Origin of the sequence: Aliikangiella sp. G2MR2-5, assembly GCF_015687155.1 — a bacterium.
GTDB lineage: Bacteria > Pseudomonadota > Gammaproteobacteria > Enterobacterales > Kangiellaceae > Aliikangiella.
The window spans coordinates 1-57,671 of sequence record NZ_JADPQF010000007.1 but is presented as its reverse complement, the minus strand read 5'-3'; the positions used below and the strand labels follow the sequence as shown (position 1 = coordinate 57,671).

The 57,671-nt window shown below is 41.4% G+C and carries 61 protein-coding genes and 1 riboswitch; of the genes, 42 read left to right on the top strand and 19 right to left on the bottom strand.

The features are described 5' to 3' along the window. Positions 1-7 precede the first annotated feature (7 nt). The 4 genes from IYN84_RS18430 (at position 8) to IYN84_RS18415 (ending at position 6,034) form a co-directional block, all read left to right on the top strand. Positions 8-496: an FKBP-type peptidyl-prolyl cis-trans isomerase gene (locus tag IYN84_RS18430; RefSeq protein ID WP_196140743.1), complete on the top strand. Its 489-nt coding sequence runs from the start codon at positions 8-10 to the stop codon at positions 494-496. A gap of 523 nt (positions 497-1,019) precedes the next feature. Beyond that, a complete protein-coding gene (locus IYN84_RS18425) occupies positions 1,020-2,030 on the top strand; it encodes a hypothetical protein (protein ID WP_196140742.1) in 1,011 nt (336 codons plus the stop codon). 117 nt (positions 2,031-2,147) lie between these two features. Beyond that, positions 2,148-5,228 (top strand): Ig-like domain-containing protein, encoded by a 3,081-nt coding sequence (locus IYN84_RS18420; protein WP_196140741.1) that lies wholly within the window; start codon positions 2,148-2,150, stop codon positions 5,226-5,228. A gap of 212 nt (positions 5,229-5,440) precedes the next feature. After that, a complete protein-coding gene (locus IYN84_RS18415) occupies positions 5,441-6,034 on the top strand; it encodes a hypothetical protein (RefSeq protein ID WP_196140740.1) in 594 nt (197 codons plus the stop codon). Between the two features lie 134 nt (positions 6,035-6,168). Here the strand turns inward: IYN84_RS18415 and IYN84_RS18410 are convergent, their stop codons facing one another. From IYN84_RS18410 to ribB, 3 genes are all read right to left on the bottom strand, one after another. Next, complete coding sequence (locus IYN84_RS18410) at positions 6,169-7,833, bottom strand: serine hydrolase (protein ID WP_196140739.1); 1,665 nt, start codon at positions 7,831-7,833, stop codon at positions 6,169-6,171. Positions 7,834-8,058: 225 nt separating this feature from the next. Then, the gene (locus IYN84_RS18405; RefSeq protein WP_196140738.1) at positions 8,059-8,625 is read right to left on the bottom strand and encodes a phosphoglycerate mutase family protein; all 567 of its coding nucleotides are present in this window, start codon (positions 8,623-8,625) and stop codon (positions 8,059-8,061) included. Positions 8,626-8,985: 360 nt separating this feature from the next. Further along, the gene (ribB, locus tag IYN84_RS18400) at positions 8,986-9,765 is read right to left on the bottom strand and encodes a 3,4-dihydroxy-2-butanone-4-phosphate synthase (RefSeq protein WP_246723039.1); all 780 of its coding nucleotides are present in this window, start codon (positions 9,763-9,765) and stop codon (positions 8,986-8,988) included. Positions 9,766-9,948: 183 nt separating this feature from the next. After that, a riboswitch (FMN riboswitch) is annotated at positions 9,949-10,223 on the bottom strand. Between the two features lie 237 nt (positions 10,224-10,460). Here ribB and IYN84_RS18395 point away from each other — a divergent pair. The 17 genes from IYN84_RS18395 (at position 10,461) to IYN84_RS18315 (ending at position 25,965) form a co-directional block, all read left to right on the top strand. Continuing rightward, a complete protein-coding gene (locus IYN84_RS18395) occupies positions 10,461-11,645 on the top strand; it encodes a sterol desaturase family protein (protein WP_196140737.1) in 1,185 nt (394 codons plus the stop codon). A 96-nt stretch (positions 11,646-11,741) separates the two neighbouring features. Then, positions 11,742-13,934 (top strand): winged helix-turn-helix domain-containing protein, encoded by a 2,193-nt coding sequence (locus tag IYN84_RS18390; RefSeq protein WP_196140736.1) that lies wholly within the window; start codon positions 11,742-11,744, stop codon positions 13,932-13,934. A 148-nt stretch (positions 13,935-14,082) separates the two neighbouring features. After that, the gene (locus IYN84_RS18385; protein WP_196140735.1) at positions 14,083-14,328 is read left to right on the top strand and encodes a hypothetical protein; all 246 of its coding nucleotides are present in this window, start codon (positions 14,083-14,085) and stop codon (positions 14,326-14,328) included. A gap of 374 nt (positions 14,329-14,702) precedes the next feature. Beyond that, complete coding sequence (locus IYN84_RS18380; protein ID WP_196140734.1) at positions 14,703-14,999, top strand: hypothetical protein; 297 nt, start codon at positions 14,703-14,705, stop codon at positions 14,997-14,999. Between the two features lie 46 nt (positions 15,000-15,045). Further along, positions 15,046-15,354, top strand: coding sequence for a hypothetical protein (locus tag IYN84_RS18375; protein ID WP_196140733.1), 309 nt, complete (start codon positions 15,046-15,048; stop codon positions 15,352-15,354). Positions 15,355-15,427: 73 nt separating this feature from the next. Continuing rightward, entirely contained in the window at positions 15,428-15,631 is a 204-nt protein-coding gene (locus tag IYN84_RS18370; RefSeq protein ID WP_196140732.1) for a hypothetical protein, read from the top strand. Positions 15,632-15,789: 158 nt separating this feature from the next. After that, entirely contained in the window at positions 15,790-16,716 is a 927-nt protein-coding gene (locus IYN84_RS18365; protein WP_196140731.1) for a hypothetical protein, read from the top strand. Between the two features lie 207 nt (positions 16,717-16,923). Next, positions 16,924-19,167 (top strand): AAA family ATPase, encoded by a 2,244-nt coding sequence (locus IYN84_RS18360; RefSeq protein WP_196140730.1) that lies wholly within the window; start codon positions 16,924-16,926, stop codon positions 19,165-19,167. After that, positions 19,154-21,277: a UvrD-helicase domain-containing protein gene (locus tag IYN84_RS18355; RefSeq protein WP_196140729.1), complete on the top strand. Its 2,124-nt coding sequence runs from the start codon at positions 19,154-19,156 to the stop codon at positions 21,275-21,277. Before IYN84_RS18360 ends, IYN84_RS18355 begins: the two co-directional genes overlap by 14 nt. A 63-nt stretch (positions 21,278-21,340) precedes the next feature. Further along, positions 21,341-22,003 carry a competence protein CoiA gene (locus IYN84_RS18350; RefSeq protein WP_196140728.1) on the top strand — a complete coding sequence of 221 codons (663 nt, stop codon included), beginning with the start codon at positions 21,341-21,343 and terminating at the stop codon, positions 22,001-22,003. 182 nt (positions 22,004-22,185) lie between these two features. After that, on the top strand, positions 22,186-22,398 hold the full coding sequence (locus IYN84_RS18345; RefSeq protein WP_196140727.1) for a hypothetical protein: 213 nt from the start codon (positions 22,186-22,188) through the stop codon (positions 22,396-22,398). Positions 22,399-22,586: 188 nt separating this feature from the next. After that, complete coding sequence (locus IYN84_RS18340; RefSeq protein WP_196140726.1) at positions 22,587-22,970, top strand: hypothetical protein; 384 nt, start codon at positions 22,587-22,589, stop codon at positions 22,968-22,970. Positions 22,971-23,018: 48 nt separating this feature from the next. Beyond that, positions 23,019-23,363: a hypothetical protein gene (locus IYN84_RS18335; RefSeq protein WP_196140725.1), complete on the top strand. Its 345-nt coding sequence runs from the start codon at positions 23,019-23,021 to the stop codon at positions 23,361-23,363. 271 nt (positions 23,364-23,634) lie between these two features. Then, positions 23,635-23,985 (top strand): hypothetical protein, encoded by a 351-nt coding sequence (locus IYN84_RS18330; RefSeq protein WP_196140724.1) that lies wholly within the window; start codon positions 23,635-23,637, stop codon positions 23,983-23,985. A gap of 102 nt (positions 23,986-24,087) precedes the next feature. Continuing rightward, complete coding sequence (locus IYN84_RS18325; RefSeq protein WP_196140723.1) at positions 24,088-24,612, top strand: CbrC family protein; 525 nt, start codon at positions 24,088-24,090, stop codon at positions 24,610-24,612. 146 nt (positions 24,613-24,758) lie between these two features. Beyond that, the gene (locus tag IYN84_RS18320; RefSeq protein ID WP_196140722.1) at positions 24,759-25,160 is read left to right on the top strand and encodes a hypothetical protein; all 402 of its coding nucleotides are present in this window, start codon (positions 24,759-24,761) and stop codon (positions 25,158-25,160) included. Between the two features lie 250 nt (positions 25,161-25,410). Continuing rightward, entirely contained in the window at positions 25,411-25,965 is a 555-nt protein-coding gene (locus IYN84_RS18315; RefSeq protein ID WP_196140721.1) for a hypothetical protein, read from the top strand. A gap of 20 nt (positions 25,966-25,985) precedes the next feature. Here the strand turns inward: IYN84_RS18315 and IYN84_RS18310 are convergent, their stop codons facing one another. Next, the gene (locus IYN84_RS18310) at positions 25,986-26,882 is read right to left on the bottom strand and encodes a hydrogen peroxide-inducible genes activator (RefSeq protein ID WP_196140720.1); all 897 of its coding nucleotides are present in this window, start codon (positions 26,880-26,882) and stop codon (positions 25,986-25,988) included. Positions 26,883-27,061: 179 nt separating this feature from the next. Between IYN84_RS18310 and IYN84_RS18305 the strand changes: the two genes are divergently transcribed. From IYN84_RS18305 to IYN84_RS18290, 4 genes are all read left to right on the top strand, one after another. After that, on the top strand, positions 27,062-27,532 hold the full coding sequence (locus IYN84_RS18305; protein WP_196140719.1) for a Dps family protein: 471 nt from the start codon (positions 27,062-27,064) through the stop codon (positions 27,530-27,532). A gap of 74 nt (positions 27,533-27,606) precedes the next feature. After that, positions 27,607-29,814 (top strand): catalase/peroxidase HPI, encoded by a 2,208-nt coding sequence (gene katG, locus IYN84_RS18300; protein ID WP_196140718.1) that lies wholly within the window; start codon positions 27,607-27,609, stop codon positions 29,812-29,814. A 286-nt stretch (positions 29,815-30,100) separates the two neighbouring features. Continuing rightward, positions 30,101-30,943: a hypothetical protein gene (locus IYN84_RS18295; RefSeq protein WP_196140717.1), complete on the top strand. Its 843-nt coding sequence runs from the start codon at positions 30,101-30,103 to the stop codon at positions 30,941-30,943. 122 nt (positions 30,944-31,065) lie between these two features. Continuing rightward, positions 31,066-32,268, top strand: a complete 1,203-nt coding sequence (locus IYN84_RS18290) for a formylglycine-generating enzyme family protein (RefSeq protein WP_196140716.1) — start codon at positions 31,066-31,068, stop codon at positions 32,266-32,268. 390 nt (positions 32,269-32,658) lie between these two features. On the opposite strand, the gene IYN84_RS18285 is transcribed toward IYN84_RS18290, so the two are convergent. Beyond that, positions 32,659-33,051 (bottom strand): hypothetical protein, encoded by a 393-nt coding sequence (locus IYN84_RS18285; protein ID WP_210330698.1) that lies wholly within the window; start codon positions 33,049-33,051, stop codon positions 32,659-32,661. Between the two features lie 160 nt (positions 33,052-33,211). Here IYN84_RS18285 and IYN84_RS18280 point away from each other — a divergent pair, with 160 nt between their 5' ends. Beyond that, positions 33,212-34,186: a transposase gene (locus IYN84_RS18280; RefSeq protein ID WP_196140714.1), complete on the top strand. Its 975-nt coding sequence runs from the start codon at positions 33,212-33,214 to the stop codon at positions 34,184-34,186. Between the two features lie 209 nt (positions 34,187-34,395). Here the strand turns inward: IYN84_RS18280 and IYN84_RS18275 are convergent, their stop codons facing one another. Both IYN84_RS18275 and IYN84_RS18270 read right to left on the bottom strand, forming a co-directional pair. After that, entirely contained in the window at positions 34,396-34,722 is a 327-nt protein-coding gene (locus IYN84_RS18275) for a hypothetical protein (RefSeq protein ID WP_196140713.1), read from the bottom strand. Positions 34,723-34,944: 222 nt separating this feature from the next. Then, positions 34,945-35,469, bottom strand: coding sequence for a hypothetical protein (locus tag IYN84_RS18270; protein WP_196140712.1), 525 nt, complete (start codon positions 35,467-35,469; stop codon positions 34,945-34,947). A gap of 636 nt (positions 35,470-36,105) precedes the next feature. Here IYN84_RS18270 and IYN84_RS18265 point away from each other — a divergent pair. Continuing rightward, positions 36,106-38,067 carry a hypothetical protein gene (locus IYN84_RS18265; protein WP_196140711.1) on the top strand — a complete coding sequence of 654 codons (1,962 nt, stop codon included), beginning with the start codon at positions 36,106-36,108 and terminating at the stop codon, positions 38,065-38,067. 236 nt (positions 38,068-38,303) lie between these two features. On the opposite strand, the gene IYN84_RS18260 is transcribed toward IYN84_RS18265, so the two are convergent. From IYN84_RS18260 to IYN84_RS18250, 3 genes are all read right to left on the bottom strand, one after another. Continuing rightward, the gene (locus IYN84_RS18260; RefSeq protein WP_196140710.1) at positions 38,304-38,510 is read right to left on the bottom strand and encodes a hypothetical protein; all 207 of its coding nucleotides are present in this window, start codon (positions 38,508-38,510) and stop codon (positions 38,304-38,306) included. Positions 38,511-38,867: 357 nt separating this feature from the next. Next, positions 38,868-40,286: a mannan-binding lectin gene (locus IYN84_RS21020; protein ID WP_210330696.1), complete on the bottom strand. Its 1,419-nt coding sequence runs from the start codon at positions 40,284-40,286 to the stop codon at positions 38,868-38,870. A gap of 417 nt (positions 40,287-40,703) precedes the next feature. Then, positions 40,704-41,279 (bottom strand): hypothetical protein, encoded by a 576-nt coding sequence (locus IYN84_RS18250; RefSeq protein WP_196140709.1) that lies wholly within the window; start codon positions 41,277-41,279, stop codon positions 40,704-40,706. A gap of 199 nt (positions 41,280-41,478) precedes the next feature. Between IYN84_RS18250 and IYN84_RS18245 the strand changes: the two genes are divergently transcribed. Continuing rightward, the gene (locus IYN84_RS18245; RefSeq protein WP_196140708.1) at positions 41,479-41,757 is read left to right on the top strand and encodes a DUF4242 domain-containing protein; all 279 of its coding nucleotides are present in this window, start codon (positions 41,479-41,481) and stop codon (positions 41,755-41,757) included. A 151-nt stretch (positions 41,758-41,908) separates the two neighbouring features. Here the strand turns inward: IYN84_RS18245 and IYN84_RS18240 are convergent, their stop codons facing one another. Next, positions 41,909-42,229: a hypothetical protein gene (locus tag IYN84_RS18240; protein WP_196140707.1), complete on the bottom strand. Its 321-nt coding sequence runs from the start codon at positions 42,227-42,229 to the stop codon at positions 41,909-41,911. A gap of 574 nt (positions 42,230-42,803) precedes the next feature. On the opposite strand from IYN84_RS18240, the gene IYN84_RS18235 reads away from it, so the two are divergent. The 8 genes from IYN84_RS18235 to IYN84_RS18200 all read left to right on the top strand — a co-directional run bounded on the left by IYN84_RS18235 (position 42,804) and on the right by IYN84_RS18200 (position 47,736). After that, complete coding sequence (locus tag IYN84_RS18235) at positions 42,804-43,298, top strand: DUF2589 domain-containing protein (protein WP_196140706.1); 495 nt, start codon at positions 42,804-42,806, stop codon at positions 43,296-43,298. Positions 43,299-43,336: 38 nt separating this feature from the next. Then, positions 43,337-43,960: a DUF2589 domain-containing protein gene (locus IYN84_RS18230; protein ID WP_196140705.1), complete on the top strand. Its 624-nt coding sequence runs from the start codon at positions 43,337-43,339 to the stop codon at positions 43,958-43,960. A gap of 105 nt (positions 43,961-44,065) precedes the next feature. Continuing rightward, positions 44,066-44,326, top strand: coding sequence for a hypothetical protein (locus IYN84_RS18225; protein WP_196140704.1), 261 nt, complete (start codon positions 44,066-44,068; stop codon positions 44,324-44,326). A gap of 38 nt (positions 44,327-44,364) precedes the next feature. Then, entirely contained in the window at positions 44,365-44,835 is a 471-nt protein-coding gene (locus IYN84_RS18220) for a hypothetical protein (protein WP_196140703.1), read from the top strand. A gap of 40 nt (positions 44,836-44,875) precedes the next feature. Next, complete coding sequence (locus IYN84_RS18215) at positions 44,876-45,052, top strand: hypothetical protein (RefSeq protein WP_196140702.1); 177 nt, start codon at positions 44,876-44,878, stop codon at positions 45,050-45,052. A gap of 70 nt (positions 45,053-45,122) precedes the next feature. After that, positions 45,123-45,554 (top strand): hypothetical protein, encoded by a 432-nt coding sequence (locus IYN84_RS18210; RefSeq protein WP_196140701.1) that lies wholly within the window; start codon positions 45,123-45,125, stop codon positions 45,552-45,554. Positions 45,555-45,591: 37 nt separating this feature from the next. Then, positions 45,592-46,011 (top strand): hypothetical protein, encoded by a 420-nt coding sequence (locus tag IYN84_RS18205; protein ID WP_196140700.1) that lies wholly within the window; start codon positions 45,592-45,594, stop codon positions 46,009-46,011. A gap of 117 nt (positions 46,012-46,128) precedes the next feature. Continuing rightward, positions 46,129-47,736: a LysM peptidoglycan-binding domain-containing protein gene (locus tag IYN84_RS18200; protein ID WP_196140699.1), complete on the top strand. Its 1,608-nt coding sequence runs from the start codon at positions 46,129-46,131 to the stop codon at positions 47,734-47,736. A gap of 66 nt (positions 47,737-47,802) precedes the next feature. On the opposite strand, the gene IYN84_RS18195 is transcribed toward IYN84_RS18200, so the two are convergent. The 7 genes from IYN84_RS18195 to IYN84_RS18165 all read right to left on the bottom strand — a co-directional run bounded on the left by IYN84_RS18195 (position 47,803) and on the right by IYN84_RS18165 (position 53,504). Then, on the bottom strand, positions 47,803-48,027 hold the full coding sequence (locus tag IYN84_RS18195) for a hypothetical protein (RefSeq protein ID WP_196140698.1): 225 nt from the start codon (positions 48,025-48,027) through the stop codon (positions 47,803-47,805). After that, positions 48,028-48,552, bottom strand: coding sequence for an RNA polymerase sigma factor (locus IYN84_RS18190; protein ID WP_196140697.1), 525 nt, complete (start codon positions 48,550-48,552; stop codon positions 48,028-48,030). Between the two features lie 16 nt (positions 48,553-48,568). Further along, entirely contained in the window at positions 48,569-48,949 is a 381-nt protein-coding gene (locus tag IYN84_RS18185; protein WP_196140696.1) for a DUF6249 domain-containing protein, read from the bottom strand. Positions 48,950-48,957: 8 nt separating this feature from the next. Beyond that, positions 48,958-50,421, bottom strand: coding sequence for a class A beta-lactamase-related serine hydrolase (locus tag IYN84_RS18180; protein WP_246723038.1), 1,464 nt, complete (start codon positions 50,419-50,421; stop codon positions 48,958-48,960). Between the two features lie 394 nt (positions 50,422-50,815). Beyond that, a complete protein-coding gene (locus tag IYN84_RS18175; RefSeq protein ID WP_196140695.1) occupies positions 50,816-51,475 on the bottom strand; it encodes a LiaF domain-containing protein in 660 nt (219 codons plus the stop codon). Between the two features lie 271 nt (positions 51,476-51,746). Then, entirely contained in the window at positions 51,747-52,853 is a 1,107-nt protein-coding gene (locus IYN84_RS18170) for a glycerol-3-phosphate dehydrogenase/oxidase (protein WP_196140694.1), read from the bottom strand. A gap of 282 nt (positions 52,854-53,135) precedes the next feature. Beyond that, positions 53,136-53,504, bottom strand: a complete 369-nt coding sequence (locus tag IYN84_RS18165; RefSeq protein WP_196140693.1) for a group 1 truncated hemoglobin — start codon at positions 53,502-53,504, stop codon at positions 53,136-53,138. A 297-nt stretch (positions 53,505-53,801) separates the two neighbouring features. On the opposite strand from IYN84_RS18165, the gene IYN84_RS18160 reads away from it, so the two are divergent. From IYN84_RS18160 to IYN84_RS18140, 5 genes are all read left to right on the top strand, one after another. Then, positions 53,802-54,056: a hypothetical protein gene (locus IYN84_RS18160; RefSeq protein ID WP_196140692.1), complete on the top strand. Its 255-nt coding sequence runs from the start codon at positions 53,802-53,804 to the stop codon at positions 54,054-54,056. Positions 54,057-54,166: 110 nt separating this feature from the next. Then, positions 54,167-55,132, top strand: a complete 966-nt coding sequence (locus IYN84_RS18155; RefSeq protein WP_196140691.1) for a thioredoxin family protein — start codon at positions 54,167-54,169, stop codon at positions 55,130-55,132. Positions 55,133-55,198: 66 nt separating this feature from the next. Then, entirely contained in the window at positions 55,199-55,453 is a 255-nt protein-coding gene (locus IYN84_RS18150) for a hypothetical protein (RefSeq protein WP_246723037.1), read from the top strand. Between the two features lie 104 nt (positions 55,454-55,557). Continuing rightward, positions 55,558-55,845, top strand: a complete 288-nt coding sequence (locus IYN84_RS18145) for a DUF6172 family protein (protein ID WP_196140690.1) — start codon at positions 55,558-55,560, stop codon at positions 55,843-55,845. A gap of 6 nt (positions 55,846-55,851) precedes the next feature. Then, positions 55,852-56,106, top strand: a complete 255-nt coding sequence (locus IYN84_RS18140) for a VF530 family DNA-binding protein (RefSeq protein WP_196140689.1) — start codon at positions 55,852-55,854, stop codon at positions 56,104-56,106. A 54-nt stretch (positions 56,107-56,160) separates the two neighbouring features. On the opposite strand, the gene arfB is transcribed toward IYN84_RS18140, so the two are convergent. Then, a complete protein-coding gene (arfB, locus tag IYN84_RS18135; RefSeq protein ID WP_196140688.1) occupies positions 56,161-56,598 on the bottom strand; it encodes an alternative ribosome rescue aminoacyl-tRNA hydrolase ArfB in 438 nt (145 codons plus the stop codon). A gap of 862 nt (positions 56,599-57,460) precedes the next feature. Between arfB and IYN84_RS18130 the strand changes: the two genes are divergently transcribed. After that, positions 57,461-57,671: hypothetical protein (locus tag IYN84_RS18130; protein ID WP_196140687.1), on the top strand; the 211-nt coding region annotated here is incomplete at its 3' end.

The window sequence follows — 57,671 nt, the reverse complement described above, 5'->3', positions numbered from 1 at the left end:
TAATAAAATGGAATCCAATGTGGACAAAGTCATTCTGGCAGTTCTTTTGATCGTGGCAATTGCTTACTTTTTTTATAAGAATCAGGGAAGTAGCGAGCAAGCGGATAAGAACAGGCAAGTTGGAGCCGCGTTTCTAGCAGAAAATAAAACTAAAGACGGAGTTGTTGAAACCGCTTCGGGACTGCAATATCTGGTGTTAAGAAAAGGTGAAGGTAGTGTAAATCCCAAAGCAAGCGATCGAGTGAAGGTTCACTATCACGGAACCCTGATTGACGGCTCTGTTTTTGATAGTTCTGTGGAGCGAGGGGCGCCGCTTAGCTTTGGGTTAAATCAGGTAATTAAGGGATGGACAGAAGGTGTACAGTTGATGGCTGTCGGTGACAAAACGCGCTTTTTTATACCGGCTGACCTGGCCTATGGTAACCGCAAAGCTGGCAAAATTGAACCCGGCTCCACGCTCATATTCGATATTGAGCTGTTGGCTATCAATGAATAAATAAAGAGCTCTACAAGTGGTCGCTAGCAACATCGACTATTTATTCTATCAACAAGTAAATTGTCGAATTAACAGGAGGGAGACCTCCTGCTTCAACTTTTCTGGATGCAGCTGTATCAATCAGAAGATAATTTAGCCTTTCTTTCGAGCCCGGTTAAAAACGCAACGGATAATAACCCATATTTTACCAAGCATTAAACTCTTCGCTGGAACCCTTATGACTGGTTGTTACTTAACCAGTCTGAAAGCATTTGAAAATGCTTTTTAAATTTCCTTTCTAAAAAATCTTATTCAACAATTTTTTTTTGCGTGAATATTCACGTCTCCAAAAAATAAATATCAGAATTAGTACACATTTTTTTTATTGTAGTGTGAATTTTTACATTAATCTTTTGGTAGTTTTTGGCAAAAACCTAAATTTGTTACAAAAGGCTACATTACCGCTACAAAACATAAAAGATACAGGTGTGTATAATCTCTATATTGGAACTTAGACACATTGAATCAGACAGGTGTAGCGGTAATGAAGAGACTTGTTCAGCAATTTATTTTAATCAATCTTATCTTGGCTGGGGTACTAACGGCCTGCTCACAGGACGCAGTAAAAAAGGTATACACAAAGTCAGATGTAAAGCTTAATAAATTTAGCTGGTCGGGTAATGTTCCCGAAAAGAAAAAAGTAGTTGTTGTCAATGAATACGGAAATATTACAACTCGTAGTTCAAAGCAAGGCAACATTATGTTGTCAGGTGTAATTCAGCTAGTTGGACCTGATGCGCCAGAACCTGAAGTCAAGACCTTTGAACAATCAGGCGTTCTCCATATTGAAGTTTTATACAAAAGTGATACGCAAGATGCACATGGCAACCGTATTGCTCGTATGGATATGGGAGTATATGTTCCTGAAAACGTTAGTCTGGAGATAAAAACCAGTTTTGGTGATATCAAAGCCAAAAAGCACCAATCCAATATTGTGGCTTCGTCTGACTCTGGAAAAATTAAATTAGCGAGCCGAGGAACCATTTCTGCACAGACCAATTCGGGCGCAATTAGTGCTCATGTACTGAAGTGGGAAGGTGAAAGGTTTGGTCCTCGCAATAAGAAAAAACAATATCAGTTGAACTCACAGAGTGGAGAAATTGATATTTATTATGATGCAGATACCTTGATAGACATTAAAGCAAGCTCAGGTGTTCAGATAAAATCTGATAGCCCCTCGGTAAAAAAATTAATCGAAGCTTCATCCACCCCAGTGCTCGAGATTACTCAACAAGAAAGCACTCGCTTGCTAACGGCTCATTCAGGACAAAACACAGTAACTATTCATGTTAAAGAATCGGCTTCTTCCAGTGTAAGTACTCCAAGCAGCTTTGAAGGCGATGTCAGGGATTTACCAAAAACTGAAGAGTGGAAGCCTGGCGATCCCATAATTGAAATGCAAGATGGGCGTTCAGATGATGAAAACAGTAGTACCGATTCAGAACAGGAAAATACTAAAAAGCGCGGAATTAGTCGAAAGAAAAAAGATGACTAAAAAAACAGCGTAACTACCCTAATTTTTAACCAGGAATTTTTATGATAATGGCTGAGAAACGTCACTGACAGATCCCGGCCAGGCGAATGAATTAATATGTTTGTAGGAGATAACCCTATGTTCGATACAAAAGAACAAAATAGAAATGGTCAACAACAGGCCAGATTTTTCAAAACCAAGAACTCATTGTTACAGAAGCAGTTAAAGATTGCCCTTTTCGGTGCAGGCGTTAGCTCACTAATGACTTTTAGCGGTGCTTCAATGGCAGCTGAGCGAGGACTCAATAAAATTGCTCAACCAGTAATGAGTAAAGGCCAGGTCATTAGAGATAACGTAGAAAGTAAAAAATATCGTGGGGCTACCCTGGTAGACCATGTATCTCCTACAGGTTTTACCGGAGATATCCGTGAGCTTCCAAAAGCTCGAGAGTGGCAGCCGGGTGATGCGGTAAAAGTCGCCAACCCAAGAAAAATATCTGATCTACCCGATAGACTGCCAGCAGTTAACTCTGTTGTGAAAACTCAAAGTAACTTGATTGAAAAGCAGCGTAAATCTGCTGCCAAGGCGGTCGCTGACCTGGAGGTAGGGGTCAACGTCACCGGGTTTGACTTTAACGGTGTTAACCCACCGGATCCAACTGGTGAAGTAGGAGAGAACTACTACATCCATTCGATCAACTCCTACGGTGGTTCGACTGTGCAAATATTTAATAAGGCTACCGGTGAGAAAGTTGGTAATCCTTTTGATATGGACAGCCTGGCGACCACTGGCGACTGTCAGGATGGTCTGGGTGATCCGGTAATTGTTTATGATGAATATGCCAAGCGCTGGCTGCTCAGCGAGTTTTCGCAAGACGGTCCGAATAAGCTTTGTGTTTATATCTCTAGAACATCTGATCCTGTCAGCGGTGGTTGGTACGCTTATGAGTTCGCTGCCCCGAGTTTCCCTGACTACCCTAAATATAGTGTTTGGGGAGGCAACTACTATGTGAGCGCTAACGAAGGCGGCGGAGCTGTTTACGCTTTGGAGCGTGAGAAGATGCTAGCGGGTGAATCTGCTGCAATGGTAAGAAAGGCAGTTCCCGCTCTTGCTGGTTTTGGCTTTCAGTCGATTTCCCCAATCGATGCTGACGGTGCGAATCCTCCTGCCGATGGAACGCCTGGATTATTCATTCGTCATCGTGATGATGAATTGCACAATGCTGGCTCAAACGATGGTGAAAGAGACTTCCTTGAACTGTGGACATTTACCCCGGATTTTCAAAATCCCGACAATAGCGTTTTAGAAGGACCGCAAAATATAGAAGTTACCGAGTTTGACTCTAATTTTAACTGTCCTGATGGTTTTGGGTGCTTGGAGCAAAAACCTGAAGCCGGTCAAAGTTTGTCGACACTTGATCCGTTGAAAGAAGTTGTTAACTACAAACCTCAGTATCGTAACTTCAATAGCCATGAATCCATTACCGGAAGCTTTGTAACCAAGCTTGCTGACAATAATGCTGGCCTTCGTTGGTTTGAATTGCGCAAGACCGCAGATGAATGGACCCTCCACCAAGAAGGTATTATGCCTTCGAGTGACAACAATAGCCGATACATGTCAGGTGCAGCGCTTGACGGTGACGGTAATATGGCTTTGGCTTACATGACGACTGGTCCAGATCAGTTTCCAAGCATTCGTCTAACCGGACGCCGAGTAGGTGATGCAGAAGGAACTGTTTCTGCTGATGAAATTACTATCGTTGAAGCAGATGGCAGCATTGCAACTGAGCGAGATGGTGATTATAGCCAGATGTCGGTCGATCCTGTTGACAACTGTACTTTCTGGTATACCGCTGAGCACGGCGGCGCAGGAGCACAGTGGAAGACAAATGTTGCTAACTTCAAGTTTCCAGGTTGTACCGGTAATGGTTCTACTGATCCTGGATTTAGTATGAGTGCATCTAACCGTTCGCAAGCGGTGTGTCGCTCAGGTGAATTACTGGCTATGCCGGTTTCAATTACCGGATACAACGACTTTGGTGGCAATGTTACCTTAAGTTATGCAGAGCTTTCTGAAGGTATTAGTGGAGACTTCTCTGTAAACCCGGTAGCAGAGGGCAATTCGTCAAACGCGCTGGTGACTGTGAGTGAAGGAGTTGTCGCAGGAGAGTATACCTTCAAGATCCAGGGTGCTAGCGAAGGTGTTGACTCCAGAGAACTAAGTGCGACAGTTCGAGTTGTTGACAGCGAACATACTTCAACTCTTTCTTCACCAGCAAATGGTGCTGAAACGGTTGATTACACGACGACTTTATCCTGGGAAGATTCAGGATATGTGGCCGAGCACACAATCGAAATTGCAACTGACGCTGAGTTTGCAAATATTATCGCTACAGGCACGGTTGCCAGCGGAACTAACTATCGTCCATCCGAAGGTCTACCGCAAAGTACAACGCTTTACTGGAGAGTAACTGCTGCGAACGCCTGTGGTGAAACCCTATCTGAAACTTTCAGCTTCACTACTGCTTCGGACAAAGACAATGCTATCGAGTTAGTACCTAATGAAGCTCGTGCTATTGAAGGAAGCGAAGGTGAATATGGTGACTACTATGTTGAAGTCCCTGCAGGTGTCGAAATATTAAAAATTAAGACATCAGGTGGTCAAGGTGACGTAGATATTTATGTCGGCTTTAACAAGATTCCAATGACTCAGTCAGACGTTATCTGTTTTTCTGAAGAGTCAGGAACTTTGGAAACTTGCGAAATCGAATCACCTGAGCCGGGCAGCTATTTCATTACGACTGCCGCCTATACTGATTTTAGCGGTGCTGAGTTAGTCGCTGAGTTCGCGAAACCGAATCAGCCACCTGTCGCTGTAAATGACAGTTTCACAGTCGAGGAAGGCAGTATACGTAATCCTTTGGATGTTATGATTAATGATACCGATGTTGATAATGATACTTTGACTCTAACTGCAGTTGATTATTCAGGAGGCGGCGCAGCGTCCATCATTGATGGCAAAATATCCTATTCGCCAAACGCTGGATTTGTCGGTACTGAGGAGTTTGAATATACCATTTCGGATTCAGTCAGTGGTACTGCTCGAGGTAAAGTGACTGTAGAAGTCAAAGCCAAACCTGGAAGTGGTGGCGGAAGCATTGGATTCTTCGCTTTGATTTTACTCCCATTGCTAGGTGTTAGACGACGTAAAAACGTTTAATTATCACTTCATTATTTTCGATAGTTTATTGGGCCAACTTTAACGTTGGCCCTTTTTTATTTAATACAACAAATATTGGTCAAACGTATCTAGATCGATATCTAATCATTTGATTTGACCCTTTTTCAAAGAATCATCGTTTTTTACATAAACCTGAATCAATTGTTCAGATTTTTACAAAATTTACCAGTTACCAATCAATGGAGATGAATATGAAGTTTTTACCTTATGTCGTTATTTTGGCGCTTTTAACCTTGCCGACAGTTACTGAAGCAAAGAGTAGTGTCTCAAATGAGCGCTCCTATGCACTAGCCGTTGAAGAGAAAAAGGTTAAGTTGTCAAAACTATTAAATGCAGTAAGTAAAAAGACCAGTAAGCAGTTCATGGTACACGCTAACAGCCGGAGTGAAGTTGTAGCCTACGGTATTGAAGAAGAGAATGTTAACTACAATGAGCTTCTCTCCATTATCGATTTGAATGGAATGGCTGCAGTGGAAATTGAGGGTATTGTCAATATTCTTCCAGTTAGTCTGGTTAAACAATATCCGGTACCACAAATAAGCGCGGGTGATAAGTTAGAGCATGGTAACCTGTGGGTAACCAAAATAATCGATACCGGTAGTCTGAGCGCTGGTGAAGTGCTTCCACTACTACGCTCTCTTGTGCGTGTTGACGGGCATATGGCCAGTCATGGCAGAAGCCATTCCATTATTCTGGTTGCGCCCTATAATTCTGTGGTGAGAGTTGAAAACATTATTCGAGAACTTGATCAGGCAAACTCAAAGGCGACCAATAAAGCAAGTTAGTTACAGCGTGACTATTGGTGGTAAGTTGACGCAGCAATTAAATATCACAACTAGATATTACAACTAAATGTCACAAGCCTGTCTAGCAAGCCGATTTACATTTCAAATGTGTAAATCGGCTTTTTTTCAAGAGACTATTTCTTTAAGAACACCATGTTTTTGACTCTGCCTGCTGCAAGAGTAAAACTTTTTATCGCTCCGTCACTGCCACGATTAAAAGAGAAAGTGCCAAATTTATCATCGGTTAACAAGTCTGTCATGATAGAACGTAAGGTTGAGAATTTTTCTCCATTGATAAAAATTGAAAGCTTGTTATCTTGCAATTTAAGATCATAGGTCGTATCAAGCTCTTCACTATAGAAGCGTCCAGAAAATGCGCCAAATTCTTCACTATCGTAGTTCACGCTCTCATATCTTGTGGCAATATCCGGTAGTTCACCGCCATACTTAAAGGAAAATGCAGCCACCTTATCTTTATTCATGCTAAAGGTAATAATTACGCGATCATTACTTTCCATAGTAAACTGGTTTTTCGCAATTGGAACCAGTCTGTCTCCATCGTCCGAGCCTCGCTGATAAAATAGTGCGTTATCTTTAAATACAATGCTTCTTGAAAAATTCAGTGCAGGGTACCAGTAATCGCCTTGCCACTGCTTTAATTCCTTTTCGCTTAGCTTGAGCGCTTCGGATTTAACACTGTCTACTTTTTTTCTTGATTCCGGCTTCTGAAATTTATCTTTCAAAAACAAGTCAACAATTTGCAACGCTTTTTGATCGACGCGAGCGTCGCTTCGATTGGCCAGAATAACAATAGTGAATTTCTCTTGCGGAAAACGTATATAATTGGCTCGGTAGCCAACAAAAGCACCACCATGACTAATCATTTTTAAACCATAAAATTCTCTGACTCCAAGGCCTGCCGAATACTCAATTGCCGCTCCATTGTTCAGCTTTCCAGTTGTTTCCATCATAGTCCAGAAATCTTTATTGAGTATATCGGATTGATAACTTGCATCATCCCACTTTTTCATGTCTTCGATGGTGGTAAATACTCCACCGTCGCCAATCATGTCCAGTGTTGTCATGTCGATCTTAAAGCTTCCATCTTGCAATGGGGAATAACCGGATGCACGGTTTTTAACTATCATGGTATGGTCATTATGAAAGTGAGTGTTATTCATTTTTAAAGGTTTGAATATTTCGTTTTCAGCGAATTCTGCCATACTCCTTCCTGTGACTTTTTCGACGATTTTTCCGAGTAGCCAGTAACCTGAATTACTGTAGAGAAAATTTTCACCGGGCTTGAAATTGTTGGTTTTCTGGTTAATCAGCCATTTCATGATTTCCTTGTCAGTATAATGGTCATTCTCATCCAAACCGGAAAGATAAGATAAGGTCAGGTAGTCACGTATACCACTGGTATGATGCAACAAATGGCGAATAGTGATCTGCCTGGCGTAATCTGGAAACTCTGGAAAAAAATCTGTCAAAGGATCGTCAAGGCCAAGCTTTCCTTTTTGCACCAGAAGAATAATACTTGCGGCTGTGAATTGCTTTGAGGTAGACGCAATTCTAAAAACTGTTTTTGGTGAATTCGCGATGTCGTAATCCAGGTTGGCCATACCGTAGCCTCTACTGTAAATCAACTTGCCATTCTGAATAATCCCTAAAGCACCGCCAGGCGTATCAGGTTTATCCCATTCGCTGAAAAGTTTATCGATTTCTTTGCTTTGCGGGATCTGGGCATGTGTAGTCAAAGTAATAAACGATATCAGTATCAGAATTCCTGTTTTTAGCATTTATTTTTCCTTAAAGATTAAATAGAGGTAAAACTCAAAAATGAGAATTTATTGGATTACTATTAACGAAGATATTTTGAATGAAGGTTTACTATAAACGCAATAGAAGTCTCTTCTGTTTACATAAATTTACCTTTAAATATTAACTGGGCTCAACGACTGAAAAAAAGCAGGGAGGTATTTACCTGTTAAAAAAGAAAGGACGATGAAGCTAACAGAAGTTGTTCAGCGCGCCGGAATCTGTAACAGGTTAGTAGCAACTACTTTCAGGCTGGATTTGTCGATGATGAGCTGGAACAGATCACCATACCTGGATTCGTCAATATTTTCAGCTTTTCCTCCTATCAGTCTGATTAGAGTCGGAGTGGTATTGCTATGCCCGACAACCAGAGCGGAAACTTTATCCTGCAATAGCTTGTCGGCAAATTCTTTGAGCTGACGAGGGTCGTAATGAGTAACTACCAGAGCTTTTATGTCGGCGCTTACTGCAGCTGTTTGCAAGGTTCTTTGATAGCGCGTGCTATAGATTTTGCTCAAGGCTGTTTTGGAAAGCATTGTCGCCAGATTTTTTGCTCGTTCGTGACCCTGGACGGTCAGTTCTGGATCTGTCTTTGGCTCGTTTGCTTTTTCCGCATGACGAACAAAGTAAAGCGTAAAAGTATTGTTATCAGGGGTTGCAGATACCTGATTAACTGACGATTGAGAGGAATCTGCTGTCGCGCCGGTGATGATAAGAAAACCCAGACTGATGGTAATCAATGTGTTGGTGATTTTGAGAATCAGCTTTTTCATGTTAGATCCGCTAGTTAATATTTCTATCAAAAGACTTTTATTTATTACCGAAAGATTCGTGTTTATTACCGAAAGATTCGTGCTTATTATCGAAAGATTCCTGTGTTACAACATGCTATCCCAAATTAGCGAGTTGTCACAGCAGATTTTTGTTAACAGGTCTTATTCTGCTGAACTGGAACATGTTTAAAGTCAGTTATTGTTTCTGTCCAGATAGTTTCTGTCAAGATAGACTCATTCAAGAAAGGCTCATTCAAGAAAGGCTCATTCAAGATAGGCTCATTCAAGATAGGCTCATTCAAGATAGACTCATTCAAGATAGACTCCGCCTGCAGCGACAGGACTGGCAGGCGGAGGTCATTAACTGGCTATAGCCTGTTGTGAACATCGATATTGAACAATATCCTCAACACTCAATACCACCATTTCATGTTGTTCAGCAAAAGAAATGATTTGCGGGAGTTTGGCCATAGTTCCGTCTTTGTTGGTTAGCTCACACAAAACGCCTGCAGGCTCGAGATTTGCTAGCTTCATCAGATCGATCGTGCCTTCGGTATGGCCCCGGCGACCCAAAACTCCGTCTTTATGAGCTTTTAGAGGAAAAATATGTCCAGGCCGACTCAAGTCCGACTCGCATGCTGCTAATGATGTAGCTGCTCGCACAGTGGTTACTCGATCTTTGGCGGAAACACCCGTTGTTACTCCCCGGGCTGCCTCAATCGACACGGTAAAGGCCGTTCCATGTCGGCTGGTGTTTTGATCAACCATCATAGGCAATTTAAGCTGATTTATTTTTTCTTCGGTGAGACACAGACAAACAATACCGCTGCACTCTCTGATTAACATTGCCATTTGTTGCTCACACAAAAACTGAGTCGAGAAAATTAAATCCCCCTCATTCTCTCTATCTTCGTCGTCGACAAGTAATACTCCCTGTCCTGCTTGTAAAGCAGCGAGCGCTTTGTTGACTCGTTCCACAGCATTGCCAAAACGGATGAGCGAACAATGTTCAGCAGAGGCTGATGCCTGCTTTAACATTGAATGTTCTTCAATTGATTGAGCGTTATTTGATTGAGCTGTGACTGATTGAGTTGTGACTGATCGTGCCGCAACTGGCTGGTTTGATAATAGCTGATTCATGGTAATTCCTCTTATTGGTACATGAATCAGGGCGTGAGAAGGCACAGCAAATCCTGCCTGAATTTTGGAGCTAATAAAAGTTGAACCTAATAAAAATTGGTCCTTATTAAAGTTGAACCTAACAAAAGTCCAAGCTGCACAGGCATGACAAACTGTTAGCACTAAAGGCAAGCTTTAATACTGCTTCATTCTCTCCCATCCGGACTGTAACCGTCGGCTCTGGATTTTGACCAGATCTGCTTGACCTTTCTTGTTAGCAGTTGATTAATTATCACCGTGTATCAACTATCACAGTAAATTAACTATCACAGCAAATTAACTATCACAGTGCAATCACTGATGATTTTTCAACCTGCTAAAAACAAAAAAGCGCTCGCGGGCTTTTTCCCTGAAACTCAGTAAATGATTTCAAGGAAACTACCGCCGGTGGGGAATTTCACCCCGCCCTGAGAATTAATCTAATTGTAAACGGCATTTTTACCGCACCGAGATAATAAATTATCTTCGAGTTAATTAGAAGGAAATATTTTTTCTGGAATCGGTAGATTACATTTTTTTTCAATTTTATTTCTGTTAAAGAATGCGCTACCTTTTGTAACAAATTTTGCTACTTTAATTTTGTCCGAAAGGGATATGGACAATTGCCGGCCAACTATCTAAGCTGAATTAATATTTAGCAAAGTGAAAGAAGAGCTATGCCTAACAAGTCGAATACCCAAAAAGTTCAGGAAAGTCGGGAGTCAACTCAAAGTTACGATTATCGTGAACGCCAGGTTCCACTGGAAAGTGAGCGAGCATTCCGTCTTGGCGAAGGGAAAATCAGCGGTTATATTTCGGTCTTTCTCGGCAGTTTAAGTTTACTCGCGGTTTTTGCCTACCTCTATCCATCTTACCTGACCACTGGTGAATTGCGTCAGGCCTATGATGCAAGACAACTCCAGCAGTTACTCAAGTATGCCATGTATTTTTCCCTGTTCTTCGGTATTTTGACTTTTGTCCTGGGAAAATACCGCAAAATGGGGAGCATAGGTATTGTGCTCACCGGGATAGGTTTTGCTCTGGGGGGATATAGTATTCCGGTCAAAGGTGTTGAGCCAAGAGAGCTGTCACTGGGAGTAGACTGGTTAATTCTTGCCTTTCTCGGTTCGGCTTTTATCTTTATGACACTGGAGAAACTATTACCCAAGTATAAAGAACAGGTGATTTTGCGAAAAGAGTGGGGACTTGATCTTTTCTATTTCTGTTTTAATCATTTGGCTATTTCGGCAATCCTGCTATACGCCAACTACCATGTCAGCCATTTTGAATGGGCTGTTAGTGACAGTTTGCAAGAGAGTATTCGCACACTTCCGATATGGCTTCAGGTTATCGCTATTATTCTTTGTGCCGACTTTGTTCTCTATTGGGAACATCGTATCTTTCATGAAGTAAAGCCATTGTGGCCGATTCATGCGGTTCATCATTCCGTTGAGACTATGGATTGGCTTGCCGGCTCTCGGGGACATTTTATTCAGATTTTTTCTGAGAGAGCCATGGTTATGGTACCTCTGTATCTTCTTGGTGCAGACAAGGCCGCGCTGGATATTTATGTTGCCTTCGCTGCATTGCAAGCGGTGTTGATTCATTGCAATACTCGTTTGCCTTTTGGTCCGCTCAAGTATATTTTGGTAACACCACAGTTTCATCATTGGCATCATAGTTCAGAAAAGCCTGCAATCGATACTAACTATTCTGCCCATCTGGTGATATTTGACTGGTTATTTGGAACCTATCATATGCCCGGGAAACATTGGCCGGCAGACTATGGTACGACCAAAAAATTACCCGCGACTTATCTGGGTCAGCTATTCTATCCTTTAAAGGTATTTAAAAAAGAATAAAAAAATTCTTTTTTGTGAAATAAACAGGGACTGTTATCTCATACGTAGAAATTTGAAAGCCGTCGACAATAAAGAAGTTAAAAAGCAGTATTTAGGATGAGCGAAAATAACAACGAAAAAATTTGGCTGGGAGATTTTTTATATCGAACAGCGACAAGAGAACTTAAGAGAAAGGGTGCAACCAAAACAATTCGTTTGACGCCAACCGAGGCCAGTATCCTTTCGCATCTTTATCGTAACCAACACAGAGTTGTGTCCAAAAATGAGCTGCTGGATCTTGTGGCTGATGGACGTGTTCTCACTCAGGATAATATTCTCACACATATAAAGAAAATCCGTGCTCGACTGGGTGATAATGCAGCGGATCCAGTCTACATCGAAACCATTCCTAAAAAAGGCTATCGTTTCATTGCCAAAGTTAACCAGGTCAAGAACCCGGGCATCGGGCATTATGGGCTGGTGTCTTCCATAGCTATCGCCAGCGCTCTTTTGATCACTCTGGTAGTGTGGTTAACCTCAGAACAAAGACCACTGCTAAACCAGCAGCGAATAACCCAGGTCACTTCACTTAAGGGTCAGGAAATGGACGGGCATACCAGCCCGGATGGAGAGTATGTTGTATTTTCACATCGCCCATTTGGTCATAAATTTTGGGAACTGGTGATAAAAAAGCGGGGTGAAGAAAATTATTTTCGTCTGGTTGAAGCTGAGTCCAATGCCAGACGCGCTCGTTTTTCGCCATCCGGACGACAGCTGGTTTATCACCGCTACACAGGTACGCGCAGTGAAATTGTTATCGCCGATCTGGATTGGCGGGAAAAACGACTAAACAATAGTCGAGTGTTGGTAACACTTCCTGCCGGTATGCTTTCTGTCTATATGGATTGGCAGGACGATACAACGCTTTATTATTCCACAAAGGGCAATAAAGCAGACCCTTATCATATTGAAGCGATTAATATTGATAGTGGTAGTTCAAGGCTGGTTACCAAACCGCCGGTAGGAGGACATGGTGATCTGGCATTAACCTACTCACCCGAGAGTCGACTGTGGGCTATTTTGAGGAACCATGGTTGGAGTAAGACAGAAATCCTGACTTTTGATCCACAAACCCAGGTCCTAGAATCGGTTATTTCTGTGCCGCGAGCATTGATCTCGGTTGCCTGGAACAAGCAGGGTAGTGGTCTGGTGTTTCGCGGCGGCGCCGGTCAACTACTGGAAATTTCTCTGCAGGATAAAAGTATCGAGCCGTTGCTCGAAGCTGCAAGTCCGGTCTATGCACCTTTTAGAATAAGCGGTGATACTTTTGGTTTTATGCAGGGGGATTTAATCTCCTCTGATATTCAGTCTTTTGATCTCAGGGCAGTGGAATCGACTCTGTTGGGGAATGGCGCAGGTTCAGCCGGATATTCAGTCGAAGATAATGTGGTGGTGTCATCAGCCTTTAATGATTCCATGCCGACGGTTGCCGAAAATACCGGGGCGCTGGCATTTGTGTCTTCACGCTCAGGTTTGTCCCAGATTTGGCTAAAGGCCAAAAACGGGGCTTTGACTCAACTTACTCGATTTGAAGAAAACCTTCGCCTGATCAATCTGGCGATCGATAAGGATGCGCGTTATCTGGCTTATACCACCAATGCACAGCTTTTTATAATGAACATAGAAAGTGGCGAGTTGATATTTCAGAGTAAAAACCAGCATAACGCCCATGCCTTTCCTACTTTTAGCGATGATGGCACCAGCATTATTTATTCGGTGAAGGATGAGTCGCGCTGGCAACTGGAAAAACGTCGTTTGAATGATATTCAGGTCCGTCAGGTTTTAACGGAAGGATTTTACGCCAAGCCCTGCCGTAATCTGTCTTTGACTGCCGAGGATCAGATCGAAACTGAAAACAACAAAGCAAACAATCAAAATGTCCATGCAAATGCAAACGAGCGGAATAAAGTAGCAAACCGCAATGCGGATAAAGACTGTCTGTTTTTCACGCGTAAAGGCGAAGATAATTTATATCGATTAACAGCTCAAAATGAGATAATTGATACCGGTGTTCGTCTCCACGATATTCAATTTTATGAGCAATTTCAGATCAGCGGATCATGGGTTTATCAGGTAGCCAAAATGGAAGGAGGAATGAAACTCCTTAGGACCAACCTGGAGACCCAAAAAGAAGAAATTATTGCAAAGGCAGAGTCACGACGATTCACTCTGGATGCCAGACAGGGAAAAATTTTCTGGACCAAGCGTACTCCTTCCGATACTAATCTTGCGCAAATATTAGTCAAATAACGACATATATCTCATAGAGGGATGATAATCGCGTGATCTTCATCGGTTTTCATCCATCTTCATTCTACTATTTGGCAATTATTGGTTAATCCTAAGACTTCATTGAGTTTTATCTCGCTTATGGGATTGTTTTCAAAGGAGTCGCCCAATGTATAAATCACTCGTCAGATTGTGTGTGTTTATCAGTCTACTTCTCGGGTCTATTTTAGTGCTAGCTGCCCCTCAGGAAGAAGAGACTCAAAGCAATAGCGACAACCTGCTTATTAATGGTAATCCCAATGATGATCCTATTGTTCTTTATTGTGAGCCTTATCCTGAATGTTTGATATGGCCGGAAGAGCCTCCGGCGGATGATTCAAGTAATGGGGATGAAGATCCTCCTCCAGGCAGCTAGTCACTGTACCGGATACGAGTGAATCATTTCGGTAAACAAGTCTTTAGACGGAGCATTCTTTAGACGGATAATTCTTTAGATGGGTCATGCTTTAGATAAATCACTCTTTAGATAGGTAATTCGCTCAGGTCGGTAAAAGCTTCAACTAACTCAAGGGTTCAGATAAGCAGACAGTTTAAATAAGCAAATTCAAAGTCACGGATATTGACGCAGGGAATTCCAGGCGGCAGGGATACTGAGGAAAAGGACTTCCAGCAGGAAAGGAAATCAGAACGGGAAAGGGATTTCCATAGGGACTTGTAATGGGTCTGCTAACGAAAGTTTCAGATCTTTTTATCAGCCTTGTGTATTAAGTAGCCAAAAGAGTAGTAGCAATGACCGATCCAGGGAAAAGTGTTCTGATTGTGGTGGAAGTCAGCGAACCACAATTACTTGAAGTAACCCACCAGAAAGCGCGTGACTTGATGGAGAATGTTTCTCCTGTGTCAAAAATGAGCGAATTCCAACCCGGTGGCTGTTTTGTTGTTCCTTTTGATGCAAAGGCTAATACTTTGGAAGCCATTGCCTGCATGTCCGAGGGTTTGCGGGATTTCATTCTGTGGAGTCGGGATCAGAGTCGCGACAATGAAGAAGAGCGGATCCTGATCAATGTTTTTTCCCCCGTGGGTTAAGTAACCAGAATCCCTGTGGGATCGGTAACCAAAAGAGAAGTTATTAGTGAAGTTGAAAAATCGCGCAGTAGAAAAAGACGATTTGCTTTTTAAAGATTATCAGTGGACCCACTATTCGGAGGACCATCCGAATATTAGTGGCTGGCCCGATCATACGGCATTTGACCGACGAGAGGGTGAGCAAATGCTCTACATGATTAATCAAATTATCGCTATTCATGAATTGAGTCCCGATAATGATGCAAAAATGATTGAAATGTTAATCCGCGGCAAGATGCCGGAAAGCTTCAGGAGCCAGCGAAGAGTTGTTAGCTGGGTGGCGGGTAACTGGAAGATGGCCTGGTTTAAGCGCTAGTAGTTTGTTAAGGGATTAGTGGGCCATCAAGTTAGTTGTTTAACAATTGAAAATAAAAACAAAGGTTAAAGTGATGATGGATTTCTACTTTGTAAGTAATGAAGCGCAGTGCAGTGGGGAACATGAAGTACACAAGGAGTGCTGCATATACCTGCCGAAAGATAAAAAACTGCTGGGTGGTTTTTTTTGCTGTGAAGACGCAGTGGTTGAAGCTAGTCGTTTTTTCCAAAACGTCGATGCCTGTCGTTTCTGTTCTCCTTTAGGGCGAATCAAATAACTGGCGTTAACCGGATTTTTAAAATACAGCAGTTTGACGGATATGGCACTGGTTAGCGGTATCAGTAATTAACAGTATCAATAATTAATGCTATCTGTATGGATAAACGCTGGCAATTATTTAAAGCTTAAAGCCAAACATAGAAAAAAGCAGTATCTATGGTTATTACAAAAAAAAGAATCAAAACTCTGACCGCCTATACCAAAAGATTTCGGCAAGGCGAGCCGCTAGTGGTGAGCGTGCGTAGTGAGCTAGTCAATCATCAGATGGCGGTTGATATTGGTTTTAGTGAGCAGTTGACTCCCGGAGAATCTGTATTACCGGAAGCGCTTGGTAAAGTTAGCCAGTTTAATGCTCAAGGCAGAGAGATTTTGCTGAAAGACCAACCGAAAGAGACTCACTACCGGCAGCAGGAGTGGGTATGGAAGGAGTATCGTGGTCAGTATGACTATGTGGAAAAATCGAAAATACTCAATGTGCCCTATGAACGATATCCCAGAAAAACAATTCCGCCGCCTGCTGTTGAGTTATGCATTGCGAGTAACGGGCAGGGTGAGAAGTTAATTGTCGCTGATTCGATTGTGTTTCTACCGGAAAATGAAGCGTTGCTTATTCATGTGATTAATCTGTTTCTGGAAATTTTTGGTCAGTGTGAAATTTTAATTGCCACTTCCGAATCGGTCATTCGAGCGCCTCTAAAAAAATTAAACTGGGAAGTGCTGGCAGCCGGTAAAAAATTGTGGAATGAACTAGAGCCAATAGTTGACAAAATAGTGAAAAAAATTTCTGTCGGGAATCGTAAGGTGATTAACAAAAGACTGATGTCGATTAATCTTTTTGGTCCCGAATTTATTGCCATTGGAAGAGCAGGATTTACTGGGGACTGGTTTTTTGGGTTTCCGGAGAAGCGTTTGTTTTTGTTGGAAAGCATGCAGATTAATAGTGCGACTTATGTGATTGAAAATGATTGGGGAGTTTTGTCGGGGTTATCCAGGGCGGAGCTTTTTGAGAGTGGGTTGCATAGGGAGAGGATTGAGCATAGGGATAGTTGGTTTAATGAAGTGGATGAGGTTTTGGGGGCGTAGAGAGAGTGATATTGAGGAAGTGATGTTAGGTGGTTTTTAATAGCAGCTATTATCTTGAAGCGGACATTGAATAAATTAACGTGATAGTCAATTTTCGACTCATAGCGGACATAGGTATCGAAATTATTTGTCTATTTGCTGGCAGATTAATCGAAGAATACTCTAATGCAATCAAGTAAATCACTTAGGTGAAATTAAGGAAAATAAATGTTTCTAGAATCTGTGACAATCAAGAATTTCCGAAAATTTAGGGATAAGAATAATACCATCTACTTCGTAAATTCAAAAGCTATCAAAGCGAGAGAAAAAGAAGATAAATCATCTCTAATTGCACCATCTAGTACGCTTATCATCGGTAAAAATAATACTGGAAAAACTACGGTCGCAAGAGCACTAAACCTCGTTTCTGAGAAAAAGAAGCCTAGTGCCTATGATTTCAATATGGATTATCTCAGAACGTTAATAGAGGCCTATGAGTTAAAGTTTAAAGAAGAGGGTTTTGTAGATGGATTGGAAACTCCACATTTAGAATTTAAATTGACAGTGAGAGTAAACATAAATGAGTTTGAAGATGAAGGTAGCGATATTGTCAATAATCTATATCAGTTTGTGTCGATCAGCTCAGAAATACCTGATCTGGTAACCATTATAGTTAGGTGCCAGATAAAGGAAGAGGAGGCTTTTCGTAATCAGCTGGTGAGTATAATAAATGCAGATTATTCGAAGTTTAAGGACACAAAGCTATCTTCGTTGAGAAAGCTAGAAAAGCTTTGTGATTTTATGAAGGATGATAAGTTATTCAAGCTAACCTATCACACCGCCTCTGGAGTTGAAGTTACAGACCCGTCTATAGGTGAGCTAATTAAAGTTAAAGAGATCAAAGCTAACCGTCACTTAAGCGATCACGTGCTATCCGATATATACCAGAAGATAATTTCATCCCAGTTCTCTGCCAACGAAGAAGATAAAAAAAGACTAGGCGAGGAAATCGATAAAATAAATGAATTAATCGATAATTCGGTAAGTGATAAGGGGGAAACCATAACAGAAGTATTAAAGGAGATTGAGAGTAATAATCATGTAGGCGTGGGTTTGAGCGGAGATGTTACGGAAGACTTAATTTTAAAACGACTGATAAGATACAGTTTTAGTGAAGGTGAAGATTATATACCGGAAAATCAGTTTGGGCTGGGATATGTAAATCTTTTGAATATTATTGGAGAAATTATTCACTATGTAGATGGGTATGAAGATGAAAGCTTTCGAAATCAGATAAACCTTCTTTTTATTGAAGAACCTGAGGCATTCATGCATCCTCAGATGCAGGAATTCTTTATTACCCGTATCGACTCTGCTGTTAAGAAGGTACTGGAGATTTCAAAAAAGGAAGGGAAGAGTTTAGGAAAGGAATTATACTGCCAGATCGCAATAACCACACATTCTTCCCATATAGTGAATAGCAAAGTTCATAGCTGCAACTCATTTGATAACATCAACTATTTAACCTCCGTAAATAAAAATGCAGAAGCTGTTCAGTTGAATGATAAGATCGTTTGTGGTGAAGAAAATTATGCGGAGAATGAAGGGTTAAAATTCATAAAAAAACATATTAAATATAAAGTTTCAGAGCTTTTCTTTACTGACGCTGTGATTTTTGTAGAGGGTGTTACAGAAGAAACGGTATTGCAATTTTATCTGGACCAGAACAAGACGCTAAGAGGTTGCTATATCTCTGTGTTCAATATTAATGGAGCCCATGGAAAGCTCTACTACCCATTAGTTAAAGCCTTAAAGGTTCCATGCTTGATAGTTACAGATTTAGACATCAAAAGAATGAATTGTGAAAAAAATAAAAAGAGCGACGATCATTTAGCTGGGGAAGAATGTCAATTCTGCGGGAAGACTGCCGAAGAGGAGGACAAAAAAATATATCGGCAGATAAAGTCATTAAAAGGACGTTATACAACAAATGATACGATCAAAACATTTGAAAATAGAAAAAGGGATGAAGACGGTTTAGAACCAGTTGATAAAGTTGAGTTGGAAGGAATTGAATATTTTTCCGATGAAAATCTATACGTGGTTTTTCAAAAATCACCTATAGAAGGGCAGTATGCAACGAGCTTTGAAGAAGCCTTGATTTTAACGAATTATAATAATGATATTCTCAACGATGTATTGAAATCACATAAGCCAGGTATCTATAAGAGCATTGCTGGCACGGATGAAAGCAAAGATTTAAGTAAGCTGGTTGAGCGTTCGTTCGAGTTGCAAAGAAAATTAGCAGATAGTAAGAGCGACTTTGCTAATACTCTTCTTTATAAAATAATTGTCTCGGAGGGTAATCATCCTGATTTGCCAATGTATATTAAAGAAGGATTAGAATGGCTAGCCAGGAGGCTGGATGCTTCTTTTGCCCCGAACGGAGGTGAAAAAAATGACTCCAAATGAAATCGCAGAAATCCAAGTCCAGAAACAATTGAATGACTGTGTGGACTCATTTGAGAGTTTTAGATTTAATGCAGGAGCGGGTGCTGGAAAAACATATGCTCTCGTAGAAACAATCCGATATATAGTTAAAAATAAGTTACTTGATCTTGAAAAGAAGAATCAACAGGTTGTTTGTATAACCTATACCAACGTCGCTGTTAGAGAAATTAAAGAGCGTCTTGGTAGTTCCGATATTGTATTGATTTCAACCATACACGATCGATTGTGGGATGTGATTCGGCCCTATCAGCAAGAACTTGTCAAATTGCATTTAGAAAAGTTGCAAGAAGACGTCAAAAAGACATCCGAAGAACTATTAGATGAAACAAACACAAAATTTAAAAAATATGCAAAGCTTTCTGACGATCAAAAAACTGAATTTAAATTTTTTGCGATGAAGCATCGTGAAGTATATACCGCAAATCGGGATGCGAATGCAGGCGAGTTTAAGGCGGCATATGAGGGTGTAGAAGATAAGCCAATATTTTTTTCTGATCTTATAAGTAACGCTCAGCATTTTAAGGAAGTTGTGAAACGATTATATAAATTGGAGCGGTATCAGCGTTGCATTACTGATATTGAGTCCAAAAAGAAATTGAAGGTTGAATATGATAGTGGATTTAACTCGGATCGTTTGGAGTTCATGAAATTCAGCCATGATACGTTGCTTGAGTATGCATGTAAACTATTTGAACAATATCCGATGTTGCAGCGTGTAGTAATTGATAAATACCCTTATTTTTTCATTGATGAATATCAGGATACAAATGAAAAAGTAATCCAGATTGTTAGCAATCTTTATCATGCGGCGAAGAAATATAAGAAGAGCTGGCTGGTTGGATATTATGGCGACACGGCTCAGAGTATATATGATGATGGTGTTGGTCTTCATATTAATGCAATGCATCCAGAAGTAATGGGCATAGATAAAGTATTTAATAGGCGTTCTCACAAGCAAATCATCGATAAAATCAATGCAATAAGAAATAATGAGATCGTTCAAGAGCCAATTTTTGATGATAGAAATCAGGGGGATGTGGCGTTTTACTATTCAGCGAGTGCTGAAGATAAAAAGGACATATCACTAGGTTTTATCGATCGTTACAGAAGTGATCTACACAATGATGAAAGTGTTAAAAGGAAAGATATTCATTGCTTGATATTAACAAATAAGTTGGTCACTGAACTTAGCCAATTTGGTGATATACATAGGGTTATAAGTGACTCGAATATATACTACAAAGATTTAAATACTAAATTACTTTCCAACGATTTAGAAAAGCTTCATCCTTCAATATTACTATTATACCGTATCATTAAACTCCATAAAGTCATGTTAAACGACTGCTCTACCTATGGTGATGTTTTAGGAAAAATGAAAGGGAGGGTTTCATTTGCGGATGCGCATGATCTATTTGAAAGAATACGGCTGTTAAAGTCTCTAAACTTGGGAGAGTTTGTTGTTGCATTGTCTGGCGAAATTGAGGAAGAGAAATGTGAGCAGAATTTAAGGTTAAATTTTCTTAGCAATCTTTCTGTCAATTTGAAGGAAGATGATAGCGCAAAGAATTTAAAAACATATGTGCTAAACAAAGTAAAGGAGTTAATGATAGCTTCCAGTAGTGGTGCATCTTCTGATGATGAAGAGAAAAGAAAAATTGATGCATTGCTCAATATTGACCTTGCTCAATGGCATCGCTGGGTTGATTTTATAGATAGAAAAGATGAAGGAAAAGACGTTATATTCCATACCTACCATGGCACAAAGGGAGAAGAATATGAGAATGTTGCAATTATTATGGAGCATAGCATTGGTGGGGGGTGGGAAGGTAGGGATAAGTTAAAAAATTTCTTTTTAAAGATTGGTTCACTTAACAAAGAAAATACGTCCGCTGGGGAGAAGGAAGAAGTTGATTCTGATTTTGAGAGTATCAAAAATTTGCTCTACGTGGCGTGTTCACGAGCTATAAAGAATCTTCGTATCTTGTATATTGATGATATAGGAGATATACGGAGTGGAATTGAATCAATTTTTGGTGAAATTTTGGAATGGAAAGCTCTAATTAAGTGATTTTTCTTAGGTGCGGGTTGCCACTCATGAAATGGTTAGTAAATTAATTTGAAGGACTGAGTCATGCGTTTTGCGTTGTTGGAAGGTGATCGCGTTGAAGCAAGCCCAAAACTCCGCGCTACTTGCCCAGGGTGCGGAGCTGAAGTTATTGCTAAATGTGGTAAGCATGTTTCATGGCATTGGTCACATTTATCTCGTGAACTCTGCGACCCATGGTGGGAGACTGAAAGCGAGTGGCATCGGAATTGGAAAAATCGATTTCCTATCACATGGCAAGAGGTTCGTTGTCAAAATACCAGAACTGGTGAGTGGCATATAGCTGATGTAAAAACCCCTTCAGGCTTAGTTATTGAATTTCAGCGCTCAAGCATACATCCTGATGAAATACAGTTACGAGAAGACTTTCATAGATCACTGATTTGGATTGTAGATGGTTGTAAAAACGATTTTGATCGATTCAACTTTTCGAATATGCTCAGTCGACCAAACGAAGACGGCATTGCTCATTTCAACTGGTTCGGAAGAAGTACGCTTTTTAAGCGATGGCACACGACTAAACCTGTTTTTATAGATTTCGGACCTGAACATGGTTTTTGGCGAGTTTTACGCTTCGATCTAAGCTCCAAGCGCGGGATGGCAGGGATTGTCAATATCGATAGTTTTGTTCAATTAGCTTGCTCGGGAACAACTGATTTTAGCTCAGTTGGTGGGCCTGCAACGGAATGAGTTTGAATACTATGAGATTGAAATAGTTTAGATAATTGTCGTAGAGTTTAAAAGCCACTCAGAAATGTCCGCAATTGGCCGAAAGCGAATAATAAAGTCAGAACTGAATTTAAATAGTGGAAGTTAAAGTTTTTATCTTTAGAAGTATGATGTTGCCATTTTACAAACCAAAGGAGAGTCATATGAAAAAGTATAACGTTAAACCAATCGCACTGGGCATTATGGCCATTGCTTTCAGCGCTTCTGTATATGCTTCCAATTTTTACCGCGCGTATTGTGATACGGAAGATAAGTATTTGGGACAGTGGTCAAATGATGAAACAGTAGCCAATAATTCCGCTAATCATCATCTACGTAATAACTCTAACCATTCAGTAAGCATTAAAACCAAATAAGTTGCAGTACCTTAGGCAGACAGAGGTGCTAGGGCGGACGGTCTAGATAGTTTTGTTTTTTATTAGACCGTCCCTTGGAAATATGTAGGTGCTTTTTTTTGTGTTTAATGGTATCGGCTTAGCAGCGTCTACATTTGAAATGTTTCTGATAAGTTTTCGTTAATCCAATAAAACAAAAAGGGACTGTAATGGGAAATCAACAAGAAAGCGTTTATATTGAAAATGAAATAAAGAAACGAGTGAACTCCTGGTATCTATTTCTAAATCAAATCTTTGGAATTATCGGATTTAGTTTGGGATTAGGATGTTTGGGAACATCCTCACCAGCTTTTTATGCTTGTATTTCCATTATATTCATTACATCACTATATATTCCAGGATATCTAAAAAGAAAACAGTTTATTAAGTTTTTGCGGGAAAATAACCACCCTGAATTCAAAATGATAAAGATTTTCAAACAGGGACTCCCGTTTTTTATCGGCTATCTGTTTCTATTTTTGGTAGCGTTTGGAGTACTTGAGTCAGATACAAGTTTTAGCAGTATCCTGGAGTTGTTTATCAAAAGTGAATAATAAAGTCAGTGTCTGAGTAAACGGTTAATCTATGAAGGAGAGTATTGTATGCCGACTATCTATGTAGACGATCTTCGAGAAGCATTAATTGAAGCTAACAGAAGATTTGATGAGTATCAACAAGGAGGCTTCCCCCAGCATTTTGAAGCTGGTGAAGTCGAAATCATGAACAACATCGTTAATACTCGCTGGGACTACGGTGCTCCGGGAATTTGGCAAGCAGGTTACGATGTAATTAGAGCTGCTTCTGACCTGTGGCGCGAAATGCATCCGAACAGTGGCGTGATATTACCTCCGCAGGAGAAACAATACCTCGGCTGGCAGGTCAATTTCCAATTCAGAACTGATAACCGATTGTTTAACTATCATGTGTCGGTGCCGGAGCCAGATTGATTTGTGCTGGGTGCCGAGCTTGTTGGCAAGCTAGAATCAATGCTTAACACGCCAAAGTCTTCTTGCTCAAAACGCGCTAAACCCTAACCTTGGGACATCACAGGTATAGATTTATCAACGAAAATTACGGAATATTTGATAGTATATATCGTTAGGAATAACAGGAATATCGATTTTAATTCAAAACATGAAACGTTGTAGGTGTGGCGTGAATACTTTAATTGAAACGAAAATTCTGTACTTTTTTGAGCATTCTACGTGGTAAATAGAGATGGGGCTAGCACGCGATAGACTTGATGAATTAGTTCGAAAAGAGTGGCATAAAAACTTTCGACGTTACTCGATATATGTTGCGATCAGTGCACTACTAATTATGATTACAGTGGCAAGTTCAACTGGTGTAAGCAGAGTTATCCAAGTACCTGTTAAACACCTTTATAGCGAGGCAACAGAAAATGAAGAGCGATTCTATATCCTTATTGATGTAAACTCTCTGACAACCAAAAGAATAAGAGTGCCGCGAGCTACTGTTGTAAAGATTGGAGATAAAGTTAGTGTAGTCGAGAAAACAACTAATTTTTTTGGTATGAAGAAATATACATTCCAAAAGGTGTTGCGGTAAAGAATGCGATGTAAGATCATAGTTCCACGATCAATATAATATAGTGGTGGACTGTTTAAATGGCAACTGTCTGTTTAAATGAGGATTTACTGGATAAGTTTGATGACACTACCGACATTTAAATACCACCCTGATCCGTTAGGAAATGGTTCCATAGAAGAAAGTGATGAAATTTGTGGTTGTTGTGGCAAAGCTCGAGGCTATATTTATTGCCCTGTAATCTATTCCAGACAAAGCGTTCCTCCTGTCTGTCCATGGTTTATTGCTGATGGTAGCGTAGCGGCCAAATATGATGCAGAATTTGTTGATTCTCATCCGTTATACCAAGGCGGTGCTTCGGAAGAAGCAATTGAAGAAGTATCTAAACGGACTCCAGGATATTTTTCTATCCAACAAGAGCAGTGGCTTTGCCATTGTAATGATGCCTGTGAGTATCATGGTGAGGCATCATTAGCAGATTTAAAAGCGGTCAAAGATGATGAGCTAGCAAAGATATTTGAAAGTACCTATCTTGACGAGAATGAATGGCAGAGTTTATTAGCGAACTATTCGCCTGGTTCAGGAGAGTGTCTGAAATTTGTTTGTCGCCACTGTGGCGACATCCGAATAGGATTAGACCTTGACTAGATGTAATCGATAAAGATGACAATATCGTTGCTTCTAGCGACATTGGAGCCGGTAAGCATAGTATTACAAAAGATTTTATGGGATTTAGTTAATGGAATATTCTTTTCACAAATAATCACAACAGAGTTTTAAGGATAAGGTGCTAGATGAACGGATTTAATCTTCTGAAAAAAAATAATCTGACATCCTATTTAAACGCCTTGGCCGAAGCAGAACCCTATGATGATGGAGACTGTGTCTGTCTGGATATTGAAAATGGCAGTGCCGATATCACGCTCATGTATATAAAGCCGATGCTTCTACCTGGCCAAGACGATATCGGCAATTTAATCAAAGCGTTAATCGAATTGGATTACCATGTTGCGTGTCGGGAAAGTTCCAAAAGCTATTATCTGGAAACGGGCTACGAGTTTACGCTTTCCTATGTTGAAATTGAAACCATCGATTCATTAACACTCTATTACGCCGGGATTAACGTCAATACTCTGTGGGGAGCTGAATTTAACAAAGATGAAACCGGTCAATGGCTATTTGGCGGATTATGTTAGTTTGTGTTAATTAAAACTAAAACTAGTATCAAAATAAGGAAGTCATCAAAGTTCCCTGCGAATAGTGTGAATTACCGATAGATATCTCAATAAGATATAGCTGGAAATTAACATCTTGAAAAGCAATCGCATTGTGACATCATAGCGCGATAGTTTTGATTTCTGGCTATTCAAGAGTAGAAAAATACTCATACTCATACTCGCACTCATAATCATTAGCGGATCTAAAAATAACAACCGGGAGACAAGCATGAACGTAGACGAATTTCTAAACCCCAGATCAATGTCCACCCCCGCCGCCAGCGGAGGCATTGTGATCACCATTACTAACGCTCTGGCCTATAATTTTTCACTGCCGGCAATCTGGATTGCGTTAGGGTTTAGCGCAGTGCTTGGCTTGATTGTCATGCGAGCCAAAAAAATTGGTTTGCTTGAAAAGTGCATTCACTATGTCATCAACACATTACTGATATTCTCTTTCGCTGCCGGCGCCAATCAGGGAATTCACTCGGCGACTTCGACGGAAGCCAGTGGCGACTCGAATGTAAAGGTAGCCACAGTCGCAGAGCACAATCGCATGATAAGACAAAGCATTGGCTCTCTGAGTGAAATTCAGGCGGAAATCAGAGCAATTGATGTCAGCGGAGGGGAAGGCTCCAGACAAAGGCTGGAAGCTGTCCAGGCTCGTACTACTGAATTGGCGGGCAAACTTAAATTAATTGAAGAAGAACTTAAGGTGCCTGAACAAATTGTTGTTGTCGGTTCGCGCACAAAGAAGGAATTTTTCTCAAACTGGCTGAATTAACCAAAGGCAGAACTACAAACTTAACGTTTGCCCAAAGCCTCCTTGCACACATTCGCCAGCAACTGAATACTGTCGTAGCGGGTATAATTCGGTCGAATGATAAAAGCTACTCGCCGATGTGGGCCCGGCTCGGCCAGATGAACCGTGCGCAAATTTTTATTTTGCGCGGTTAACTGATCCAATGCCATCTCCGGAATTAAAGTTGTCCCCAGATTTCCCAGCACCATTTGTACCAGTGTATTTAAACTGGTGGCGCCAAAACCATGATTTGCTGTTTGTTCGGGGAGCTTGCAGACATCCAGAATATGCTCCTTTAGGCAATGGCCTTCTTTGAGCAGCATCAGATTTTCATCCACTAACTGCTCGCTGGTAATTTCTTTCTGTCGCTTTTGTTGTTCCGTTCTTAATGCGACCCAGTAAAAATCCTCCTGCCAAAATTCGAGTGTCAGTAAACCATCGCAGGGAAAAGGCAGAGCCAGAATGGCGGCATCAATTTCGCCGCGACGGACCAGATCGACCAGCTGAGCAGACTCTTCTTCTACAATATTCAGTTTGGCTTCGGGATAACGCTGATTTAACTGCGGGAATAGTTTCGGTAAAAGAAACGGCGCAATAGTGGGGATAACGCCGAGCGTTAAAGGATAGGCGAGAGGCGCCTGGTGACTGGCGGCCAGTTGTTCGAGTTCACTTGCCTGCAACACAAGCCGGCGCGCCAGATCCAGTACTTCCTGTCCCAGAGGCGTTACCAGTACCTTCTTATTGTTCCTTTCAAATATCATGATCCCGAGCTGCTTTTCCAGCTCATTTAAACCGGTACTGAGAGCCGACTGACTAATATTGCAGGCATCTGCAGCTTTCTTGAAATGCAGCGTCTTTTCAACTGCCAGCGCATAGCTGAGCTGTTTGAGGGATAACATGATTAGTGACTCTCATCTGTATCAGGGAATTTATCGATGTTCTATATTTTAGAACAATGGAATCTAAACAATCAAATTTACTGATTTATAAGGTTGATCTAAATTAAAGGCTACAGCGTAGGAATTAGAAGTACGCAAGCTAAATCTCGCAAATTTAACTTTTAAAAACGGAGAGAAAAATGTCGACCATAAATATCGGGATCAACCTGCAGGACCGTGAACATATAGCCAATCATTTAAAGCGATTGTTGGCAGATAGCTACACCCTGTATCTGCAGACCCATAATTTTCACTGGAATGTTACCGGCAGTCAGTTTCGTGAACTGCACCTGATGTTTGAAGAGCACTATAACGAGCTGGCGCTGGCAGTAGATGAGATTGCGGAAAGGATCAGAACCCTGGGATTTGCGGCCCCTGGAACATACCGCGCGTTTGTTGAGTTAAGTTCGATTGAAGAAGTTGAAGGCGTACCCGAAGCCGGAAAAATGATCGAAATACTTAATCAGTCTCATGAAACACTGGTTAGAACAAGCCGTGAAGCACTAAAAGCGGCGCAGGCCGCTGATGATGAATCATCGGCAGCATTGATTTCGGATCGCATGCGGGTGCATGAGAAGACCGCCTGGATGCTACGAGCATTGAGGGATTAATTATCTTTTCAGCATTTTTTCTTTCCACGCACTATTTTTACTAAATAAAACCAACTGTCGCCACGGAGGCTGCAATGAAAACCGATAAGCAAGATTCAACCGGTCAATGCCCGTTTATGCACGGTGCAAATACCAGACAAGGTGGTGAAGGCACCAAAAATTCTGACTGGTGGCCTAACCAGCTGAATTTGAAAATTCTTCATCAGAATGACAAAAAAACTTCACCCATGGATGATGGTTTTAATTACGCCGAAGCATTCAGTCAGCTTGATCTTAAAGCGGTTAAACAAAGTATTGAAACCGTGCTAACCGATTCCAAAGACTGGTGGCCGGCAGATTACGGCCACTATGGACCCTTTATGATCCGCATGGCCTGGCATGCCGCAGGAACCTATCGTAGCGCCGATGGAAGAGGCGGTGGCAATACCGGCAATCAGCGCTTTGCACCGCTTAACAGCTGGCCGGATAACGGCAATCTGGACAAGGCAAGACGACTCCTATGGCCGGTAAAGCAAAAGTATGGCAACGCACTATCCTGGGCTGATCTGTTTATTCTGGCCGGCAATGTCGCTATCGAATCGATGGGGTTAAAGACCTTTGGCTTCGGCGGTGGGCGTGAAGATATTTACGAGCCTGAAGAAGATGTTTACTGGGGCAATGAAGCCGAGTGGCTTGGTAATCAACGCTATAGCGGAGAGCGCGAGCTTGAAGCGCCTCTCGCGGCAGTGCAGATGGGCTTGATTTATGTGAACCCGGAAGGGCCGGATGGAAACCCCGATCCGGTGGCATCGGGTAGAGATGTACGTGAGACTTTTGCCAGAATGGGAATGAATGACTATGAAACTGTCGCGTTAACAGCCGGAGGTCACACCTTTGGTAAAGCTCATGGAGCAGGTGATGCGTCGCTGGTTGGAGCCGAGCCGGAAGCGGCACCATTGGAAGCAATGGGGTTTGGCTGGAAAAGCAGTTACGCCAGCGGACATGGTAGTGACACTACTACCAGTGGTATTGAAGGGGCGTGGACACCCAATCCGACGCAATGGGATAACAGTTATTTTGAGGTATTGTTTGGCTATGACTGGGAACTGGTGAAAAGCCCGGCGGGTGCGCATCAGTGGGCAGCGGTCAATCTGGCAGACAAAGACAAGGCTCCTGATGCTTCGGATGAAGCAACCCGGGTGGGACTGATGATGACCACGGCTGATATGTCGATGAAAATGGATCCTGAGTTTAGAAAAATCTCTGAAGGTTTTCATCAGAATCCGGAAGAGTTTGCCGATGCGTTTGCCAGAGCCTGGTTTAAACTGACCCACCGTGACATGGGACCCAAATCAAGATATCTCGGGCCCGAAGTGCCAGAGGAAGATTTGATCTGGCAGGATCCTTTACCTGCGCGTAATTACGAGTTGATTAACCAGGCTGACATCACGCAGTTAAAAGAGAAAATTTTAAGCTCGGGGCTAACTGTTTCTGAACTGGTTTACACTGCCTGGTCATCGGCTTCCAGTTTTCGCGGTTCAGACTTTCGTGGTGGTGCGAACGGCGCACGCATCCGATTGGCGCCGCAAAAAGACTGGCAGGTCAATCAACCCGAGCAGCTGCAAAAGGTGTTGGCGGTGCTGGAAGATATTCAGCAGGCATTTAATTCTGCTCAGTCCGGTAAAGCCGTATCTATGGCCGACCTGATTGTTCTGGGGGGCAACGCTGCTATTGAAAAAGCTTCGGCCGATGCCGGCGTCAAAGTAGAAGTTGTTTTTAACCCGGGACGAGTTGATGCGAGCAGCGAGCAAACCGATGTTGAGTCTTTCGCGGTGTTAGAGCCTGTTGCTGATGGTTTTAGAAATTATCTGCCAAAAGTATTTTCAGTTTCAGCCGAGGAATTGCTATTGGATAAAGCACAACTACTGACGCTGACTGCTCCCGAAATGACTGTTCTTGTGGGAGGTATGCGCGTGCTGAATGCCAACTATCAGAAGGCAAAACAGGGCGTTCTAACTGAAAATCCCGGAGTTCTTAGTAATGACTTTTTTGTTAACCTGACTGATATGAATATTGAATGGAAGCCGACCTCCGACGCGGCTCAGGAATTTGAAGGACGCGACAGAGCCAGTGGTAAAGTTAAATGGACTGCTTCCCGGGTTGATCTGGTTTTCGGTTCCAATTCACAACTGCGTGCATTAACGGAAGTTTACGCGCAAGATGATGCCAAGGAGAAATTTGTCAAAGATTTTGTGAGTGCATGGAACAAGGTAATGAATGCCGATCGTTTTGACCTGAAATAACCGGCGTATTGAAAAGCGTTTAGCATTTGAAATCGGGAGGGCTATTTATGACTCCCGATTTTTTTTCGCTTATTTTCTCGGCAAGAGCAGTGGTCAAGTACAATCGTTATTTTTGTACTGTTTGAAAATAGTATCGATTATTTACAATCTCCACCAGAGTTAAAATTTTGATTAGTTGTAGACTAATTGAACCTCTCTTTCTAACCTGAATAAAGGTTAACGATCGATTAGTTTTTATTGAATAAATCGAGTTATTTTTCTTCCACAATCTAAAGGGACATTAACAATGGCGACTTTAAGTATTGCTCAGCTCGACAGGATTACAAAAATAAATGGCGGAGACACCGGCAATATTGATTTTTATCTTCCTGATAGAATTCCGAGTCCTTTGTGGGCCAAGTGGAATAACCTTAAAGATCGGGCCTGCTGGAACTGGGCGCTTTGTGCAGGTGAAGAAAGTAATGATATGAGCGATTCAAGTCCGCTCAGAATTTATGAACAAAATGCGCCGATTGATCCATTTACCGATATTCCGCGAGCAAACTTTGCGGGAAATTATGTCTCTGAGCCGAATCTTGCTCAATTGTGGAATACCGCTAAACAGCCTCACTCTACCGATCAGGAAAGAATCGCATTTATGCAAGCGATGTCCAGAGTCGCGGCTCGTGCCAACGGTTTGACACCGGTGGCTAATTCTCCCTATAAGATTCATGTTACCGCGCCACGAGATGAGTGGTATCACTGGCAACACTGGGGGCTGTCTATCACCCATAATGGGCGAACGCGTTTTATTCAAACCGAACCCAGGCAGGAAATTAACTGGGGCTTTACACGCTTATGGGAAGCCGATAGGCGTGGACATATTGAAGCAAGTTTCTGTGTGAGCGAAATTCATCAGGCGCACAAAGATGTGATTCTGGAATTTATCAGTATGCCGATGTGTGTTGCCTGCAACAAAGTTAAACCGGCGAATACTACTTTTAATTCGCGTTGGCATGAGTGTCAAAATGATCATAATCATTGCGATACCTGTGGCAGCCGATTACCTCGTATGAGTAGCATGAGTGTTTCAAGAACACGTAAATGTACCTATCAGAATTGTAATACGGGTACCGAGCTGGTTAGTTAGGAGTTGCTTTTCTGACTGATTCTAGAATGACTGATTTTGAAATGACTGATTTTGAAATGATTGAAATCAGGAGGATTGAAATGTTATAAGTTATGAATCAGTCAAGTTAACCTTATTTTAAAATGAAGAAAATAGTTTTTTTGTTGGGCGTAGTTATTGTTGCACTCTATTTTTTTAGTAAAGATGCTAGTCGAAATGAGTCGGATAGTGACTCAAACGCCAGGGAAAAGTTTGTCACCACATCAACAGAGTTCATTACTGCCGAGCAGGAAGAGCTAATGAAAGTTGAAAAGGGAAATGGCGAGCAAGAAGATATTAATAACAAAGACGATGTAATAAAAATTAAGCCGCTGTTAAATATCGATGCAGATAAAACTGAAAAAAGTTTGGCAAATGACGCTATTGATTGCTCCACTGAAGTAAGCTTTCAGCAAGGTAGCGAGTGCATACAGTCTGAATTAGACCGGTCTGATTTAAACCGGTCTGACTTAAACCAGTTCGATTTAAACCGGTCGGCTCTGGATGAGCAGGAGAGTGATGCCGACGAAGAAAAATCTTATGAGGACTATGTGGGTAAAATGATCGATATCCCTGCTGGTGAGTTTATGATGGGCTGCAATGACTGTTATCCAAATCAGGCGCCAGCACATCAAGTTAGTATTGATGCTTTTAAACTGGGCGAAAAAGAAATTACCGTTGCGCAGTTTTCTTTATATGCAGAAGAGACCGGGTTTGAGTCAGAAAACTGTCGAATCCATTTTTCTAATCAACATGGTAATCCAACGAATGCCAGTTGGCGTCACCCCTATTTTAATCAAGGCAGGCAGCAGCCGGTTGTTTGTGTGAGTTATTTCGACGTTATTCAATATATTCAGTGGCTAAATGACAAGACCGGAAAGTCATTTCGACTACCGAGTGAGGCGGAATGGGAATATGCAGCGCGTAGAGGAGACGGTGATGCTTTTGAGCAAGAAGCATACAGTGGGAGTCACCTCGATATCTATAACCTTGCTAATTGTAGAGATTGTGGAAGCCGATGGGAGTATTCACAGACAGCACCGGTGGGATCTTTTCCGGCGAACAAGCTGGGTATTTACGACATGCATGGGAATGCTTCTGAATGGGTGCAGGATTGTTATCAGGAAAATTATCTAAATGCGCCGACAGATGGTGGAGCTGTCCAACAAGGGAACTGTCCGACCAGAGTTGTGCGTGGCGGCTCGTGGTATGAATTGATGATAGCCTCTACTGCTACCATTCGTATAATTAAAAAAGCGGCTTCGAGAAATAATGGTATAGGGTTCAGACTGGCGTTAAATGAATAACCTTCAATCATTGAGTCTTACGTTAAGTAGGTGAGAGCTAACAATGATTTAAAAAGGTTTGAATCAAGGCCTTAAAAAGAGACATCTAGCTGAAAAAAAGCCCACTTGACTTCTCAAAGGCGTGAAAATTCATTTTACTTTGGTGCAATTGAAACCTGAGCTAACTTACCGTGAGCTGCTGATATTTGATGATATCGAATCATGACAGGTTAATACTCGATTATTAAATATACTGTAATAACTCATACTTGAACTGACACTTTAGAAATAAGAGTTTGATTTAATCGTACAATTAACGTTTCGGCTTGCGGCCAGAAGCGGAAGTTCAACGCTTGTTTAAATTGTGAGGCGTGTTTTTCGCCGAATCCATTTCTAATCATTGTTATATGCTTAATCGTACTGGTCTAGAGATGAAATAGAGACATCGAAAAACCCATCCTTCCCCTCTCTTTCTTGTAGTCTTAAAACCACGACCATTTTCTCTTCAGGTTCTACTCCAACTTCATAAGCAATCGGAAAATCTTCTAAGTCTTTAAATATGGTAATGTACCTTATTTTAATGGGTTCCTTCATCCATCCGAAATGATTTTCTGATTCGGTAACACAGTTAGAGCTAGAACACATCTTAACAAAGTTGATGACGGCACGGGCTTTATCACTTTCGACGGAGTAATTCACAGAAACACCATCAACATCCCTATATTTCTTACTCACATATCGTGTCTTTTCAGCACAGGCGGAAAGCAAGCTGAAAGTTAGAAATATTGTTAAGGCTTTGATCATATTTTCGTGCGTTTTATCGGACACCCCGTTATAAGCTATTATCCTACATCAACTACCCGCAATTTCCTACATAACACTCGGAAATTCTGGAATTGTAAAACAAGCCCTAAACTTTAGACTACCTATCAGGTACTTACTTCTCAAGGAAGAGAAACCGACTATGCCTATTCCCAGAAAATACTTGGTTGATAACGAATCTGCTGGCTTTTATCACTGTATTTCTCGATGCGTTAGACGAGCTTACTTATGTGGTGAAGATTCTGAGACAGGTCAAAATTACAACCACCGCAAAGCCTGGCTTGAAAAGCGTATGCTGGAGCTTGCCGATATCTTTGCCGTATCCCTCTATTCCTATGCGGTGATGGATAATCATTACCATCTTGTTCTAAAGCTAGATCCCAAAGCACCGATACTTTGGTCTGATGAACAAATTGCCGAGCGATGGCTATTGGCCTACCCTGGTCGCCTGGATAAACCTGAAAACGCTGAATTAAGAGAACTCAGAAAACAGGCTATCATTGCTGATAAAGTCAAACTTGAAAAATATAGAAAAAGACTGGGAAAACTATCTTGGTTTATGTCGCGATTAAATGAACCGTTAGCCAAGCAAAGCAACCAGGAAGATTGCGTAAAGGGAAGATTCTGGGAATCTCGCTATCAATCCATCCCTCTACTTGATGAAACTTCAGTATTGGCCTGCATGGCGTATGTCGACCTCAACCCAATTCGATCAGGACTCACCCAGGAGCTAGAAGCATCGCTTTATACTTCAATTAAAATTCGAATTGATAAACTGAAAAGCTCAACTATCCAAATGAACGAATCGCTAGTTCCTGTGAACCACTCAAAAGACGAATCTCTCTATTCGTTTAACTTGAATGACTATCTGGTTTTGGTAGATTGGACCGGTCGAGCAATTGTTCATCCTAACAAAGCTTCAATTCCACCAAATATCAGTTCAATCTTTCATCGATTGAATCTTCAAAAAGGTAACTGGCTTGATCAAATCCAGCGACTTTGTCATGGACAACCGACGATGATGGGTTCAATCGATAAACTTAAAGAAAAAGCCAAGGCCATTAAGAAACGTTGGGTTAAGGGAATTGGGCAGGCTAGATTGCTCTATCAATCCTGAATCATTTTCAAATCACACTTTCGAATCGAATAAAGCGGTTTGGCAGAATTTTATACGTCTGCCTACTGAAGTTCGCCCTAAATCAGATTGAATTTCGAATTACTATTTGTCTCCTTTTACTTTATTAGCCAGGATTACGTAATCTATAAATAGATTGATAAAATGTTACCTTTTAGTTATATCAGGGTGTCTTGTTTTATTTTCTTGTTTTATTTTCCTGCACGATTAAGCTCCATTACAAATATTTCGACTTTAGATACATACTGCTGTAATTCATTGTCTGGAAGTAGTTTTAATTCTTCAAGTAAATTCAGAATATATTCGCCATCAAAATTCTTTTCTTCTGAACGGAAATATCCTTCTACCGCTGAATAAACAACAGGAATCACTTCTTTGCCTTTGTCAGTAATCAAGGGATTTCGAATATTTGGCTGCCCTTGGCGAATTAGTTCAATCCATTTTTCAACTAGTTCACTCAATCCTCTTTTCTTGAATGATTCGATTTGACCAGCCTTGAATCCATTATTTGCTTTCATGTAGCAAGGCGCACACAAACCTTTGCACCTAATTTTTGTCGTCTCTAATATGCTTGCTTTACAAGAGTCGCAATTTGTTCTGTCTTGGGTCATAAGGGAATTCTAATCATAACGCATGGCTCTGCGGCCCGAAATAGTTGGCGGCTTTTGCGCCGCGAAGCGGAAATGCGCAAAAGGTGCCAACTGTTTTGGGTCCGTAGCAGCCACTTGTTAGGCTTATGATTAATATTCGAACAAACTTCCGAAATTTTCACCATTGTCCCCCCACACCTCTACACTTTCAGCTTTCTTAATACTATCGTTTAGTTTTTTAATAACTAAGTCGCCATTTAGTGACAATAGACCGGATATTTTTTGCTTCTTAATAGGGAGACCTTCGAGCATTTCAGTCATGTCTTGTTCCCCTTCATTTGCTCTCTTAACGATTTCGGATTCTGTTTCACAAAAAATAGCATCTCTCCATGCAGGTAAGAACACAATCAACTCAAAAAAATCTTTAAGGGAGTTTGCGATAATTCCAGATTCACCTTCTGAGCTCAGATATAAAACGGGTAGTTGACAAATATCACCTTGACCAACAACACCAAATAAACCTCCTCCTGCATCGGACCCAAATACGCGTACTTCTTGATGACATTTTAAATTCCATCGGTCAAGTAATGTACTGATACTTTCAATCTTAAAGTCAAAATACCGATCTAGATCTCGTACAAGCGCTTTATCTTTATTAATTTGATCTAATATCATATATCTCTCACTCGATGCCTAACAGATTATTATCTTCACTAAATCACGATAATACGAAAACCTCTAAGATACCTAAAGTGCTTTTTATATTAAAAACAGCCGGTTAAACGATAAAGATAAAGTAAAGTCTTGTTATTATCATGATTTACTGACGATAAATACTCATCTCAAAAGAAGAACTTCCTTTAAAATCAAATAGATAATTGAGTTTTGAAGCGTAGTAAGAACATTATCACTAGGAAAATCCTGGTTACTTCTAAAGAAGAAATCTCTGATATTACGGTTTACATGAATTTCCGCTTTAAGATAGCAGCTGGAAGAAGAATTATCAGACTATATCTAACCCTCAAACTCTATTATGTGAGATTGAGTTAAGACTAATCCGAATAAGCAATTTGTTAAATTCCAATCCGCTTGTTTTCAAACGCTTGGCTGCCAAATCGCTTTCTCTCCAGCAAGTTTTATCAACTTGACGGGCGCTATCCACACATGGGTCAATATCAATATGACAATAAGTTGTATCGCTTGTTGTTTGCCGGCAATTATTATAGAGTTTGTTTTATTGTATGCAATAACATGATGTGTGTGTATTGTTATTGCATTCATCTTTAAACAAACGCTCCAGTAAAAATGAAAATGCAAAAGAAAAAAACTATCTGGGCCTGTGCTGTAGTCGTTCTTATGTTGTTGGTCTTTAATATTCTGAAATACGAACAACAAACTCATGCGCTGAGTAGTGATTCGGTCGACCATCAGATGAACGCACAAGTGTTTCGGCTGACTAAAGTTGAAAGTGGGAATGTACAGACACCTGATTCACAGCGACCACTTTTTGAGCGGGTCAGTGAGTGTCGTGTTGAATACAAAGCATTTACAAAAGCAGAGAAAGACTGGGTAAAGGAGCTACCGGATTATATCCAGAAGCTGGAAAAATCGGTCGGCTTGCGAGCAACCCATAGAGCAGTTATAGCCAGCATTGGCAAATATCAAGCCGTTAGTCTGATTGGCAGCATATCCAATAGAAGAATTCGTGAAAGCTACAAGCAGGTGGACCATTCCTCGACAAAAAAACTTCTGGCTGAAAATTATGGATTGAAGGCGATTGTTGATCATCAGATCAACTGGTCTATAGTTTCTGACAGTATGCTGGTGAATATTGCCGAGTTCAGGCCGGAAGATATTCGAGGTTTATTAAATGCCAAACGCTATGATGCGCCATTTAGTCGAATATTGGGTAGAGTGGTTGACCTGTCGAGAGACTTTAAAGGGGTCGGAAGTAGTTACCGCAATGCCAATAATCTCCTCGAAAAAATTGCACTGGACAATCAACCGGAATTGCTCTCCTTGTATTTCAGCTTTGGTGGAAATATCAATGAAAGCCCCCTCAAAATTAATGCGTTGGAAAAGCTGATTAGTTTTTATAGTAGAGATGAGTTGGCTGCTTACTCTGAAGTGATTGAGATATTAGTAGAACAAGGTCTGTCGGTGCGATATCGAATAACTGAAGATGGCTATCTTGCGCTCGGACAGTTCTTTGAAGAGTTTACTCGACTGGTCATTGCGGACATTCACTTGTATGAATCTTTAGGTGTTCTTTTTCAACCAGCTGAAACGCTTGAGGCTATTCAACAGGATGTCGAGATTAGTGAAATTATTGAGCAACTGTCAGAAAACAGAAAAACATTTTTAACTCGTCAGTTACAGGGAAAGTCGCTGGATTATTATTCTCAATGCGAAGAGCAGTTTGCACAAGCAAAGGACATTATTTTCGATGAAGTAAAAAGTGACAGGGTTAAAAAGCTGACTGAAGAATTTTCTGGTGATTGGGAAAGTCTGACTCAAAAGCTATTCGAGCTCGAACCCGGACTCACTGACTGTAGCCCTGACCGAATTGACACTCAAAAATATGACGAAGCTGAACCGGAAGCGAGTGAAAAAATAATAAATGAACCAACACAAAACGAACCAAAACAAAGCAAACCAAGATATGAAGCAGTTAATCAGATTACCAGAGTCTATTGGCAAGCGGGAATACAGGCCGCTATTGCTGAAGCAGTTAAACTAAATCTGACCGAGAGAGAAAAACAGTTTTTGTTTGATAACCTGACCGGGATTAAACCTGAGTACGCACACTTTCTTGCTGAGAGTGGGTTGCTCCCGTCGCATTTTTCCGTGTTTCGATTGAGAAGTATGAGCCCTGAACATGTTAGTGTCCTGTCCAATCTTGGTAACCAACTCGATACGCCATCAGTTAATGGACGCAGTCTGTTAGAGGCGGCGGTTACTGCATGTAATATAGCGCTGGTAAGCTGGCTGGCAGAACAAAAGTACACTTATCAATTTAGTAATATTCGATCTGATGCTTTAGCACTCGGGCTAAGAGAGGACTGTTTTAACAAGCGTTCGAAAAGACTTAATCTGGTTGGCGCAATTATGTTATTCGAACCCACCATTAAAGAATATCATCGTCAGCGTATGGCAGAAGTCAGGCTTAAGGATTACGAGTTATACAAGCAGCTTGTTAGTCGATTTCCACAACTGACTATTAGTAATCGACAGATGCCCAGTGGCTACGTTTGCGACAGAGTTGTGTTTTGACAGGGGAACCTGGTTCAGGCACTAAGTTCGTTTTGACGTTAAACTATGAACCGATAAATAAGTAAAGCTGGCGGCGCCGATAGTACTTAATATCACCATGCCCATGTTTTCCGAATTGATGTAAACCCTGCCCAGAAAATAGCAGGTCATCGCAATATGGAAATACCAGGGGATACGTTCGATCCAATGTTGTAAGCGGTTAAAAAACGGATTCGCTCTCAAAATTAAGACTCCCGTCACGCGGCAAACGAAGCCAAACGTTCGCTAATTGGAAGTTGATTTGATATTGAATAGCCTGCTTTAACTAGTGGGCTCTCCTGAAAATTAGCACTATCACATACCGAAAGTGAATTGCTTGGAAGTTTTAATTCTCCACAACATGCACAAGCTTGCACTTTTAATCGTCCTTTTTGAAAGGTTGTCCATTGATGATTAGTGTTCATATCATTTTCCTTTGAGAGTTGGTCGTCTAACGATGGAGTGTATTATTGCTGCAACAGCGCAAAAGTAAAACGGGACAAGTGATCGTTGTTGTGTGAGTTATTTCTCAAAGTCATGTGGGATATCGGGAGGCTATTCACTTCAAATTTCAGTTATCTACATGATTTTAAATCAGTTTCTTTCAATAGGTGAGATGAGAGGCAGCGCTGGAGTCGGGCTCCGCAGGTTCGGAGCGAATGATTCGGTACCAGTATAGGGTATCGCAATGATTAGGCGGAATTTTCATGGAATGAAGAGAGCAGAATGCCATAAGCGATTTGCTTATGGCATTGCTGATATCTCTTAATTTGGGTTAGTTGCTAAGGGGCACAACAGCCGCAAACAGACATACGTCCGGGGACTGTGGTTCTCCATTGTCCGTTCCATTTACCTAACGCACTGGAAGCGTTTTTACAGGTTGATGGGCATTTTGTCTGAGCATCGCTATTACTCATGATTGGACCAGCCTGTACATCCAGGCACTGGTTCAGACCGGCAGCAATATCATCAAAAATATGGCTGAGTGAACCTGAAGTAGTGTTCTTGTTTTTGTTTTGGCTTTCTCCGGTATAGTTGTGACAACCGAAGCAGTTAGATATAAAGTTTTTGGAATGAATATCAACATCCTGAAAAGTCGTTTCTGCCACTGTATTTGCCAGACGTAATGAGCCTCTCTGGTTACTGATATCTGAGCTGAGCGCAATATTACTTACCCATAGGTCACCGACATTAAAGTAGTTCTTCAACACTGCCAGATCACCTTTAAGATTGTCTCTGACATGTTGATTCAGGCTGGTGACATCACCCAGATTTTCTTCTGCATTTGGATCGCTGGCAGCTGTACCATAAGGATATTCCCGGCAGATTTCGGTTGGGGTACCGGTAATCTGCGAAGCCGATTGCTTGTCGGCCTGATTAAACTGACACTGAACTATCGCCAGTGAGTCCCCCTTTATCAGCGCATCGGTACATTGCGGGCTTGCAAATAACCAACCGGTGCTTTGACCCGGTTTCGCACAGTCCGGAGAATTATTGTTATGTTCGTAAGTTGCCCACACAAATTCAGGGTGATCCGTGGTCGCTATCGCCAGATGCATTCCTACTAATCCCAGTAACACATCTTTCTGCGTACCAACATTAGCAGTCATATTAATATAATTGCTGGCTTCAGCAGAAGTAATCACCCGCCATGCAGTTTTTATTTCAGTTGTTCCAGTTGGAAAGTTAGTGAGTTGATTGATGCTGGAAACGTCGCACATATTGCGGCTGAATCGCACATCATAATAAACGACGTTTCCATTTTGATCGTAAATGGTAGCTCCGTCTCCCGCCTGATTGATACTTTCCGGGATGGTGGTCGACTTTTGCAAACTAACTCTGAATCGTTGTGCGGCCGGTTTAGTGTCACACGAATTGGCCGGTGTACCATCGGTGTTGAATTCCAGAATCGGGTAATTGTTTTCATTTTGAAAATTTCGCTGACTGCTGTCGGTGGGGTCGGTTGACATTAAATATAAAAATGCCTGCCAGGAAAATTGATAAAAATCACAAAAATCTGAAGTGCCGTCCGGATTACTTTTTTTAACTTCAACCGGCATGGTAACACTTCCGTTAAACCAGCCTGGATCAGCTTTACAGTCATAAGCTTTCGATTTATATGACTTGGCATTGATGGAGAAGCTCGTTAATCCAAGTAAAATAATGAGCGCGCTCAGTCGAAAAAATAAGTTGAATGTCATGAATGTTTCCTTTTCTCGTTTGCAAAAAATTATCGCCTGTGGGGTGATTCGAAATGATTGATTCACGTTTAAAAGGTGACGACGATTGGCCTGTTAGAATTATTTTTCAAGCAGTATAGGAAACAAGTTGAAGAAAAAGTATTATCATTTCGAGATAAAAATGAACAAGTTATATCAATAGGGCCAGGCAGTATAAATAACGAGTAATCTGCAATCGGTGGAGCGAGTCAATGACCTGGGGTAAACAAGCATCGCTATTAAATGAATATTGCTATTAAATGAACTCCCTTTCAAGCTTCAACTCAAACTCCAAATAAAACAACTTATCGATTGCAGGTTATAAATGGTGTTCAAGATCTGGATTTGTGTTTGAATTCAGGTTCATTATCATAGGTTCATAAAGACACCTTTAGCTGGCTAATTTTTCTCTGAAAGTATTTCTCCGTTTATTACATTAAAAGTGTAATTGACGCAGTCTACTGTCGTTAAAGTAAAAAGGTTATCCCAGCTGATTCGGGTGTTAATTCCAGCGGCGTCGGGGCACTCTTCATGAGAGTCGGCACGCCAAAAATAGTGACTGACGGTGGCCTTTACTTTGGAAGGATCTTTGACCAGCTCTGCAGTCGAATAGCTTTTTATCAGCTTTCCATTTTTATAAAATGCCAGAGCAAGATGATCTGGAGAGGGTGTATGGCCCTGATTCCATGGACCCATGACAATCAGGTTTTCACCATTGTTTGATATAAAAGTTTGAAAAGAATAATTATTTTCCAGTCGCCATAATTCCTTAAAGCTGCCATCTGGCATGAGTTTAATCGCGACGCCAAAAGCTGGTTTCGTTCCCGTTTCGGTGAATTGAAGCGGTATCATTTTGAACAGCATGCGTCCATTTTCCGAAGTCGTCACGTAGGGAAAGGGGCGAGCTGGTGAGTCTGCCAGCGCAGCGAAAACAGGACTGAAAAGGGTTAAGAATATTGTTAGCAAACGAGTCACGGGCTACTCACAATTGTGCGATTTTCAAGTTCGGCTTCAAGATCATCTGACAGGCCACTCACCTGCAGAGGGTCGAGTATCACTCGGTAATGATTATTATGGAGGGCCGTTATATAAAAAGCCAGTGAGAGATTTTTATTGTCTAATTAAATTGGCGGGTGAGGCGTTATACTGGACAGGCTGAACCAAGGAGGTTGCTATGCCTAAGTATATGATTGAAAGAGATCTCGAAGGTGCCGGAGATATAGCGGCATCAGAACTAGCCTTGATTGCTCGCAAATCCTGTGATGTATTGCGTGATCTGGGGCCTGAAATCCAATGGGTAGAGTCATTTGTTACCCCGAACAAAATTTATTGTGTATATATTTCACCAAATGAAACTCTAATTCGAAAACATGCAGAGATGGGAGAATTTCCGGTGAGTAAAGTTAGTGAAGTCAAAACCATGATCGACCCTACAACGTCAGAAGCAGCCTAGTTCGAAACGTTAGTAGTCGACAATTTTTACCTTAATACATACTGTTATCTAAATACATACTGTTATCTTAATACACAATGTCCTTGGCCGACCAAGTGTTGGCCATTATTTTGTCTGTTTGCTAATGGTTTTATTTAATTGAAGTCAGGAATTAGCAATAGCTTGTCGTTTCATTACGCAAGTCAACGGATTCTACTTTCATTTCTTTGCCTGCAGTAATGATAAAATCAAAATAGGTTACCGAATTACATCGCATACAGTAGCCAATGCTGGAAAGCAGACATTTGTCTTCTGCCATAGACTGGATAAATCCCTTCAAATAGTGAGGCAAGATTCCGCGATTACAGCCTCCACAACGAGCATCAAATCCCTTAAATACGGTCTTATTTTGAAATTGATAGGGAAGGTAGCAAGCGAGTTGCCTGGAAGCGTCCCATTCAGCTTGTCTAAAATCTTCTACTACTTGTGACATAAGGGCTCTCCGAACTTCAGTATCTCAAAATCAATATATTGCTGAATGAGATAAAAAACAAGCTTTATTAATCTCAAGTTATTAACAGAGAATTTTTTAGAATGTTACCGCTTGAAAACCTGATTTTAATTGACACAGTTGAAACAACAAAAAGGAAGCTGAAAAACGAATAGCCACACCAGACAAACTCCAGGTGATCTGGTTTGTTTTTCTATCTGGCCTTTAGTCCGAGTCTGTCTTGTGCTGACGATCGGGCCTCGCCAGCTTTAATCTCTCGGCTCAATAATAATTTTAATATTGTCTAAAAAATTAAATTAAATCTCAAAATGAAATCGCGTCTCCAGTTTTTCTGACTAGACTCAAAATTGACTCTTTAACTTTCGGCATTAGGTTTAGTTCGAGTTAACTGGATAAAAAACGAAGTCTTACATGGAAGCTATAGCAGGATTCGAACCTTTGGTAACACTGGAACCTGGTTACTTATTCATTTTACTTTGAAAATAAGCAAACAATTTTGCTGCGGGCAGGCTTTGCCTGTTAACAATTAACCGATGTTATTTTTTTGGGATATTAGATGGCTACACAGATTACTTTAGACGATTTAATCGGTGCTTTGGCAGGCTCAGTTATTGAAGCGCAAGATCGAATTGACCAGCATCAGATTGCGAAAATTGGTCAATATTTCGACCAGGAAAGCAATCGGCCAAAAATGGTGAATATTAAATTGCCGGATGTTTCTCATGAAGCCGGCGAATATGATGAGCTTGATATTAGCTTGCCTTTGTTATCTCTGGTTGGGAATAACTTCCTGGATATTAAAGAAATGGAAGTAGAGTTTGAGGTTGACCTGACAAATTTAGGAGCGACAGAAGCAACGAAAAAGCCGGTTAGAACATCGAGTTTTACCCCGGCAGGTGATTGGCATGAGATGAACAAAGCTGATGCGATTGGTGTTGACTTTGATTCTGCTTCACAAAATAAGATGGCCAGGCTTTCTGTAAAAGTAGAGGCTAAAGAGCCCACCGAGGGAATGTCGAGGTTGATGCAGTTATTGAATAAATTAATTTAGATTGCTTGATTAACTAACAACACGTAAGGAGAAAGCTGATGTCTGAAATTGCAGATCAGTTCAAAGGGTTGCCCATGGGTGACCTTATCGGAGGGCCATTGCAAGCCGCTTGTGACGCACAAGTCAACCTGGCAAATGCAACGGCTGCTTTTATTCAAAAGGTCGGCTTTATGCCAAATATCGGTAGCGACGGAAAAGTCGATCCGAGTAATCCATGGGGTGATATTAGAACTGCGGCTTTCAAGTTTGAGCGGCCTAAAGAAAACGCTCAGCCGGACGAAAACGGTGATGTAGCGACTGAGACTGTAGAACTTGAAGTACCATTGCTGGCTGTAGTCAAGGTGCCAAACTTAAGCATTGAAGATGTCAATATTACTTTTGATATGGAAGTAAAGTCTTCTTCCAGTGTGAAAAGCTCTACTGCAGCAGAGGCTTCTTTAAGCGCCGATATTTCATATGGCTTTGGTCCCTTCTCAGCCAAAGTCAATATCAGTGGCTCTGTGTCATCATCAAAGGAAAGCGCCCGCTCTACAGATACATCCGCTAAGTATCATGTTGATGTGAAAGCAAGAGACAATGGTATGCCGGAAGGTTTGGCGAGAGTCATGGATATGATGAATTCATCAATCGCGCCTAAGCGAATTACCGCACCGGCTTCTTAATTTTGAGGCCCATAAAGAGCTGAGTGGCCGGGATTTCCTGTCTGCTTGGTTCTTTTGTATTGGTGATCAGGTATAGAGATTAAAATAAAAAGTGAAGAATAAAATATGTTTGATTTAACCGACGTAGGCTATGTAAAAAGAATTGTTGTGGGAAATAATGATCCTGAAAAAATGAAATCTGAAGCTGAAGTCGTTAAGGCTAATCAGCTTCTCAATCGATGTCTGTCCGAGGCCCCGAAAGGAAAAATAATCGGTCAGGAAAAAAACTTTAATATTTTAAATATTGGTGAGCACCAGGTCGTTTTGCAAAGCATCGTCTATCACATTGGTTTTGCGAGAAAGCCAATGTGGCTGGCAGATGAATAATGTGGCAAACGAACTACCATTAGGTCGAGTACTTTGTCATGTTTGAGAAAGTCGAAGCTCGGGATCTCGATGGTTTTCTCGAAGCGATCAGGCAACAGGTGGGTCTGGCTCAAGAGGCAATCGAGCATAAGAGTCAGCAGAGAATTGCTCGTTTGACCGGAGGTTTAAAAATGGTTGGCGACGGCAAAGAGCTTGTCGCACAAATACCCAGTTTAGATATTCGCCTGCCTGAAAAGATTGGTATGGAGTCTAAACGAATGGTCAAGATTCCGGTGGCTTCAATATTGCAACCGGTAGAACACAAGATTAGTGGTGTAACCCTGAATTTTGAAGTTGAACTTGAACACTTTTCCGTTGAAGGTAAAAAAAGCGTTGCACTAAGGATTATTAGCGGTGACGTAGCAAAATCTTCACGGCGCTACAATATGCGCGTTGAACTTATTGGTCGCCAGCCAGGAAAGGTGAATGTTTATATTAATGGTACTCTGTTCAAGCAAATTGAAAAGTAAAAGTAATGAATGCAGAGTCAGTCAGAAAGGATGAGTAATAATGATATTCTTTAAACGACAGGTATATCAGTTGACGCTATCAGAAAATGATCAAGCGAGGTTGCTGGAAATTATTCAAATGGAAGATGAGAAAAATGAACCGGCTAAAATCAAAACTAGCAAAAAGGTCAGGAATGTATTTCTTTCTATCTTTTCGCGTTTTAAAAAGGCCGCTTAATCAAATTTTATAAACAGGTTTTACCCGCAGCGTTTGGGGTGGATAGGTAAAAGTAGAGGAGAAAAGGAATATGACAAGTATAAAGAATATGACAAGTATAAAGAGTATGTGCATCGTTTGTGTCGCTTTTTTCAGTCTGTCAGCATCCGCATTTTGTGAAACCATGACGGGTAACTGGAGCGGAGCATATGCTACTGGCGATTCGTCTTTTAGTGTTTTACTACATCTTGATCAGGATACCGAACCTAAACTGGCAGGTGAACTGAAATACGGTGAGCCATGGGGATGCAAGCTTGAAGTCTACTATGTCGAAGGCGCAGCTCCGCAGAAAAAGTTTTCGGTTAAGTATCCTCTGGTTGGTGCTAACGGCCCGAGATGTAAACAGCTTAACGGTGTTAACATGAGTCTTACCATGGAAAACGAGAAACTTTTACTGAATATAGAAACTAAAAAAGGTGAAAAACAGCAAGTGACTCTTTCGAGACAGGAGTCTGCTAGTTAATTATAAGTAATTAAAATAATGAGACTGGAGATGCAGCATGACTGATTCAGAAAAACAACCGGTATCCGGTGAGTCAAGTATTCTTGATACCGGGAAGTTTCGGATTTGGGGAATTATCACGTTAGTTTATATGTTCGTTTTTGGTTATACCGGTTATGTTGCCTTCTGGCCGATGTCTTTTAATGATCCAGATAATACCGTTGGCAAGTACGTCAAGATTCTTGAGGAGTATGAGAAATCAAGAGCCGCTCAAGGAGGCCGAGGGGGGCATGATTTTAAACCGATAATGGATGAAATGATTAAAGAGTCAGAGGCTTCTGCGATGGATATGCAGCAACTTGCTTCTCAGTCTTTTAATATTGTTTTAGGCTCTTTCCTCGCATTTCTTTCTTCTACCATTACCATGCTGTTTCAATCAAAAGGTAAAGTTGATGAAGAGCCAAAAGCGGATGGGTAATAATTCAAATTAGTGGCTTCTGATGGAGTGATTTTGTCGTTCGATTTTATCTACTTTTATCAAGGTATTTCTCATTGAGTCGCGAATATTGTTATGTTTTCTAGTACAGGTAAGAAAATGGCTAAGAAAAGAGCTGCAAGCAACAATAAGGTTTTTGCGAATAAAATCTGGTTGATTGTGCTTTTGGTCTATATGCTCATTTTTACCTTTATTGCAATGGTTACTTTTTCACCTATGTCTCTATCTGATCAAGAAGAGACTGTTAAGGACTACGTCAGAATTTTTGAGCAGTACGAATCGAGTAATTCACAAGAATCTGCGCAGCAATTTAAGTCAATGATTGATAACATGATTCGTAATAGTCAGGATTCTATTGAAGAAAATCAGAGAACTGTTTTTCAGTCATTTCATATCGTTCTTGGCGGATTTCTGGCTTTTTTATCCTCCACAATCACCATAGTATTTCAAAGTAGAAATAGCTCTCCGGGGCGCGGACCAACAAATAGTGGTCCTTTTGAAAGTAATCCGACAGGAACGATACCGCCTTTCGTTTCTCGACGATTAGGTCGAAAAAAAGACAACAGAAAAAATATTGAAGACGACGATGCTATTGATAAGCAAGTTGAAAGTGTTGCTGTTAGTAGCAGTTCTCAGAGGGAGCGGAGAGAAGAAGGTGCGGGGAGCCCGTTAATGACTTCCAGTGCTGATACAACAGAGGTTGATTCTCATGCTAATTTGTCTGATGGACAGCTTGAATCGGCAACCCCCTCTGAATCCAGTCCAGGAATGGCAACCGAGATAACGCCGGCGTTAAATCTAAAGGATGATGCGAAAATGGAAACAACTCACCCGGTAACTACCAGGCAGCCAGAGAATGAAGATAAGCAAAGTGAATTTAAACAATATACCGTTGCTGCAGGAGACACTTTGGGCAATATTGCTGCCAGACTGCTTGGCAGTTCTGCCCGTTACAAAGAGATTGCAGAGCTGAATAATCTCGACAACCCGGATGAATTGAAAATTGGTCAGGTGCTGAAAATAAGGGTTGCAGACTCAACATCATCCAGTGGAGATAAAGTAACGGCGACAGGAAATGGTCAATCAATCACTTTAGAGCAGTTAAGCCAAATCGCAGAAAACTCCAATAAGGAAACTTTGCATACCTATATAGAGCCACTCAACCGGCAAATGCAAAAATTCAAGATCAATACTCCATTAAGATGTGCGCACTTTTTAGCCCAGCTAGCGCATGAAAGTGGATGTTTCAATTACAAAGAAGAAAATCTGAATTACAGCGCAGAAGCTTTGCAAAAAGTCTTTAATAAATATTTCCCAACAGAAGAGCTAGCCCAGCAATATGCTCGCCAGCCTGAAAAAATTGCTTCCCGAGTCTATGCCAACCGCATGAAGAATGGAGACGAAGCTAGTGGCGATGGTTGGAAGTATCGAGGCAGAGGATTAATTCAACTAACCGGTAAGGATAACTACAGTCGCTTTACTCAAACTATGAAAATCGACTTTGTTAATAATCCTGACTGGGTAGCAGATAATCCGGATTATTCTGTTGCGGCTGCCTGCTGGTTCTGGTGTGACAAAAATTTGAATAAAGCCGCTGACAAAGACGACTTGTTAAACATTACCAAGCGAATCAATGGCGGAACTAACGGACTGGATGATCGTAAGGTGTATTTGACAAAGGCTAAAGCAGCTCTCGGGATCGGTTAGTGAAGTTGTAGATATTGTCCAGAAGTCGATTTTCCATCTATTCAAATATTTCTGCTTTTAGCCTGATTAATCATTCAGAAGTAGAATACAGAATACCAGCAAGCTTCCTGACGAAAAGATTAACAACGGTGAGCCCAAAATATTTTCCTGACTTCCTCCCTCAAAAAAGAAATCGCTCAAGGGATACAGTGTGATTGCTGCGGCCGCGAGGAAAGCAAAGATTATTATCAGTACTCGTTTATGCTGGAAAAAATATAGTCTGAGTTTTTGTCTGTAGGTGAATTTTTTCATTTATTGCTCCTCGCTGCCCAGTTTACCTTTGATTTGTTTAATATAGGTTTTCACGCTACCTAGCGGGATATTGAGTTTGTTTGAAGCTTCGCTATGTGAATAGCCGAGTAATTCTACGTAAACAAATACTCTTTGCTGAATACTGCTGAGCGAATTGATCGCTCGTTCGGCATCAATATATAGTGCATGGTTTTCCAGATAATTTTCTGGACGATAAATGTTGGTCTGCCATTTTTCCTTGAGCCTTTGAAAAATGGAAATTTTTCTTCTGGATTGAAGCAGTTCATTAAATGCGATGCGACATAACCAGGTTGAAAAGCTGGATTGCCCCTTAAACTGATTGAAGTTTAAAAAGGCCTTCACATAGGTTTCCTGAAGAATATCATCCATCATGATATTCTCGTATTTCTGGGCAAGAAACGCACGTAGCTTAGTATCATATCGACTAAAAAGCTCATTAAATGCATTTCTGTCGCCGGTATTCTGAATTAGAGCGACAAGTTGTTCGGTGGAAGCTTTGTTCACACTGTTTCAACCAGGCTCAGGTTTTCTTATCAAGCTGATGAAGTAGCAGGTAGGCGAGACCGAATAATCCAGGGAAAGCCGCTATTCCGTTTATCATATCGTTTAGGTCGACCGCGCCGTTTTGCGGAAAGTCCACCAGCCAGGAAAAGATGAGTATGGCCAGAGTGACAACAATCAGCATTATTCCCTTGCGTAAGTCTTTTGAAGAAGAATAAAAGTGGCGAGCGACTTCTTTAATTACTTCGGGAGTTATTGGTTGCTCCTGACTAATTGCATTTTCTACTGTTTTCAGAAACATTCTTTTGGTTTTATATTGATAGATAAGTAATGCAACAAATAACAGAGTAATGGATATAAAGACACTTATTGGTATCAAGATCTCTTCTAAATTGTTCATGCTTTCTCCTATCGTTTTTGCCACAAAGCATCGCCTAAATAGAGATGTCTAAGAGTACTTTCGAATACAGGCACTGCGTTGTCACCATTTAAGAATATTAAATAGGCGTTTTTACTTTTTGGGAAAAATATTGCGAGCGTGTTTACTCCGGGATCTTTTCCGGTATGAATCAGAGCAAACTCCTCTTGAGGAAAGTCAGTCAATATTTCCCAGCCTAATCCAAAGTAGTCATTGTCCTCGATTTTAACATGCTTGGTTAGCATTGCTTCATAAACGGGTCGCATCGATTCCGATTGTTGCATCAGATAGTGAAGAAAGCGGGTATAGTCTTCTACTGTGGTAATCAGATTAGCGGCAGCATTGGCAACATAATATTTTTCGACAGGATAAGCTTCGCCGTTTTCATTATGATTGACGGCATAACGGCTTTGTTCGACTTTGTCATTCCACCAGAAATGAGTATCTTTCATACCAGCCGGTGTAAACAGGTATTCTTCGGCGAGCGATTCAATGCTGGTATTAAATTTATTTTCCAGTGCAATTCTTAGATATTCAAAGCCTTCTCCGGAATATTGATGTTGGGTACCTGGCTCAAAATGAAAGGCTAGCTTGTTGTCCGGATTCATCCAGCGCCAGTTCTTGAAACCGGTCTGATGGGTCAAAACATGATTGATTGTCAACCGTCTATGTCTCGGATCATCTTTAACATCGGGATCCACCCAGTAAGGAAAGAGAGGCTCATCCAGTCTTAGCTTTCCTTCAGAAATCAATCGCAGTACCACAAAAGAGACCACTGGTTTGGTTAAAGAGGCCACTTTAAACAGTGTATTGTCCGGCGCTGGAACCCCGTTTTTAAGTTCGCCGTAAACCTGTGTCTTGCTAATCTTTCCCTGAGTAATGACGCCTAGTCCAAGCGCCGGTACACGCGCTTTTTTCAAAGCATCAACGATTAGTTTATCCACTGATGGACTCTGGTGATCGTAGCTAAGCACGTTGGACAAGACCCAGTCATCTTTCTTTTTGGTCCAAACCGAGGTAAATCTGGCGACGCTGGTTAAACGATCTGCTTTGCCCGGCGCTCGAATATAGAATTCGTGCTCGCCACTTTGAACCGCGCCGTAGAGTTTGCCCTGGTTATACAGAGGCGAAACCGAAAGTGAGCCCGGAGTTAGATGACGAATTGGTTTTTGTTCCGGGTTTGAACATATATTCTCCCGAACAGCCTTCAAAAAATCCTGCTTGTGCTGTATTCCCGACTGGTCGTGATAAAAAACGAGTGCCTCATCGATATGCTGATCCAGATAGTCGAGTTCACACTGATTGAAACTTTTGTCAAAAAATTCCGCATCCAGTCTTTCAAGTTCTTCACTAAGCTTCTCGGACTCTTTATTAACAGATTGGGCAAAACTCAGATTTGCTATCGTACTGGTGCCAAACAGAAAAGCCAAAAACAGCATTCGAGACAGGTTCATTCGTTACTCCTTATTGTATTACCTGGAGTTAGATGCTCTGGAGTGTACATTTGGATTTAATTATTTATATTTTTTTTAAAATTGATGAGAACCGGTTGATTCAGGGCGGATTTTACGATGGTTAATTTTGTGATGGTTAATTTGAGAAGCATTGATTGGAATATCGTTGCTTTAATCATGCTTATTTAGCCAAGCCTGAACGTTTTTTGATATGTCATGGGTGAGCAATGTGGCAACCAGAAGGGAGCTGGCCTGTTCAGGCTACCACTCCCTTTATCTCTCTGCACGACTAGAACGAACTGGCTGAGAATAGACTTGATTTAAATGGCTATCTATTTATAGCGACTCAAAAGTAGTTTCTAATAAAGCCGGTTTAAGCAGACGTGCTATATCTTCAGGAAAGCATATTTTTTACCCCTTCCGCAAAGCGCATAAAACGTTGCTTGAGGGTTCGTCGAACTTTAATGTTGATACCGCTGAAAATACTGGTGGCTTCTATCAGTAGCGTTGGTACATTCGGTTGATTAACTGATGGTGCACTGTTGTTAACTCCACCAAAGATACAAAATGCTTTGACCCTGACATTAATGTCCTCGGGAACAAGAAAGGTCGAACCGCCGAAGAGACTAAACACTTTTATATGTGTTGTCGGGTGAAGGAAATGGGCATCCGTAAAGTCTATATCTCCGCCGCCGAAAACATTTGTCACGTTGATTTCTCTGGCGACGTTCCACATCCCGGAACGACCACTGCCGCCGAATATATTGACCATATCATCGACTTCATCGCCAAAGTCCGCATGTGAACCATTCTCCAGCTCCGGGTTGAGCGACATTTGTGCTTTTTTCATTGAGACAAAGTCATTATCAACCACCAGATCAAGATCTTCAGTCAAAGCCAGAAGGGTTTTTGTATCCTTGGCTTCCATTGCGGTATCCAGACGTTTTTCAAAGGCCTGGAGAGAAAGCTTGTCGTGACCATAGTTCATGATTAACTGGTCAATTACTTCTTCACGAACCTGGTGAAGAGGGCGGTCTTCAGGTTTTACAGGCATTTGTCATTCCTTTTACTGTAATGTGTTGGATGGATTATAGAATAAATCAGTGCTTTAAATCGAATAACCCAACTGGTCAATTCGAAATATCCATATTATTGAGCAATTATAATGCCAGATAGAAAAAGTGTTATATTTCAATTGGTTAGTTTGGTTGTGCTTTTTTTAACTGTCACAGGCGTTAATTATTAGTGTTTTTAGCTAAGTCGATTTGCGGGTTTGACCATTACCAGAGTTGTTTGATGGATTGACATTAGTACCACTCAAAATACTACAAGTGCTTGAGTAAAGAGCGAGCAAGTGCTCTGGCAGTAGTCCATTTACCGCCGAATATGCTAATTAACCGATTTTGTCGAACAATTCGATATTCGCGACTCGCTTTGCCTGCATCCTCGCTGCCGCCGAGAAGAGGTCGTAGGCCGGAAAAGCTTGCCTCAATATCGTCCGGTTGAATATTGGGTTCGAAGTAATAGTTGTACAGGGACAGCAGATAGTTTTGTTCTTCCCGGGAGCACTTGATGGGGTCACTTATTTTTTGGCGTACTTCGGTTGTTCCAAGCAGGGTTCTGTTTTTAAACGGAAGTACAAAGGCTACTCGTTTTTCGTCGGGCACTTCAAGCAAGTGACCAAATTTTGAGATTGGCGGAACAATCAGATGGCTTCCCCGAACCAGATCCAGAGTCTGCCGGGATTCGACATTAGAATCTTCCAGTAACTGAGCACTCCAGGGGCCGGCAACATTGATAATTCGATCAAACTCCAGCTTGGAATCGGCCAGCTTTGAATCGGTCGCTGTTGAGGTCTTCACTGACAAGACGCCACTGGCATCAATTGCGGTAACCTGAGTATTCGTTCGAAACTTGACCGATTCCTTTTCACATTGTTCGGCCACCCAAAGTCCGAGCGCTCTGTCATCCATTTGACCGTCGATAAATAAATAGGCCCCTTTTAATCCCCGTTGCAATAGTTTTGGCGAACATCGCTTAACCTGTTTGCGGGTTAACCAACGATGTTTGCCAATCCCCTTATTCCCGGCGAGAAAATCGTACAGCATTAATCCCAGTTTTATTTTCCAGCGAGAACGAGTGTGATTGTAGAGCGGGTAAAGAATTGGCAGTCTGCGGGTTAGACCGGGAACATTGTTGAGCCACCATTGCCGCTCATGCAATGCCTCTTTAACCAGTCGAAATTCGAAGTTTTCGAGATATCGCAATCCACCATGAAGTAATTTGGTTGATGCGGTGCTCGTTTTTCCCATTAATTCATCTTTTTCAAATAATGTCACCTGATGACCATTCAGGGCCAGCTGCCAGGCACAACAAAGACCATTAATGCCACCACCGACGACTGCGATTTTTAAGGCGTTTTTTTCTGCCATATGGTTGGCATCTCGGATATTTTCAGAAGTTAGTTCAAGTATTGGCGAAAAATGTGAGAGTCGCAATATTAAGCTGGATGGTATGGCTCATCGGCACGCAAATCTGCAAGCCTATACGAGGCAAATATACATTCAAGGCAAATATACATTCAAGGCAAATATACATTCGACGCCAGCTTAAGAACTGCGCATATTGTGGCTAACGGGCCATTTCAAAATTTATCTGGATTTTTCTTAGGGACGAACGCCACACAGCCAGTTTGTCGTGCTCCCAACACACAATTAGTGTCCCAGCACATCATCTCGAAAGCTTTCACAAAGCTCAACAAAGTCTTCCGCAATCTCCACGGGAATATCAAGCTCATTCAAAGTTTGGGTCATAATTTTGATAAAAATATCGTAATGCGAGTCGTTGAGTCCTTTTTCAACTAGCGGAGCATGAACGTCACGCAGTTCCACTCGGTTAAACTCTTCCTCGCCTCCCATAATGCTTTTGAAAAACTTGCGCAGCTTAACGAGTTGCTCATCGTGGTCTACATCGGTGAAAAAGCCTTTGATTTTTGGCTCGTTGATAAAATTTTCGTAAAACAGGTTAACCGCTGCCTCGACAGCTGCGTCTCCTCCTACACGGTAAAAAAGCGAATTATCCAAGGTTCACTGCCTTTAATTTTGGTCTCAGTGCATAATCACCTATAAAGTAATAGCTTATCGGGTATAGATTATCAATGCATTAACTGAAAATAGAGAGTTCGAAGTTATAAGAAAAACAACTCTGGCGCTTATTCAAAATAGCAATTGAGCTATTTAAGGAAAGTTTTTAAAATCCGAAATAATGTTAGTATGCTTTCAATTTGTTCCCGGTTGTTTTGTCGGGCTAAAGTTCACGAAAATACAGGTATAAATCGATAAAGCTTCATTGCTTTAAGGACGAAGAATAGGAAGAAGAATATGAAAACGCGCTATTTCACGGGTATTTTGCTGGTCACTGGTTCACTTGTTGGTTGTTCCACAATTTTAGATCCTGATAGAGAGTTTGCCGAACCGATCACTGGTTCCGTGATTATTGCCAAGGATGTTCTGAGTCCAGATGAAAAGCCCAAAGGGTGTGATGCCAAACCTAAAAGCCAACAAGAGCAGTGCAAAAAGCAGGTGGATGAACTGACAGATTCTATTACCAATGCAAAGAAGAAAAGGCTGGATTGAACTGAACCGGGTTTTATCTCCAAAATTTTATGTCCAAAATTTACAATTCATTCACTGTTAAAGCCACTATTATCCACAGAAAATTTGTTGGATAGATACAGGTATTGACGATGTATACAAACGTTTTGGTTTTTCTACTACTTTTTTTTGGTAACTGCTTCGCCGCCTGGGCGAAAACGGACAGTCGTGTCGCGCTGGTGCTTCCCTCTGTTGATATTCAGGGAAAGGCAATTGGCATTAACGAGTTTATTGGTAAGAAGCCGGTCTATCTAAAATTATGGGCAAGCTGGTGTGTGCCCTGTAATGAACAAATGCCGCATTTTGTAGAGGCTCATCAGCAATATGGCGACAAAATCGAGTTTGTGTCGGTCAATATTGATATCAATGATGATGCTGTATCGGTCAATAATATGATTGAACAGTATGGGATGAAGATGCCTACTGTGGTAGATGCGAATGGAAAAATTGCTGCAACATTTGATTTGCCAGGTACACCTTTGCATCTGCTACTTAATACGAAGGGACAGTTGGTCCATAGAGGTCACAAGGTTGATGCTTTGCTAAATCGCCGACTCGACTTATTGGCGAGAGAAGACTCCGCTAAAACTGAAGAATTTGGTAAAGAGTTGCTTAAGATAGAAGTCTTTGATGCCGGAGCAGAGAAAAAAACGATTTCTCTACCGAAAACGGAGTGGAGCGCACTTTATTTTTCGGCGACCTGGTGTGACTGGTATTTGACCGAATCAAGGCCTGAACAAAGTCGAAACTGTATTAGCGGACAAAAAGGTCTTAACCGCTTAAACACGGATTTTCCTGAAATATCATTTAAAGCGATTGTTTCTCGGCTCTGGACTTCGCAAAAGGAAGTTGAGGAATATCGCAAGCGCTATCAATCGGTTGTCCCTACCGTGATAGATACCAACAATCAGACTTTCCTCAAATATTCGGTGAATAAATTGCCGACTCTGCTCATCTTTAAAAACGGACAGGAAGTTGAGAGATTTGAGAATTTTCAAAACAAAGATGTGCTGAAGAAGCAGATTGACGCGATTCTTGAAGGCTCTATTTCGTTATAGCGCGTATTCTTTATCGCCTGGTGCGGCAAAGCGGCGTATAATAGTTTCGCTATCAGCTACAAGCGTATGCCTGACGCAAAAGATAAGCAGATATTCGAAGACATGGAAGACATGGAAGACATGGAAGACATGGAAGACATGGAAGACATGGAAGACATGGAAGACATGGAAGACATGGAAGACATGGAAGACGAGGAAGACGAGGAAGACGAGGAAGACGAGGAAGACGAGGAAGACGAGGAAGACGAGGAAGAAGATCAGATTCGTCAGCTCTCTTGTCAGCTTTGCTGCTATGATTATCACACTTGTCGAACAAATTGATATGCCAGGCAGATACCCAAAACTAATATCATTTGTTGATGAATATCAAATAGTTAAGTCACTAAAGTCAATCCCCAGGCGGGAGCCCGGGCACCAGGAAAAGCATGAAAAAAACATTTGAACTAACCCATCCGAAAATCAAGGTGGCTCGAATGGTCGAAGCTGTTAAGCATGAGATCAAAAAATACCTGAAACGAGAAAGAAATAAGCCACTGCCGGAAGATGCCGGATATTGGGATTTTGACTGTCGTTTCGGTCCGACTGAAATTGAAGCAAGCTCTCTTCACGTAACCGAAATAAACAAGCAGATCGATAAAGCCGAAGCCGACGGATTGACGTCTTTTTACGTCGAAATTCTGGCCAGGCCGGGCAAAAGAAAAAGTCCTCAATAATAATCCATGTCGCATAGCAATCCGAAAGATTCACTACATGGTGTGAAGCTGGTAACCATTCTGGAACAACTGGTGGAACACTATGGATGGGATGAATTATCCGTTCGAATTAATATTAACTGCTTTAAAGACCAGCCTTCGATCAAATCGAGCCTTAAATTTTTACGTAAGACAGACTGGGCCAGAAGTAAAGTTGAGCTGCTCTATCTTTCGACTTTTAGTGAGAGTAATCCCTGGATTCAGGCCGGGCAAAAAAAATAGGGTAGATAATCCTGCGATGAACTGGCGGCATGGCGCCGCTAATTTTATTCATTATTAAAAATCAGGTTTTCCGCGCATTGATTTGATACCACTACGCCGAGTTTTTGAGTCGAGTCGTTTCTTTTGCGAGGATTTGGTCGGCTTGGTCGCTTTTCGAGGTTTTGTAACTTTGGTGGCTTCTTTAATCAACTGGTATAGTCGTTCCAATACCGCTATGCGGTTTTTCTCCTGGGTTCTAAATTCCTGTCCTTTTATCACAATAATACCCTGTTTGGTGATTCGACTATCTTTGAGCGCAAGTAAGCGCTCTTTGTAAAAGTCGGGCAATGAAGAGTTTTGAACGTCAAAGCGCAAGTGAATTGCAGAAGATACCTTATTGACATTTTGTCCACCGGCGCCCTGTGCGCGGATAGCTGAAAGCTCAATTTCTGAAATTGGGAGCGCTACCCGGTTAGAGAAGATAATGTGGTCATTCTGGATAAAATCGTTCATCGGCCTATCATAACAATTTTTCGCCATTAATGGAGCCTGGCGATAGTGCCAGGCTAATAATTAGACTATAAAGTTAAATGTTGCCGGGGTGATTGAACTCTTCGCTCAGGGAGGGGAGGAGCTCGACTTTTCTGGCGACAGAAACCAGTCGCGCCTGATACGGCAGCCCTATCAGTACCTTGTCTTTATTGGGGATTTCAGTTTCTGCGAGCCAAACCTCTTATGTTCGAGAGTCCAGGACATTAAAAAGTATACGCCTACTATTGTGAGTTAAAAGGGGGCGTTTAAATCGATTGTGGATATTGGGCAAAGCCGTAAGAAAAGGTTTGTATTAGGGGAAATTTTGGCGCTTTTTATGTGTAGGAATTGGGGGGATTTAAATTAAGGTCGTTGTTTTCTTGGGGTTAATTTTTTCTGAGAGCTATAAAAGCGGGAGCTATTTATCTAAAGGGGACTTCCGCTTTTTTAAAAGCTTGGCAAAATTATTAGTTCAAGAGCATTTCGCAGCGCTGCGCTTTCCTGCGAGATACTTTTTTCAAGAGCGAAAAAAGTACCCAAAAACGCCCTTTTTCGCTGCGCTGGCACTCTTACATGAGCGCGTTGATGTCACCTAAAACTTTGACCTGGATAAAACTGATAATTGCTATCGCCCTCAAGGTATGATTGCAGCCAAATGCTGGGCACGGTTGCTTTCGCGCCGGGGTTACGAATTGAGTTAAGTTCAGGCTGTAAAATCCATCCAAACCTTTAACTTATTTCGATCAGTTCTGGTTTTATTAACCCTAAAAATAGTTTTTACCAACGACTATAGTCACGACTCAAAATGTATTATTCATGGTTCCTAGAGAGGTCCTACTAGAGGGTGGGGCGTGAATACAAATTGTTGGTGGGCGACCAGGAAGTGCTAAGGCCTTATCAAGAGTCAATTGCGCTGGCCCAGTGGCCTGAGCGTTGGGCATTTTTTGGTGACTTTTTGTTGCTCTTGACAAAAAGTTACTTATGTCCATGGATGGACTGTATGCAGTTTTTGCAGGAGCAAAAAACTGTCGCAGGAAAGCGCAGCGCTGCGAAAC

Bases quoted from the DNA above. Each gene is read 5' to 3' on its own strand.
- IYN84_RS18430 (WP_196140743.1), top strand. From the start codon at position 8: ATGGAATCCAATGTGGACAAAGTCATTCTGGCAGTTCTTTTGATCGTG.
- IYN84_RS18425 (WP_196140742.1), top strand. From the start codon at position 1,020: ATGAAGAGACTTGTTCAGCAATTTATTTTAATCAATCTTATCTTGGCT.
- IYN84_RS18420 (WP_196140741.1), top strand. From the start codon at position 2,148: ATGTTCGATACAAAAGAACAAAATAGAAATGGTCAACAACAGGCCAGA.
- IYN84_RS18415 (WP_196140740.1), top strand. From the start codon at position 5,441: ATGAAGTTTTTACCTTATGTCGTTATTTTGGCGCTTTTAACCTTGCCG.
- IYN84_RS18410 (WP_196140739.1), bottom strand. From the start codon at position 7,833: ATGCTAAAAACAGGAATTCTGATACTGATATCGTTTATTACTTTGACT.
- IYN84_RS18405 (WP_196140738.1), bottom strand. From the start codon at position 8,625: ATGAAAAAGCTGATTCTCAAAATCACCAACACATTGATTACCATCAGT.
- ribB (WP_246723039.1), bottom strand. From the start codon at position 9,765: ATGAATCAGCTATTATCAAACCAGCCAGTTGCGGCACGATCAGTCACA.
- IYN84_RS18395 (WP_196140737.1), top strand. From the start codon at position 10,461: ATGCCTAACAAGTCGAATACCCAAAAAGTTCAGGAAAGTCGGGAGTCA.
- IYN84_RS18390 (WP_196140736.1), top strand. From the start codon at position 11,742: ATGAGCGAAAATAACAACGAAAAAATTTGGCTGGGAGATTTTTTATAT.
- IYN84_RS18385 (WP_196140735.1), top strand. From the start codon at position 14,083: ATGTATAAATCACTCGTCAGATTGTGTGTGTTTATCAGTCTACTTCTC.
- IYN84_RS18380 (WP_196140734.1), top strand. From the start codon at position 14,703: ATGACCGATCCAGGGAAAAGTGTTCTGATTGTGGTGGAAGTCAGCGAA.
- IYN84_RS18370 (WP_196140732.1), top strand. From the start codon at position 15,428: ATGATGGATTTCTACTTTGTAAGTAATGAAGCGCAGTGCAGTGGGGAA.
- IYN84_RS18365 (WP_196140731.1), top strand. From the start codon at position 15,790: ATGGTTATTACAAAAAAAAGAATCAAAACTCTGACCGCCTATACCAAA.
- IYN84_RS18360 (WP_196140730.1), top strand. From the start codon at position 16,924: ATGTTTCTAGAATCTGTGACAATCAAGAATTTCCGAAAATTTAGGGAT.
- IYN84_RS18355 (WP_196140729.1), top strand. From the start codon at position 19,154: ATGACTCCAAATGAAATCGCAGAAATCCAAGTCCAGAAACAATTGAAT.
- IYN84_RS18350 (WP_196140728.1), top strand. From the start codon at position 21,341: ATGCGTTTTGCGTTGTTGGAAGGTGATCGCGTTGAAGCAAGCCCAAAA.
- IYN84_RS18345 (WP_196140727.1), top strand. From the start codon at position 22,186: ATGAAAAAGTATAACGTTAAACCAATCGCACTGGGCATTATGGCCATT.
- IYN84_RS18340 (WP_196140726.1), top strand. From the start codon at position 22,587: ATGGGAAATCAACAAGAAAGCGTTTATATTGAAAATGAAATAAAGAAA.
- IYN84_RS18335 (WP_196140725.1), top strand. From the start codon at position 23,019: ATGCCGACTATCTATGTAGACGATCTTCGAGAAGCATTAATTGAAGCT.
- IYN84_RS18330 (WP_196140724.1), top strand. From the start codon at position 23,635: ATGGGGCTAGCACGCGATAGACTTGATGAATTAGTTCGAAAAGAGTGG.
- IYN84_RS18325 (WP_196140723.1), top strand. From the start codon at position 24,088: ATGACACTACCGACATTTAAATACCACCCTGATCCGTTAGGAAATGGT.
- IYN84_RS18320 (WP_196140722.1), top strand. From the start codon at position 24,759: ATGAACGGATTTAATCTTCTGAAAAAAAATAATCTGACATCCTATTTA.
- IYN84_RS18315 (WP_196140721.1), top strand. From the start codon at position 25,411: ATGAACGTAGACGAATTTCTAAACCCCAGATCAATGTCCACCCCCGCC.
- IYN84_RS18310 (WP_196140720.1), bottom strand. From the start codon at position 26,882: ATGTTATCCCTCAAACAGCTCAGCTATGCGCTGGCAGTTGAAAAGACG.
- IYN84_RS18305 (WP_196140719.1), top strand. From the start codon at position 27,062: ATGTCGACCATAAATATCGGGATCAACCTGCAGGACCGTGAACATATA.
- katG (WP_196140718.1), top strand. From the start codon at position 27,607: ATGAAAACCGATAAGCAAGATTCAACCGGTCAATGCCCGTTTATGCAC.
- IYN84_RS18295 (WP_196140717.1), top strand. From the start codon at position 30,101: ATGGCGACTTTAAGTATTGCTCAGCTCGACAGGATTACAAAAATAAAT.
- IYN84_RS18290 (WP_196140716.1), top strand. From the start codon at position 31,066: ATGAAGAAAATAGTTTTTTTGTTGGGCGTAGTTATTGTTGCACTCTAT.
- IYN84_RS18285 (WP_210330698.1), bottom strand. From the start codon at position 33,051: ATGATCAAAGCCTTAACAATATTTCTAACTTTCAGCTTGCTTTCCGCC.
- IYN84_RS18280 (WP_196140714.1), top strand. From the start codon at position 33,212: ATGCCTATTCCCAGAAAATACTTGGTTGATAACGAATCTGCTGGCTTT.
- IYN84_RS18275 (WP_196140713.1), bottom strand. From the start codon at position 34,722: ATGAAAGCAAATAATGGATTCAAGGCTGGTCAAATCGAATCATTCAAG.
- IYN84_RS18270 (WP_196140712.1), bottom strand. From the start codon at position 35,469: ATGATATTAGATCAAATTAATAAAGATAAAGCGCTTGTACGAGATCTA.
- IYN84_RS18265 (WP_196140711.1), top strand. From the start codon at position 36,106: ATGCAAAAGAAAAAAACTATCTGGGCCTGTGCTGTAGTCGTTCTTATG.
- IYN84_RS18260 (WP_196140710.1), bottom strand. From the start codon at position 38,510: ATGAACACTAATCATCAATGGACAACCTTTCAAAAAGGACGATTAAAA.
- IYN84_RS21020 (WP_210330696.1), bottom strand. From the start codon at position 40,286: ATGACATTCAACTTATTTTTTCGACTGAGCGCGCTCATTATTTTACTT.
- IYN84_RS18245 (WP_196140708.1), top strand. From the start codon at position 41,479: ATGCCTAAGTATATGATTGAAAGAGATCTCGAAGGTGCCGGAGATATA.
- IYN84_RS18240 (WP_196140707.1), bottom strand. From the start codon at position 42,229: ATGTCACAAGTAGTAGAAGATTTTAGACAAGCTGAATGGGACGCTTCC.
- IYN84_RS18235 (WP_196140706.1), top strand. From the start codon at position 42,804: ATGGCTACACAGATTACTTTAGACGATTTAATCGGTGCTTTGGCAGGC.
- IYN84_RS18230 (WP_196140705.1), top strand. From the start codon at position 43,337: ATGTCTGAAATTGCAGATCAGTTCAAAGGGTTGCCCATGGGTGACCTT.
- IYN84_RS18225 (WP_196140704.1), top strand. From the start codon at position 44,066: ATGTTTGATTTAACCGACGTAGGCTATGTAAAAAGAATTGTTGTGGGA.
- IYN84_RS18220 (WP_196140703.1), top strand. From the start codon at position 44,365: ATGTTTGAGAAAGTCGAAGCTCGGGATCTCGATGGTTTTCTCGAAGCG.
- IYN84_RS18215 (WP_196140702.1), top strand. From the start codon at position 44,876: ATGATATTCTTTAAACGACAGGTATATCAGTTGACGCTATCAGAAAAT.
- IYN84_RS18210 (WP_196140701.1), top strand. From the start codon at position 45,123: ATGACAAGTATAAAGAATATGACAAGTATAAAGAGTATGTGCATCGTT.
- IYN84_RS18205 (WP_196140700.1), top strand. From the start codon at position 45,592: ATGACTGATTCAGAAAAACAACCGGTATCCGGTGAGTCAAGTATTCTT.
- IYN84_RS18200 (WP_196140699.1), top strand. From the start codon at position 46,129: ATGGCTAAGAAAAGAGCTGCAAGCAACAATAAGGTTTTTGCGAATAAA.
- IYN84_RS18195 (WP_196140698.1), bottom strand. From the start codon at position 48,027: ATGAAAAAATTCACCTACAGACAAAAACTCAGACTATATTTTTTCCAG.
- IYN84_RS18185 (WP_196140696.1), bottom strand. From the start codon at position 48,949: ATGAACAATTTAGAAGAGATCTTGATACCAATAAGTGTCTTTATATCC.
- IYN84_RS18180 (WP_246723038.1), bottom strand. From the start codon at position 50,421: ATGAACCTGTCTCGAATGCTGTTTTTGGCTTTTCTGTTTGGCACCAGT.
- IYN84_RS18175 (WP_196140695.1), bottom strand. From the start codon at position 51,475: ATGCCTGTAAAACCTGAAGACCGCCCTCTTCACCAGGTTCGTGAAGAA.
- IYN84_RS18170 (WP_196140694.1), bottom strand. From the start codon at position 52,853: ATGGCAGAAAAAAACGCCTTAAAAATCGCAGTCGTCGGTGGTGGCATT.
- IYN84_RS18160 (WP_196140692.1), top strand. From the start codon at position 53,802: ATGAAAACGCGCTATTTCACGGGTATTTTGCTGGTCACTGGTTCACTT.
- IYN84_RS18155 (WP_196140691.1), top strand. From the start codon at position 54,167: ATGTATACAAACGTTTTGGTTTTTCTACTACTTTTTTTTGGTAACTGC.
- IYN84_RS18150 (WP_246723037.1), top strand. From the start codon at position 55,199: ATGCCTGACGCAAAAGATAAGCAGATATTCGAAGACATGGAAGACATG.
- IYN84_RS18145 (WP_196140690.1), top strand. From the start codon at position 55,558: ATGAAAAAAACATTTGAACTAACCCATCCGAAAATCAAGGTGGCTCGA.
- IYN84_RS18140 (WP_196140689.1), top strand. From the start codon at position 55,852: ATGTCGCATAGCAATCCGAAAGATTCACTACATGGTGTGAAGCTGGTA.
- arfB (WP_196140688.1), bottom strand. From the start codon at position 56,598: ATGAACGATTTTATCCAGAATGACCACATTATCTTCTCTAACCGGGTA.